Genomic DNA, 56,317 nt, shown 5'->3' with positions numbered 1-56,317 from the left:
TCGTCCAGTCGCCGTTCGAGCACCGCCAGCAGCGACGGGTGCGGGCCCAGCGGGCGCCCGTACGTGTACGAGATCCCCGGGTGCCGCTCCTTCTCGCGGGCCAGCGCCGCCGGGATGTCCCCCTTGGCATGCCCGGCGGACACCAGCATCAGCGGGACGGCGGCGAACCGGCGTACGCCCTGCTCGACCAGTTCGGTCACGGCGTCACCCAGCGGCGGCGGGGAGAGCTCGATGAACCCGCCGGCGACGGGCAGTTCGGGGTGACGGTGTCCCACCTCCCGTACGAAGTCACGGAAGGCCTCGGCTCCGGCCTCGTCCCGGGTGCCGTGTCCGGCGATGAGCAGGGCGGGGGGCGGGGTGGTCACGAAAACTCCTTGGTCACGGGGTGGTACAGCAGGGCGTTGAGCGCGGCGGCGGCGACCGCCGAACCGCCCTTCTCGGACACGTTGCTGACAGCGGGCAGCCCGCTCTCGCGCAGCGCGGCCTTGGACTCGGCCGCGCCGACGAAACCGACGGGCAGACCGATGACGAGCGCCGGATCGGCGTCGAGCGTCAGCAACTCCTCCAGGGCGGTCGGCGCACAGCCGATCACCCACAGCGCGCCGGGGCCGACCTCCTCGTACGCGAGCCGGACGGCGTGCGCCGAACGGGTCAGCCCTGAGCCGGACTTGGCGTCCCTGAGGCGGCACACGGTGTCCCGGCGGGTGATGCCCGCCGCGACCATCTCCACGTCCACCACGACCGGCGCCCCGGCATGCAGCACCGCGTGCGCCTTCTCCAGGGCGCTCTCGTCGGTGACGAGGTCGCCCGCGTAGTCGAGGTCGGCCGCGGAGTGGATGACCCGCTCCACGACCGCGCGCGTCAGCGGCGGGAAGTGCGAGGTGTCCAGGCGAGCACGCAGCCGCCGGAAGGACTCCTGCTCGATGGGGTGCACGACCCGGTTCTCCGGGAACACCTGGCTCACTCGGCTCACTTGGGGTCCTCCTGCCAGCGGTAGCCGCGCGGTGTCACCATGCGCCCGGCGATCTCACGCGTCGCCGTGTTGCCCACGGTCACCACGGTCATCATGTCGACGATCGCCGGATCCAGGGACCCCAGCGACGTCACCCGGCTCGACTCGTCCGGCCGGGAGGCGTTGCGGACCACCCCGACCGGCGTCGTCGGCTCCCGGTGCTCGGCGAGAATCGCGAGCGCCTTCGGGAGCTGCCAGTCGCGGCCCCGGCTGCGCGGGTTGTAGAAGGTCACGACGATGTCGGCCTCCGCGGCGGCCCGCACCCGGCGCTCGATGACCTCCCAGGGAGTGTGGAGGTCGGAGAGGCTGATCGACACATGGTCGTGGCCCAGCGGCGCGCCCAGGATCGCCCCGGCCGCGAGCGCCGCGGTCACGCCCGGCACCCCGACCACGTCGATGTCGTCGGACGCCTCGGCCAGCGCGGGCGACGCCATCGCGTACACGCCCGCGTCGCCGCTGCCGATCAGCGCGACGGCCTGCCCGCGCCGCGCCTCGGCCACCGCCGTGCGCGCCCGCTCCTCCTCGGCGCCGAGCCCGGACTCCAGGATCCGGGTGCCGGGCCGCAGCAGATCGCGGATCTGGTCGACGTACTGGTCGAGCCCGACGAGCACGGACGCCCGCCGCAACTCCTCCTTCGCCCGCGGGGTGAGCAGGTCACGGGCGCCGGGCCCGAGCCCGACCACCGCGAGCCGCCCGCGCGCCACGCGACGCACGACGGCGCAGGTCGCCATCGCCGGCTGCCCGTCCGCACGCGTCGACTTCCGCTTGGGGACGAGGAGTTCACCCCCGCGTACGAGGGCGGCGGCCTCCGCCACGGACGGAGTGCCGACGGCGGTGAGCGGCGCGTCCGAGGGGTTCGGTACGTCCACCTTCGTCAACTCCTCGGCGGTGTACGTCACCACGGGCACCCCGAGCCGTTCGGCGGCCTCGACGATGCCGGGCTCCTCGGCCTTGGCGTCGACGGTGGCCAGCTCCGCGACGGACTTCGGGGACAGCCCGGCGTCCCGGAGGACGTCCTCGACGAGCCCGAGGATCTCCTCCACCGGGGCGCCCTTGGAGGCACCGACCCCCACCACGAGGGAGGGCGGCCGCAGCAGCACTTCGCGCTCGCCGGGCGGGGTGGCGCGGTCGGTGACACGAATGCCGTAGGTGCCCTCCTCCGCGACCGGCAGCGGCGGCAGCGGCCACGCCAACTCGGCCCGCAGGGCGACGGGTTCGCCGTCCAGCAGGGCGCGGGTGACCCCGGCGACCTCCCCCTCCACGGGGAACCCGAGCGTGTCCAGACCCGGCACCCCGACCGCGTCCGTCGCCGTCGTCACCACCGGCTCCGCCCCGAGCAACTCGCCGACCTCGCGGGCGAGTTCATTGGCGCCGCCCCCGTGGCCGCCGACGAGGGACACGGCGAACCGTCCGGCCTCGTCCACGCACACGACCCCCGGGTCGGACGTCTTGTCGCCCAGCAACGGCGCGACCAGCCGCACCACCGCCCCCGTGGCGAGGAAGCACACCAGCTGGTCGCACTCCGCGAAGGCCCGCCGCACGGCGTCCCCGAGGGACCCGCCGGACCCCTCGTACACCCTGGTGCGGGTGGGCCAGGCCGCGGCCAGCCGGTCACGGGCCGCCGCGCCCGCCGCCGTGGCGGAAATCAGGCCGATCACTGGAGGACTCCTTCGGTACGCGCCGGAGGCCGGACGCCCCACAGCAGAAAAACGGGGTTGGTGGCCGCGAGCCGGGTGACGTTCCCCGGCAGCGGCGCGAGCCGGGAGGACTGGAGCAGTACGCCGTCGCAGTCGAACCCGGCGGCGGTGAGCGCCTCCCGGGCCGCCGGCACCCGGTCGAGCGCGGCCATGGCGACGACGACGGCCCGCCGGGCCCGCCGTGCGCAGACGGTCACGATGGCGGGCAGCTCGCGCCCCCCGCCGCCGATGAAGACGGCATCCGGATCGTCCAGGTCGGACAGCACGGTGGGCGCGGCCCCGTGCACGACCCGGATGTCCACGCCGTGCGCCTCGGCGTTGGCGAGGATCCGGTCGCAGCCGTCCCGTGTCTTCTCGATCGCGGTGACGGCGGCTCCGAACCGTGCGCACTCGACGGCGACGGACCCGGAGCCCGCGCCGACGTCCCAGACCAGCTCGCCCAGGCGCGGCCCGAGCCGGGCCAGCGCCAGCGCCCGCACCTCGAACTTGCTGATCATCGAGTCGCGGTGGGCGAACTCGCTCTCGTCCAGGGCCCACCGGTCGGGTCCGGCCGGGGGACCGGCGACCGTCCGTACGGGGGTGAGGGCGCGTGACTCGTCGAGGCACAGGACGACACTCACCGCCGTACCCCAGTCGCGGGCCGCGGCCTCCGCCGGGCTGACCCGCTCCACGCGCTCGTGTGCGGGGTCGCCCAGGGAGCTCGCCACCACGAGGACACGCCCGTCGGAGCGATGGGCGAGGGCGGCGCCCAGTTCGGCGGGCCCGGAGCCGGGCCCGGTCAGCACCGCCACCTTCGGGTGCGAGCGGCAGACATGGACGGCCGTGCGCAGCGCGCGCCCGTGGGCGCTCACCACCACCGCGTCGTCCCAGGGCAGCCCGAGCCGCGCGAAGGCGGTCGCGACCGACGAGACACCGGGGCGCACATCCAGCCGCTGCGCCCCGAACCGCTCGGCCAGCGCCCGCACGATCCCGAAGAACCCTGGGTCACCGGAGGCGAGCACGACGACGCGCCGCTCCTTTTCCAGGCATCCCTCGATCGCGTCCAGCGCGGGCGCGAGCGGCCCCAGGACGATCCGCTCCACCGCGTCGGGCAGCCGCGCTGCCGCAAGGTGCCGTCGGGCGCCCACGACGAGTCCGGCCTCGGCCAGCGCGCCCGAGGCGTCCGCGGAAAGCGGCGCCCCTGTCCCCGTACCGAAGACGGTGATCACGAAGGACTGCCCTTGCGCGCCGCGCGCAGCTCGGCACGCGCCTGCGGATCGGCCTTGCGGAAGCCGTGGAAGTGACCGGGGTGGTAGAGGTGCGAGCGGGTGCCGCTGGCGTCGAGCGCCGGGCCGACCAGGAAGAGGGTGTGCTTCCAGAGCTTGTGCTCCTTGACGGTCTCCTCCAGCGTCTCGATCGTGCACTTCACGATCAGTTCCTCCGGCCAGGTCGCCTGGTAGGCGACCACGACCGGCGTGGACGTCGGATAGCCGCCCTCCAGCAGTTCCCGGACGAGCTGGCCACTGCGGGCGGCCGACAGGAACAGCGCCATGGTCGTCCCGTGCCGCGCGAACTCCCGTACCTCCTCCCCGGGCGGCATCGGCGTCTTGCCGCCGCCGAGCCGGGTGAGGATCACGGACTGCGCGACCTCGGGAATCGTCAGCTCGCGCTGGGCGAGCGCGGCCACGGCGGAGAAGGAGGAGACCCCGGGAACGATCTCGGTCTCGACGCCGATGTCCGCACACCGGTCGACCTGCTCCTGTGTACCGCCCCAGAGGGCGGGGTCGCCGGAGTGGATCCGGGCCACCTTCAACCCGTCCTTCGCGGCCCGCTCGTACACGGCGACGACGTCTTCGAGGGACATCGTCGCCGAATCGAGGACCTCCGCGCCCTCGCGCGCGTGCTCGAGGACCTCGGCCTGCACCAGGCTGGCCGCCCAGATCACGACGTCGGCCTCGGCGATGGCGCGCGCGGCGCGGAACGTCAGCAGGTCGGCGGCGCCGGGGCCTGCACCGACGAAGGTCACCTTGCCGGTGGGGGCATCGGCCATGGGTATCGGTCCTCTCCTACGAAAAACTCGGGTGCCGCGGAAAAGTCAGTGGGCGCGCGGTCGTGGCCGGACGTGCGCGAACGGGGTTTGATCGGATACCAAGGGCTTATGGCGGTCTTCGTCGCGCTCGGCGCGTTCCTGATGACGCTGGCCGGCGGCTGGACGGCACAGCGTGTGACCGACCGCCGCCACCTGGTGCTGGGCCTCGCGGGCGGGCTGATGCTCGGCGTGGTCGGCCTGGACCTGCTGCCGGAGGCGCTGCGCGCGGCGGGCGAGGAGATCTTCGGCGTACCGGCCGCGCTGCTGCTGTTCGTCGGCGGGTTTCTGCTGGCCCATCTGGTGGAGCGTCTGCTGGCCCACCGGCAGGCGGCACACGGCGGCGACGAGCACGACGGACGGGCGCCCGAGGTGGGCCTGACGGCCGCCGCGGCGATGGTCGGCCACAGCGCCATGGACGGCGTGGCGATCGGCGCCGCCTTCCAGGTCGGCGGCGGCATGGGCCTGGCGGTCGCGCTCGCGGTGATCGCCCACGACTTCGCGGACGGCTTCAACACGTACACGATCACGAGCCTGTACGGGAACGCGCGCCGCAAGGCGATCACGATGCTGTTCGCGGACGCGGCGGCCCCGGTGATCGGCGCCGCCTCGACCCTCTTCTTCACCATCCCGGAGCAACTGCTCGGCGGCTATCTCGGCCTCTTCGGCGGCGTACTCCTGTACCTCGCCGCCGCCGAGATCCTCCCCGAGGCGCACCACGAGCACCCGGCCCGCTCGACCCTGCTGTGCACGGTCGCGGGAGCGGGGTTCATCTGGCTGGTGGTGGGTCTCGCCGGAAGCGGGTGATTTTCTGAGCCTCACAGTTTGCCGCCGCGTTTGCCGTCGCGCCGGGCGGGCGCGATGAGGGTGGAGAGGTACGGCAGCGGCTCGCCGTCGAGGTCGGCCGCGGGCCGGATGGACTCGCCCTCCAGCCCGAGCGCGGACCCCCACACGGCGTCGTCGAGCCGCCCCGTCACCCGCAGCGCCTCCGCGACCTCGTGCGCCTGCCGCCCGAACTTGTACGCCACGACGGTCCCGGGCCCGTTGAGGGCGTCCTTGAGCACGGCGGCCCCGGCGGTCACGGGTACGAGGGTGAGCGGCTCGGTCCCTTCCGTGAGCACGGCCCCGGACCGCGCCGCCAGATCCTGCATGGCGGTGATACCGGGCACGGTCTCGACGGCCGTGCCGGGAACCAGCTCCCCGATGGTCTGCGCGAGATAGGTGAAGGTCGAGTACACGTTCGGATCGCCGATGGTCGCGAAGGCGACGGCAGTGTGCCGCCGGAGCAGCTCCGCGACCCGCGCGCCGGCGGCGTCCCAGGCGGCCTCGCGCCGCCCCCGGTCGGTCCGCTCGTTCAGCGCGAACACGACGCGGACGACCTTCTCCTCGGGCACGTAGTGCAGAACGGTCGCCTCGGCCCGCCCCCGCTCTCCCGTGTCCATGACCGGTACGACCACGACAGCGGCGGCGCGCAGCGCGTTGACGCCCTTGACGGTCACCAGCTCGGGGTCACCAGGCCCGACCCCGACTCCGATCAGCTTGCTGCTCATGACGTCAGGCACCTCTCCACGAACCGACGGGCGACACCGGGCTCGGACGCCCAGTGCGTATGCAGATAACTCGCGTGCACACCTTGTTGTACGAAACCTTCGACGCGCCGCTCGGGGGCGCGCACCCCCCAGGCGGGAGCCGCCCCGGCGCCGGGCTCCACCACGGTCCGGTGGAACTCGTGCCCCCGCATCCGCGTCCCGGCGACGGCGAGCGCACTGTCACTCACGGCCACGGCGTCCCGATATCCCAGGGTGAGCCGTTCACTCATCCGCGCCGAGGCGTCGAGCACCCCGCACATGGGCTGCCCGTCGAGCTCACGCGAGAGATACAGCAGCCCGGCACACTCGGCGGCGACGGGCGCCCCACTGAACGCCAGCTCGGCCACGGCCTTGCGGAGCGGCTCATTGGCGGACAGCTCGGGCGCGTACACCTCGGGGAACCCCCCACCGATGACCAGCCCGCCGACCCCGTCCGGCAGTTGCTCATCACGCAACGGATCGAAGGTGACGACCTCGGCCCCGGCGGCGGCGAGCAGTTCGGCGTGTTCGGCGTAGGAGAAGGTAAAGGCGGCTCCTCCGGCGACGGCAACCCTTCTCACCCCGGCCACGGCAACCCTTTGCGCCCCGGCCGGAGCTTGGTCTTTCAGCCCGTCCGGCGTTTGAGGACGAGGCTGTCCAGGCCGATGGCGGGGGTCTGAGGGCACAGCCCCCAGGGTTGGGACGGGAAGGGGCGGCGGGGGCGAAGAAACAACAGCCTCAGCCGCATCCCAAGCCCCACCCGACAACTCACCCGCACTACGCGCCAACCCCAGCAACGCCTCCAGATCGCACCCCCGCCGAACCTGCTCGGCCAGCGCGGCCACCGCCTCCACCGCCTCCGCCCGCCGCTCGGCGACAGGCACCAGCCCCAGATGCCGTGAGGGCGTATCCACCTGCGCGGCCCGCCGCAGACACCCCAGCACAGGCACCCCGGAGGCATCGAGAGCCTCCCGCAGCATCCCCTCATGCCGCTCGGACCCCACCTTGTTCAGGATCACCCCCGCAACCCGCACCTCGGGATCCCAGGAAGCGAACCCGTGCACCAGGGCGGCCACAGACCGGGACTGCGACGACGCGTCGACGACCAGCACCACAGGCGCCCGCAGCAACTTCGCCACCTGCGCCGTGGACGCGAGCTCCCCCTCCCCGGCGGCCCCGTCGTACAGCCCCATCACACCCTCGACGACCGCGAGATCGCACCCGCGCGCCCCGTGCGCGAACAACGGCGCGATCAACTCCGCACCGCACAGATACGCGTCGAGATTCCGCCCCACCCGCCCGGTCGCGAGCGCGTGGTACCCGGGGTCGATGTAGTCGGGCCCCACCTTGTGCGGGGACACGGCGAGCCCCCGCGAGGCGAAGGCCGCCATCAACCCCGTGGCAACGGTGGTCTTGCCGCTCCCCGAAGAGGGCGCGGCGATGACCAGCCGAGGGACGGACGTCACCACTCGATGCCCCTCTGCCCCTTCTGGCCGGCGTCCATCGGATGCTTGACCTTGGACATGTCCGTCACAAGATCCGCGAACTCGACGAGCTTCTCGGGAGCGTTGCGCCCGGTGATCACGACATGCTGGGTCCCGGGCCGGTCCCGCAGCACGGCCACCACCTCGTCGACGTCCACCCACCCCCAGTGCATCGGGTACGCGAACTCATCCAGGACATACAGCTTGTACGTCTCGGCGGCGAGATCCCGCTTGACCTGCTCCCAGCCCTCGCGGGCCTTCTCCTCGTTGTCCATCTGGGAGTCGCGCTGGACCCAGGACCAGCCCTCGCCCATCTTGTGCCAGTCGACGGACCCGCCCTCGCCGGACGCCCCCAGCACGCGCAGCGCGTTCTCTTCCCCGACCTTCCACTTCGCCGACTTGACGAACTGGAACACCCCGATCGGCCACCCCTGATTCCAGGCGCGCAGCGCGAGCCCGAAGGCGGCGGTGGACTTGCCCTTCCCGACCCCGGTATGCACCACGACCAGCGGCCGGTTCCGACGCTGGCGAGTCGTCAGTCCGTCGTCCGGTACGACACTCGGCTGCCCCTGCGGCATTACGCGGCCCTCCTCGAAGTCCCCTGCACATCCCTGACCAGACCGGCGATCGCGTCGGCCCGCAGTTCGTCCAACGTCACCGCGGTACCGCCCAGTTCACCCGCGAGCCGCCCCGCGAGCCCGAGCCGCACGGGCCCCGCCTCGCAGTCGACGACCACGGAGGCGACCCCGTCGGCCGCGAACAGCCGCGCGGCCCGTTCGGCGAGCGCGACGGGCTCAGGCCCACCGGTGGCCCGTCCGTCGGTCACCACGACGACCAACGGCCGCCGCGCCGCATCCCGCAGCCGCTCGACCCGCAGCACGTCGTGCGCCCGGAGCAGCCCCGCCGCGAGTGGCGTCCGGCCACCCGTGGGCAGCGACTCCAGCCGGGCCGCCGCGGCGTCCACGGACGAGGTGGGCGGCAACGCGACCTCGGCGTCCTTCCCCCGGAAGGTCACCAGCCCCACCTTGTCCCGCCGCTGATACGCGTCGAGCAGCAGTGACAGCACCGCCCCCTTGACGGCACTCATCCGCTGCCGCGCCGCCATCGACCCGGAGGCGTCGACCACGAACAGCACGAGATTGGATTCGTGACCTTCTCGCACCGCTTGCCTGAGGTCGTCACGACGCAGGAGAAGTCCAGATCCGGTGCGGCCCCGTGCCCGCTGATGCGGCGCCGCCGCCTGCACGGTCGCCGCTAGGTGCAGCTTGGTGAGCGCCCCCCGGGGTCGCCGCGACCCGGTGGTCCGCCCATGCTCGGTCCGCGCCCGCGAACGCCGCCCGGCGGCCCCCTCGCCGAGCCCCGGCACGCTCAGCACCTTGGTACGAAAGGGTTCGGCGGCCCGTACGGGGGACTGCTCGCCGGCGCCCTGTGCGGCCGGCGCCTGCCCGTCGTCCGAGGGCTCGCCCTGCGCCGGGACGTCACCGGCGGGGGAGTCGCCCTCCGGCCCGTCCTGAGGCGGCTGCCCGCCCCCACCGGGCCCGTCCGGATCAGGATCGTCGTCGCCGCTGCCGTCCTGCTCCCCGAACTCCTCCAGCGTCTCGTCGAGCTTGTCCTCGTCGAGTCCCGGCGCGTCGAAGGGATTCCGCCGCCGCCGATGCGGCAGCGCGAGCAGCGCCGCCTGCCGTACGTCCTCCGCGAGCACCTCGGTGCGCCCCGCCCACGCGGCGAGCGCGGTCGCGGTCCGGGCCATCACGATGTCGGCCCGCATGCCGTCGACTTCGAAAGCGGCACATGTAGCCGCGATCTGCCGCAGCGCCCCGTCGCCGAGCAGCACGGACGGCAACAGCTCGCGCGCCGCCACGATCCGGGCCCGTACGGCGGACTCCTCGTCGGCCCAGCGCTCCGCGAAACCCGTCGGATCGTCGTCGTAGGCGAGCCTGCGCCGCACGACCTCCACCCGCTGATCGGGCTCCCGCGAGGCCGCGACCTCGACGGTCAGACCGAAACGGTCGAGCAACTGCGGCCGCAGCTCGCCCTCCTCGGGGTTCATGGTCCCGACGAGCAGGAACCGGGCCGCGTGCCGTACGGAGACGCCCTCGCGCTCGACGTACGAGGCACCCATGGCAGCGGCGTCCAGCAGCAGATCGACCAGGTGATCGTGGAGGAGGTTGACCTCGTCGACGTACAGGATCCCGCGGTGCGCCTGCGCCAAGAGGCCCGGCTCGAAGGTCTTCACGCCCTCCGCGAGCGCCCGCTCGATGTCGAGCGCGCCCACGAGCCGGTCCTCGGAGGCACCGACCGGCAGCTCGACCAGGCGGGCCGGTCGGGTCTCGAAGGCGCCCGGCTCGTGCGGCCCGTCCGGGCAGGCGGGGTCGGGGGAGCTGGGGTCGCACGAGAACCGGCATCCGACGACCACGTCCAGCGTGGGCATGAGCGCCGAAAGCGCCCGCACGGCCGTCGACTTGGCGGTGCCCTTCTCACCGCGCACGAGGACTCCGCCAACTTTGGCGCTCACCGCATTGAGGAGCAGCGCCAAGCGCAGGTCGTCCTGGCCGACGATGGCGGTGAACGGGTAGGGCGTGCTCACGGGGTGATCACTCCTTCGGGTGACTCATGCCAGTGCGGCACGAGCATCGAGTGCCGACCTGGCAGGGTCACCATGTGCTCCCCGCCGACGCGGGGGTGGTCCGTAGTCGTCGGCTTCGACGAGGTCCTGTTCACATTGCTCCCCGCCGGAGCGGGGGTTTTGGGGGCGCTCATTCGTCCCCCTCCAGATCGCCCTCAAGCTCGAGGTAGGTCGCCCGGAGCCGGTCCAGGGTCTCCTGTTCCGGCTCCGCCCACAGCCCGCGGTCGGCTGCCTCGAGCAAGCGTTCGGTGATGCCCCTCAAAGCCCACGGATTGGACTTCCGCATGAAGTCCTGGTTCTCCGGCGAGAACACGTACTCCGCCGCGAGCTTCTCGTACATCCAGTCGTCGACCACGCCCGCCGTGGCGTCGTACCCGAAGAGGTAGTCGACGGTCGCCGCCATCTCGAAAGCACCCTTGTAGCCATGCCGCCTCATGGCGCTCATCCAGCGCGGGTTGACGACCCGCGCACGGAACACCCGGTGCGTCTCCTCGCCCAACGTGCGCGTCTTCACCTGGTCCGGTGTCGCCGAATCACCCACGTACGCCTCGGGGTTGGCCCCTGTCAGGTGCCGGACCATGGCGACCATGCCGCCGTGATACTGGAAATAATCGTCTGCGTCGTGGATGTCGTGCTCGCGTGTGTCGACGTTCTTCGCCGCCACCGCGATCCGCTTGAACGCCGTCTCCATGTCCCCCCGCGCCGCCCGCCCGTCGAGGCCGCGCCCGTAGGCGTAGCCGCCCCAGACGGCGTACACCTCGGCGAGGTCGGCGTCGGACCGCCAGTTCCGCGCGTCGATCAACGGCAGCAGCCCCGCGCCGTACGCCCCCGGCTTTGAGCCGAAGATACGGGCCGTCGCGCGGCGTCGGTCGCCGTGCTCGGCGGTGTCCTCGTCGGCGTGCGCGCGGACGTAGTTGCGGTCGGCGGGCTCGTCCAGCTCGGCCACAGCCCGTACCGCGTCGTCGATGAGACCGACGACGTGCGGGAAGGCGTCCCGGAAGAAGCCCGAGATACGGACCGTGACGTCGATGCGCGGCCGGCCCAGCTCCTCCAGACCCACCACCTCGAAACCGGTCACGCGGCGCGAGGCGTCGTCCCAGACCGGGCGGCAGCCGAGCAGCGCGAGGATCTCCGCGATGTCGTCGCCCTGGGTGCGCATCGCGGACGTGCCCCAGACCGTCAGACCGACGGACTTCGGGTACGCGCCGGTGTCCTGCAGATACCGCTGCACCAGGGAGTCGGCGAGCGACTGCCCGACCTCCCAGCTCAGCCTGGACGGGATCGCCTTGGGGTCGACGGAGTAGAAGTTGCGGCCGGTCGGCAGCACGTTCACGAGCCCGCGCGTGGGCGAACCCGACGGGCCCGCCGGGACGTAACCGCCGTCCAGGGCGCGCAGGATGTGGGTGATCTCGTCCGTGGTCCGGGCCAGGCGCGGCACGACCTCACGGCAGGCGAACTCCAGCACCGCGATTGCGTCGGGGAGTTCGACGCCCAGGACCTCCCGTACGAGAGCGGTGCTCTCGGACGTCACCCAGCCGCGCTCCTCCATGCCCTCCGCCATCCGGCGGCACAGTTGCTCCAGCAGGTCGATCGCGTCGGCCCCGGTCCGCGCCGGGCCCTCGACGAGGTCCGTCAGCTCGACCGGCGCCTTCACCGGCGCGCCCGGCTCGGCGAGCAGCTCCTTCTCGACCAGGCCGAAGTACTCGGCGAGGCAGGCCCGCAGCCCCGGCAGGGCGTTCGCCGTACCGCCCCACACCTGCGAGGCGCGCAGCACGGCCAGCACGAGGTTCACCCGCGGCTCGGCCTCCGGCCCGCCGCCGAGGATGTGCAGCCCGTCCCGGATCTGCACGTCCTTGATTTCGCACAGATAGCCGTCGATGTGCATGACGAACTCGTCGAACGCGTCCTCGTCCGGCTGGTCGTCCACATGCAGGTCGTGATGGAGTTCCGCAGCTCGCACCAGCGTCCAGATCTGGCTGCGCACGGCCGGCGCCTTGGTCGGGTCCAGGTCGGAGACCAGCGCGTACTCGTCGAGGAGCTGCTCCAGCTTCGCCAGATCGCCGTACGTGTCCGCGCGTGCCATCGGCGGTACGAGGTGGTCGACGACCGTGGCGTGGCCGCGCCGCTTGGCCTGGGTGCCCTCGCCGGGGTCGTTGACGATGAAGGGGTAGATCAGCGGGAGTTCGCCGAGGACGGCGTCCGGCGCGCAGCCGCCGCTGAGCCCGAGCCCCTTGCCCGGCAGCCACTCCATCGTGCCGTGCTTGCCCATGTGCACGATGGCGTCGGCGCCGAAGCCGCCCTCTGATGTCGCAGCCTCCAGCCACCGGTAGGCGGCCATGTAGTGGTGCGACGGGGGCATGTCCGGGTCGTGGTAGATCGCGATCGGGTTCTCGCCGAAGCCGCGCGGCGGCTGGATCATCACGACGACGTTCCCGAACCGGAGGGACGCCAGGACGATGTCGTCGCCGTCCACATACAGGCTGCCCGGCGGCTCGCCCCACGCCTCCAGCATCCCGTTGCGCAGTTCGGGGTCGAGCTTGTCGAACCAGGCCCGGTAGTCGGCGAGCGGCACGCGCGCGGGGGCGGCGGCGAGCTGCTCCTCGGTGAGCCATTCGACGTCGTGGCCACCGGCGTTGATGAGCCGGTGGATCAACTCGTCGCCGTTGTCGGGATGCCCTTCCACGGCGTACCCGGCGTCCCGCAGCGCGTCGAGCACCCGTACCGCCGACGCGGGCGTGTCCAGGCCGACCGCGTTGCCGACCCGCGAGTGCTTGGTCGGATAGGCGGTGAAGACGAGCGCGAGCTTCTTGTCCGCGTTCGGCTTGTGCTTCAGCCGGGCGTGCCGTACGGCGATCCCGGCGACGCGGGCGGCCCGCTCGGGGTCCGCGACGTACACCGGGACATCGTCAGGACCCTGCTCCTTGAAGGAGAAGGGGACCGTGATGAGGCGGCCGTCGAACTCCGGGATCGCGACCTGCATCGCCGCGTCCATGGGGGAGAGGGCGGCGTCCGACGCGTCCCAGGCACTCCTGGACGAGGTCAGGCAGAGTCCTTGCAGCACAGGGACATTCAGGTCGGCGAGCGCGCCGATGTCCCAGGCCTCCTCGTCGCCGCCGGCCGACGCCTGCGAGGCGTGCGTGCCGCCCGCCGCGAGCACGGTGGCGACCAGCGCGTCCGTCTTGCCGAGGATCTCGTACAGGCCCGCGTCCGCGCCGCGCAGCGAACCGCAGTACACGCCAAGGGCGTTGGCCCCCCGCGCCTCGATCGCGTCGCACAGCGTGTCGACGAAGGCGGTGTTGCCGGACAGTTGGTGCGCCCGGTAGAAGAGCACGCCGACGGTCGGGCGGCCCTCGATGAACGCGCGCTCGCCGTGGATGCCGTACTCCGGCATCTTCCGCGGCTCCTCGAAGCCCTCACCCGTGAGCAGCACGGTGTCGGAGAGGAACCGGGCCAGTTCGGCGAGGTTGTCCGGGCCGCCCTCGACGAGGTAGCGCAGCGCCTCGGCGACGACACCGGCGGGCACCGACGACTCGGCCATCAGCTCGGCGTCGGGCACGGACTCCCCGCCGAGCAGCACGGTGGGGATGCCCGAGGCCCTCAGCTTGTTCAGGCCTTCCTCCCAGGCGCGCTTGCCGCCCAGGAGCCGTACGACGGCGATGTCCACGCCCTCGACGAGGGACGGCAGTTCGCCCTCGACATCCACCCGGGTCGGGTTGCCGATCCGGTAGGGGGCGCCGGAGGCCCGGGCCGCCAGCAGATCGGTGTCGGCGGTCGACAACAACAACACTGTGCTCATGCGGGCGCTCCCGGTGGAATGAAAGGCAGTCCTTGCGGCGCGCCCGACTCGATGAGCCGCCACAGCGCGTCCGTGTCCGCGTGTTCCTCGATCAGATCGCCGAGCCGGTCGAGCTGCTCCTCGCGCAGCGCCGCGAACGACGTGTCGGCGGCCGGCACGAAGCGACGGCCCGCGGCGGCCGCCACCTCGCGCAGGAAGGCACGCCGGAATCCGTCCGACTCCAGCGAGCCGTGCCAGTGCGTGCCCCAGACGGCACCGACCCGGCACCCGTCCAAACTGTGTCCATTGCCATCGGAGATGAACGCGTCGCCGCCCGTGACATCGGCGACGCCGTGGTGGATCTCGTACCCCTCGACGTACTCGCCGAGTGCCTCCCCGACGGGCCGGGTGAGGGTCTTCTCGCGCGCGAACCGCACCCGTACGGGGAGGAGTCCGAGCCCCTCGACATACCCCGCTCGCGATTCGACCTCGTCCTCGATGTGCTCGCCGAGGATCTGGAAGCCACCGCAGATGCCCAGCACGGGCCGCCCCTCGGCCGCCCTGCGCTCGATGGCGTCCGTGAGGCCGCGCGTCCGCAGCCACTCCAGCGCCTTCACCGTCCCCCGGGTTCCGGGGACGACGACGAGGTCGGCGTCGGCCAGTTCCTCGGCGCGGTCCACGAACCGCACGACGACACCCGGCTCGGCGGCCAGCGCGTCCACGTCCGTGAAGTTGGACATGAGCGGGATCGCGCAGACGGCGACCCGCAGCACGTCCTCGCCGACGAGGGCGGTCACTCGGGACTCCCGGACCGCTCCCCGCAACGACACCCGCAGCCCGTCCTCCTCGTCGATGCCGAGGCCGTGCTGGAAGGGCAGGACGCCGTACGTCCGCCGCCCGGTGAGGCCGTGGAGCATGTCGAGTCCCGGCTCCAGCAGGGAGACATCCCCCCTGAACTTGTTGACGAGGAATCCGGCGACGAACTCCTGGTCCTCGCGCGACAGCAGCGCGACCGTCCCGAAGAACGAGGCGAACACACCCCCGCGGTCGATGTCGCCGACGACGAGCACGGGCAGCCGCGCATTGCGCGCGATCCCCATGTTCACGATGTCGGTCCGCCGCAGATTGATCTCGGCAGGACTGCCGGCCCCCTCACAGATCACCGCGTCATACGTGCCCCGCAACTCGGCGAGGCAGTCCAGGACGGTGGTGAGGAGGGCTTCCTGCCGCCCCCCGTGGTAGCCGCGCGCGGTCATCTCACCCACGGGCTTGCCCATGAGCACGACCTGACTGCTGCGGTCGCTGCCCGGCTTGAGCAGTACGGGGTTCATGAGCGCGGTCGGCTCCACGCGGGCGGCCTGCGCCTGCATGGCCTGCGCCCGCCCGATCTCGGCGCCCTCGCGTGTCACGAACGAGTTCAGGGACATGTTCTGCGCCTTGAAGGGCGCGACCTTGACGCCCTGCCGCACCAGCCACCGGCAGATCCCGGCGGTCACGACGCTCTTGCCGGCGTCGGAGGTGGTGCCGGCGACGAGCAGACCGCCGCTCATGACGTACGCCCCTTCCTGAGAAGCCTCTTTGTCATCAGCCGTCCGGCGGCACTCACGCCGAGCGCGAGCCAGCTCACGCGCCGCGACAGCCGTACGGCCCGTTCGATGTCGTCGACGTGGACGGCGCGCCCGGCACCATTGAGCACCGGCCGGTGCTCGACCCGCCCGCCGTAGGCGAGGGTCCCGCCGAGGCGTACCCCGAGCGCCCCCGCGAACGAGGCCTCCACGGGCCCGGCGTTGGGACTCGGGTGCTTGCCCGCGTCGGCGCGCCAGGCTCGTAGCGCCCCCCGAGGACTGTCACCCGCGAGGGCGGCGAGCACGGCGGTGAGGCGTGCCCCAGGCCACCCGGCGACGTCGTCGAGCCGCGCGGAGGCCCACCCGTACCGCCGGTACTTGGGGGACTTGTGCCCGACCATCGCGTCGAGCGTGTTCACGGCACGGAAGGCGACCAGCCCGGGCACTCCCCCCACGGCCCCCCACACCAACGCACCCACCACCGCGTCGGAGGTGTTCTCGGCGACGGACTCGACGACGGCGCGCGCGATTCCAGCGGCGTCGAGGGCCTGGGGATCCCGCCCGCACAGATGCGGCAGCCGCTCCCGGGCCGTCTCGGTCTCCCCGTCGGCGAGGGCGTCACCGATCGCCCGGGCCTCCCGCCCGAGGGTGGTGCCCCCGACGACGGTCCAGGTGGCGGCGGCGGTCAGCGCGACGGAAGCGGTGCGGGAGGGACGTACGGCTCGGGAAGCGACGGCGGCGAGCCCGGCGGCACCGCCCACACACACGGCGGTGTGCAGTGCGCCCCACCCACGGTGGTCCCGCCACAGCACCCGCTCCACGGTTCCCGCGGCCCGCCCGAACGCGGCGACCGGATGCCCCCGGTGGGGATCGCCGAGCAGCAGATCGCCGAGGAGCCCGGCGGCGGCGCCGTACGCGAAGACGCGATCGGCACGCACCGGGTCAGCCGACCGTCAGATCGGGTGGAACCGTCGCTCGCAGGGCACTTGGGCAGCCGCGCATGGCGTTATGTCCTCACTCAGGGTGTCCACGCCCTGGTTCGACGAGACCGGCGGTGAGAGTTCCTGGCTCACGGGGACTTCCTTCCCCGGTGACAGTGGCGGGACCGCGCCGGATTCACACCGGCTTCCTCTCATGTCGCCGTACTTGGCTCCGGCAGTCCACCACGGGGTGAGAACGGCCGTCAACTTGCTGTTGACCTGCGTGGGGAGAGTGTGCGAAGGCCCACATACGAGTGGGGTGCGGGACGGTGATCCGTCTCGCACCCCACGCGAAGTGATGCCTGTTTTGGGTTACTTGCCCGGTGTCTGTGGGCTACTTCCCGACGATCAGATAGATGCCGTACGCGACCGCCGCCGCGCACGACGCGAAGCAGACGTAGGCGCCGGTGACCGCGAGGGCGGCGGAGCCGCTCTGAGCGGATGCCGACTCGCGCTTGGAGAGGCCGACGATGCCGAGGGTGAAGAGGCCGACGAGGCCGACGGTGGTCAGGAGGCTGACTCCGAAGACGGAGCCGAGGGCTGCCCAGTCGATGTGCATGCTGTTCTTTCCTTACACCGTGGCCGGGCGGGTGGGCTCCGCGTCCGGGGACGGGATGGTGGTCTTCAGTTCGCCGGACGGGTCGCCGGACAGGTCGCCGGTGACGGGGCCCGCGGGGGGCGGGGTGACCGCGGCGATCGCGGTGGTGACGACGCCCGCGGGCTCGGTGTCGACCTCGTTGACGTTGTCGACGGTGACCGGCTGACGGCGGGACAGCTTCCAGATGGTGCCGGCGCCGGCGACGAGCAGCGCGCCGGTGAGGACGATGCCCCACGTGCCCTGCTTGGTCAGGAACTCGGCGCAGGCACCGGCCAGGCCGGCGGCCGGCAGGGTCAGGCCCCAGGCGACGAACATCCGGGTCGCGGTCGACCAGCGGACCACGCCGCCCTTGCGGCCGAGGCCCGAGCCCATCACGGCGCCGGAGCAGACCTGGGTGGTGGAGAGGGAGAAGCCGATGTGCGAGGAGGCCAGGATGGCCGTCGCGGCGCTGGTCTGGGCGGCGAAGCCCTGCGGCGGCGCGAGGTCGGTGAGGCCCTTGCCCAGGGTGCGGATGATGCGCCAGCCGCCCAGGTAGGTGCCGAGCGCGATGGCCGTACCGGCGGAGACGATGACCCACATCGGGGGGTTCGAGCCGGGGGCGATGACGCCGCCGGTGACCAGGGCCAGGGTGATGACGCCCATCGTCTTCTGGGCGTCGTTCGTGCCGTGGGCCAGCGAGACCAGGCCGGCGGAGGCGATCTGGCCGGCGCGGTAGCCCTTGGCGGTCGCCTTCTCGTCGGTGCGGCTGCCGATCCTGTACGTCAGCCGGGTGGCCAGCATCGCGGCGAGTCCGGCCACGATGGGCGCGGCGACCGCGGGGATCAGCACCTTGGTGACGACGGTCGAGCCGTTCACCGACGACCAGCCGGCCGACATGACCGCGGCGCCGATCAGGCCACCGAAGAGAGCGTGGGAGGAACTGGAGGGCAGGCCCAGGAGCCAGGTCAGCAGATTCCAGAGGATGGCGCCGACGAGCGCCGCGAAGATCACCTGGACGCGAATGCCCTCTTCATTGATGATCCCGCCGGAGATCGTCTTGGCGACCTCCACAGAGAGGAACGCGCCGACGAGGTTCAGCACGGCGGCCATGGCCACCGCCGTCTTGGGCTTCAGGGCGCCGGTCGAGATGGTCGTCGCCATCGCGTTGGCAGTGTCGTGGAAACCGTTCGTGAAATCGAACACGAGAGCGGTGACGATCACGATTCCGAGGAGGAGCGTGATGTGTTCCATTTACCCAGGCTTCTCTTTGATGTCAGTGGCAGGTGGACCGTAGGCAACCTGGGTGAACGGAAGGTGAACTGAGGCGGGCTTAGGGGTGTATCAAACAGTGGATCGCCCCTCCGCTTGTGTCGATCTCTGTCGCGGAGGGACGGTCGGAAGGTTCGAACGAAGGCGGAATTTCGAGTTCCGGAGGGGGTTTTCAAGGGGTCTCGCGTGGAGTGCTAGCCCTTCGCGAACTGCTGGAGCCGGGCCATGGACCCGTTGAAGAGATTCTGGTCACCCGGGAGCGTGCCGCTGTTGTCGTACTGCCAGAACGTCCACGCCGACCAGCCGGCCGGCAGCGTGCCCGCGTCCTTCGAGTCGTAGCGGGCGAGCCACAGGGCATGGTTCGCGGCGAAGGCGCGGCTGCCGCCGGTGCAGGTGTTCCACCAGTGTGTGGTCGTGTAGATGACCGGGCGGCGGCCGGTCTCCCGTTCGAGCTCGTCGCTGAACGCCTGGATCCAGCTCACGAGCTTGGCCTTGCTCAGGCCGTAGCACTTGTGCTTCTTGTCGTACGGGTTGTACTCGATGTCGAGCGCCGGCGGCAGCGTCCGGCCGTCCGCGCTCCAGGCGCCGCCGTTGCGCACGAAGTACGCGGCCTGGGTGGCGCCGGACGACTTGTCCGGCGCCGCGAAGTGGTAGGCGCCGCGGAGTATGCCCGCGTCCCGAGCCCCCTCGTACTGCCGGCCGAAGTAGGGGTTGCGGTAGGTGTGGGACTCGGTGGCCTTCACATAGACGAACCGGGCGCCCTTCGCTTTCGCGCTCTGCCAGTCGACGTTCTTCTGGTGCGAGGAGATGTCGTACCCCTTGGGCTTGTCCGCCGCCGTGGCCGGAACCCCGCCGAGGGTGGTCCCTCCTGCGATGAGCGCCGCTACGGCGGCGGCTGCCGCGATGACGCGGGCGTGACGAAGGAATGGTTTGTGATCATGGGCCATGTTTCCCCCCGGAATGGCGACGTACGCGACAAATCCCCCAGAGGTTATTGGAAGATCGTCGAAAGCCCGTCGATCGCCAGCCAATCGTTCTGGATGGGCTATATGTGCCTATATGTGTACTTACGGACGCATGGCTTCCGGCCTAAAGTGCCCTCGCCGACGGCGGGTTGACGTCCACGCCTGACAGGATCGCGGCATGGCTGAGCAGCGGCGGGACGCACGGGATGTGCGGGACGTGGGGGAGGGCGCACCGGGTGCGCGGGAGCGGGAGATGGCGGACGCCTGGGACGAACTCGTCGCCACGGCCCGCCGGACGGTGGCCGACGGGCTGGTCGTCGGCACGTCGGGCAATGTCTCGGTGCGGGTCGGCGACATGGTGCTGGTCACACCGACGGGAGTGCCGTACGACCGGCTGACGCCCGATGACGCCGTCGGCGTGGACCTCGACGGCCGACAGGTTCTCGGTTCGCTCGTTCCGACGAGCGAACTGCCGATGCACCTCGCGATCTACCGCGCCACCGACGCGCGCGCCGTCGTCCACACCCACGCCGCGCACGCGACGGCCGTCTCGGCCCTCGTCGCGGAACTCCCCCTGATCCACTACATGGCGGGCGCCCTCGGCGGACCGGTCCGTGTTGCCCGCTATGCGACGTATGGCACCCCGGAGTTGGCCGAGAACATGCTCCAGGCCCTCGCCCACCGCACCGCCTGCCTCCTCCAGAACCACGGAACCGTCGCCTACGGAGCCTCGCTGCCCCAGGCGTACGACCGCACCGCCCAGCTGGAATGGATGTCCCGCGTCTGGCTCCTGGCATCCTCCGTACCGGGGCTCTCCCCCACACTGCTGTCGGAGGAACAGGTGGCAGCGGCGGGCGACCGGTTGCGGCGATACGGACAGAGCGCCTGACGGCGAGACCGCCGAGCGGGTCCTCCGCTCGCCGACGGGGCCGGCCGCGGTGCTCCCGCCGACGGGGTGGAGCGGCCGGTGGGATCGCGGAGCGGGTGGGCGGGCGCTCCACTCGCGAACGAGCGGAATGCCCTGCCTGCGGTGCCTCGCCCTTGGCGCCGGTCGCCGGTCGGCGTGCTCCGTTCGCCGATGCCTCCGTCAGGGCTGCTGTGCGCATCCAGGGCGCCTCGGGCCGTCGCTCTGCTCGCAGGGCGGCCTTTGCGCGTCGTGTCGAGCCGGGGTTTTGTCGCGCGCTGGGGTGGCCCCTTCTCTCCGCCGCGTATCTCCGCCGCGACGGGGCTCGGCCGGCACGTACTGATTCGGTGGTGCCGAACCATCCGCCACCACCGGAGGTCTCCACGCCGAGACATACCGGACCGATGTCGCCAAAGCGCTCGTACCGCCGGAAAACGAACCCCCGCACCCAGACGGACCCCGCTCCCGCTGGCCGACCGTGGGCTCCCCCGGGAGACTGAACCCGTGCGTACTGTCAAAGCGACGGCCGCAGCCGTCTCCGTAGCCCTGGCCGCGGGCGCAGCCTCCGTGGCGGCGGGCCGGTTCGCCAGCGACGCCGCACTGAAGGCATCGCCCGGCAGGCCGCTGCCCACCGAGCCCCGGCTCACCGTGCATGCCACAGCGGCGGGACAGATCACGCTCACCCGAGATCTGGCCTCCCTGCGCCCGGGAACGTACGGCCTCGCCGGCGACGGCTCGCACGCGGTCGTCGGCCCCGTCCTGGGCAGCGAGCGCCACTCCGCCGACACCGTTGTGCGCCGCCTGGAACGCGTGACCCACGGCACCCTCGAACCCGGTGACAAGGTGTGGCTCACCCCGAACGTGCACATCGGCAACCCAAGCACCGCACTCGGCCTCGACCACGCCGACGTGGACATCCCCGGCGAGCTCGGCCCGCTGCCCGCCTGGTTCGTGCCCGGCGCCCGCGACACCTGGGTGATCACGGTGCACGGCCTCGGCACCACCCGCGAACACCCCATGAACGTGATGGAGTTCCTGCACCGCAACCGGCTCCCCGTACTCGACCTCGCCTACCGCGGCGACCTGGGCGCGCCCCGCTCGCCGGACGGCCTCAGCCACCTGGGCGAGACCGAGTGGCGCGACCTGGACGCCGCCCTGCGCTACGCCGTGCGCTACGGCGCCAAGGACGTCGTCCTCTACGGCTGGTCCATCGGCGCCACCATGGCCCTGCGCACCGCCGCGCACTCCGCCCTGCGCGAGCGGATCTCCGGGCTGATCCTGGACTCGCCCGTCCTCGACTGGGAGGCCACCCTGCGCGCCCTCGCCACCGCCCGCCACACCCCCAGCGCCCTGCTGCCCCTCGCGGTCCGTGCCGCCCAGGGCCGCACCGGACTGCACGGCGACCGCATCCAGGCGGCCGCCGACCCCGGCCGGCTCAAGCTGCCGACCCTGATCCTGCACGGCCCGGACGACACCATCGCCCCCTGGGGCCCCTCGCGCCGCCTCGCCGACCGCCGTCCGGACCTGGTCACCCTGCGCACGGTCGCGCAGGCCCCGCACGGCGCCATGTGGAACGCCGACCCGGACTACGAGGAGACCCTGCGCCGCTTCCTCACCCCCCTGATGTAACCGTCCCCACCCTCTGACGCAACCGCTTCCCACCCCTGGCGCACCCGCCCCATCCCGACCACCGGCAGCCTTCCGGTTCGGCCCCGGCCAACTCGTACGTGACTCCGCTCACATGTGTCGAGCCCCCTCAAAACCCCGTGCATTGGCCACCCCTGTCGCCTGCTGTGACATTCCGTTTGGGTTTTCGGACCGTCAACCGGAAGACTGCACCCGTGACGTCCCGTAACCCGCGCGACTCCAGGCTCCGACTCGTCCGCCCGCGCCCCCTGGCCGCCGCCCCCCGAGCGGTGACCCAGCGCAGCTCGCGCCGACCCGCACCCCGGCCCCCCGAGGGCACCCCGCCGCCCGCGGAACTGGCCCGCATGGCCCGCACCGGCCTCGCCGCCGCGGCCCGTGTCGCCCGCTGGGCCGACGCCTCGCTCGGCCCGGGGCGCGACGGCGCGACCCCTGACGGCAAGGGCACCCTCTCCTACGCAACCGCCGAACGGGCCGCCGAGGAGCTGGGCCTGACCCCGGCTCAGGTCCGCGCGGACTGGGACACCGCACGTCTCGCGGGCCTCGTCGAGGTGCACGGCGACATCGCCCGCCCCGGCTGGCGACTGCGCGCCTGGAACCGCGACGACAGCGCCGTCCTGCGCGGCTGGGTCGCCCTCTTCGACGCCTGGTCCCTCGCCTACCCGGAGCCGGCCGACCGCGCGGCGTCCGCCGTCGCCGAGGTCGTCTCCGCAATGCCCCAGGTGCTCTCCTTCCTTCAACTCTCCGCCGGGCCCGTCCCCATGGAGCAGCTCCTCGACCTCCTCGAACAGCGCGTCACGGAACTGCACACCGAGCGCTGCGAAATCCCGTACGGCCCCCAGCCGGAACCCGACCCGGAGGCCGCCGAGGTCGCGGACGCCCCCCTCGCCCCTCTCCTCGACTGGGCCCTGCACGCCCTCGCCTCCGTCGGCGCGCTCACCTGCGCCGACGGACAGGCCACGCTCACCCCGCTCGGCAGCTGGGCGGTCTGGGTCAAGCTGGAGCAGATCTGCGTCGCCGCGCAGAGTCCTGCCGGGAACATCGAGCAGCCCGCCTCGGACATGCTCCGCGGCTGCGCCCAGCTGCGCCCGAACGCGGCCCGCGCCGAGTACCGCGCCTGGCTCGCCGCCCGGCCCGTCGGCAGCGCCGTCACCGAACTCCTCGAAGCCGCCCGTGGCGAGGACGCCCTCACCCGCGGCCTCGCCTTCGAGGCGCTGCGGGTGGTCGGCGCCCCCGCCGAACCCGATGTGCGGGCCGTGGCCGAGGAGTCCTGGCTGCGCCCCTACGCCCTGCTCTGGCTCGCGGAGCACGACGGCCACGACCCGGAGGACGCCCACGAGGTGCTCACCCGGGAGGAGTCCACCTGGCTCTGGGTGGACACCGCCGCCGCCGTCGCCGACCACGGCGAGGCGCCGCTCCTCGTGCGCCATCTGGAGTCCGCGGTGCAGCCCACCGTGCCCGCGCTCCTCGACGAGGTGCGCGCCGTCGGGCATCCCCGCACCGTCCAGGTCCTGGTCGCACTCGCGGCCGCCCACCCGGACCCGGCCCTCGCCAAGGCCGTACGCCGAGCCGCCTTCCAGGTCCACACCGGGGGCAGCTAGGGCCTGCCCGGCGGGATCGGCGGGATCGGCGGATCACCTCGGCCCGGGCCGGCGTCAGCCCCGTATCTCCGGGGCGTATGTGCCGAAGCTCCAGATGTTGCCCTCGGCGTCCCGGGCCATGTAGTCCCGCGAGCCGTAGTCCTGGTCGGTCGGGGGCATCAGGATCTCCGCGCCGTGGTCCACGGCGTGCTGGTGGTGTGCGTCGACGTCGTCCACGACCACGTACACCCCCACGGGGCCCGCGTCCTTCATCGCGCCGTCGAAGACACCGCCGCGGCCCTTGGAGCCGAGCATCACCGCGCCGTTGCCCTGGACCAGCTCGGCGTGCATCACCGCGCCGTCCTCCCCCTCGTACACGGAGGCCTCCGTGAAGCCGAACGTCTCCGTCAGCTGCCTGATCGCGGCCGTCGCGTCCGCGTACAACAGCGTCGGGTAGATGCTCGGACGCCCGCCGTCCGTACCTGCCATGCCGATCACTCCCACCGGAACTCGTCCTGCTGGGCCGGAATGCCACCCGCTGCCCAGTCTTGCACCGGGCACTGACATTGATATTGGTCGCAGGTTCCGGTGGTCGTGGCTCTGGCTCCGGTTCCGCCACTGACTGACGCTCTGCTGGGCTGTCCTGCCGATGTTCTGTCCGGCCGCCGGGCCCCGCAGCTCCTTGCCCCCGCCGTCCGCCGCCGTACCTCCCTCGCCCTTCTCCCGGTCGCCGCCGCCCTGCTGCTCACCGCGGCCCACGAGGCCCGCCCCGCCGCCTACGGAGACCGGCTCACCCACCACGCGCGCGTGGCGCACGGGCACGCGTCACTGCCTCCGCTGCGGGCCACCAGGACCACCGTCGAGGCGTACGACGAAGCGACCGGCCGCTCCCGCTGGACCTGTGCGCGCGAGGGCCGGCGGCCGCCGGCCGTGGTCCCCGCGCGCGGCGACGGCAGCGCCGTGCGCTGGCACCGGGCCCTTCCGGGGGCCGCCCGGTGGCTCGCGGAGCGCGGGCCGAGCGGCGTGCTGCGGCCCCTGGGCGCCCACATGCCGGCCGTGGTCACCGCGCGCCGCGTCGCCGCCTACCGGATCGCCGACGGTGATCTGCGCTGGACACTGCCGGTCCGGCGCGGCTGTGCCTTCGACCCCGAACGTGCGGTGCGTCACGGCGCGGCGCTGCTGATCGCACAACCTTGCGCCGCCACCGACAGCTGGACCACCGGGCTCGTCGCCGTGGATGACCTGGGCGGAATCACCCCGCACCGCAAGCCGCTGGGCAACGAACGGCGGGGCGAGCGTCACAGTGCCGAACACCCGCACTCAGGAAAAGTGGTTGCACGGCCCCGTTAGACTTGGCCCATGGCCATTCTCCTCGCGCATTAGACGGCGGGAACGTCCTCAGCCGTCCACCCCGCCAACCACCCTGCCCTGGAGTCTGTCCGTGATCTCCGCCTCCGGTATCGAGCTGCGCGCCGGCGCCCGCATCCTCATCGAGTCCGCCACCTTCCGCATCACCAAGGGCGACCGCATCGGCCTGGTCGGCCGCAACGGCGCGGGCAAGACGACCCTGACGAAGGTCCTGGCCGGCGAGGGCATCCCGGCCTCCGGCACCGTCGCCCGCTCCGGCGAGGTCGGCTATCTGCCCCAGGACCCCCGCACCGGTGACCTCGACGTCCTCGCCACCGACCGCATCCTCTCCGCGCGCGGCCTGGACACCCTGATCCGCAAGATGCGGGAGAACGAACAGCGCATCGCCAACGGCTCGGGCGCCACCCGCGAGAAGGCCATGCGGCAGTACGAGCGCCAGGAGACCGAGTTCCTCACCAGGGGCGGGTACTCCGCCGAGGCCGAGGCCGCCACCATCGCCGCCGCGCTCAACCTGCCCGACCGCGTGCTCGGCCAGCCCCTGCACACGCTCTCCGGTGGTCAGCGCCGCCGTGTCGAGCTGGCCCGCATCCTGTTCTCGGACGCCGACACGCTCCTGCTCGACGAGCCGACCAACCACCTCGACGCCGACTCGATCGTCTGGCTGCGCGACTACCTGAAGACCTACCGCGGCGGCTTCATCGTGATCTCCCACGACGTCGACCTCGTCGAGACGGTCGTCAACAAGGTCTTCTACCTGGACGCCAACCGCGCCCAGATCGATGTCTACAACATGGGCTGGAAGCTCTACCAGCAGCAGCGCGAGGCCGACGAGAAGCGCCGCAAGCGCGAGCGGCAGAACGCCGAGAAGAAGGCCGCCGCGCTGAACTCGCAGGCGGACAAGATGCGCGCCAAGGCCACCAAGACCGTGGCCGCGCAGAACATGGCCAAGCGCGCCGACAAGCTGCTGGCCGGCCTTGAGGCGGTCCGCGTCTCCGACAAGGTCGCCAAGCTGCGCTTCCCGGAGCCCGCGCCCTGCGGCAGGACCCCGCTGATGGCCGAGGGCCTGTCGAAGTCGTACGGCTCGCTGGAGATCTTCACCGATGTCGACCTGGCCATCGACAAGGGCTCGCGCGTGGTCATCCTGGGCCTCAACGGCGCCGGCAAGACGACCCTGCTGAAGCTGCTCGGCGGCGCCGAGCAGCCCGACACCGGCGAGGTCATCGAGGGTCACGGCCTCAAGCTCGGCTACTACGCCCAGGAGCACGAGACGCTCGACCCCGAGCGCACGGTCCTGGAGAACATGCGTTCCGCCGCCCCCGACCTGGATCTGGTCGAGGTCCGCAAGACGCTCGGCTCGTTCCTGTTCTCCGGCGACGACGTCGACAAGCCCGCCGGGGTCCTCTCCGGCGGCGAGAAGACCCGGCTCGCGCTCGCGACCCTCGTGGTCTCCTCGGCGAACGTCCTCCTCCTCGACGAGCCGACGAACAACCTCGACCCGGCCAGCCGCGAGGAGATCCTCGGCGCGCTGCGCACCTACAAGGGCGCCGTCGTCCTCGTCACCCACGACGAGGGCGCCGTCGAGGCGCTCCAGCCCGAGCGGATCATCCTGCTGCCGGACGGCGTCGAGGACCTGTGGGGCGCCGACTACGCGGACCTGGTGGCCCTCGCCTGAGTCATCGCATGAGTCGCCCCGGGCTTTCCCGGGGTGTCTGCCCCAGGCGTATGCCCGAGGTGTCAGCGCGCCTTGATCGAATGACTGATCCACTGTGTATGGATCATTCGGCCGATCCGTGATCCATCATCTGTGTGAGATCTCCTCGTACCGAGGTGTGTCCTACATCGATTTCGCGGCCGAGCCCTTTGTTCCCAAGGGCTCGGCCGTCTTGCGTCGCTGACCTGGCACTTCACTGAAGAACCCGTTCGGTCGTACGGGCAGAGCAGCGCGGAGCCTGTGATTCCACTTGTGAGGACGGGCTCCTGTCGTCAAAACCTTGTCTCACGGACCTTGCCGAATGGGTGGCCATGAAGCCCTCGAGGGGTGATCATGAGAAGTCCAGAGCGCACTTCCCATGAGGAGGCACGGGTGGCCGAGACTCTGAAGAAGGGCAGCCGGGTAACCGGTGCCGCGCGCGACAAGCTCGCGGCAGACCTGAAGAAGAAGTACGACTCCGGTGCGAGTATTCGAGCGCTGGCCGAGGAGACCGGCCGCTCGTATGGCTTCGTGCACCGGATGCTCAGCGAGTCGGGCGTCACCCTGCGAGGGCGTGGCGGAGCGACGCGGGGCAAGAAGGCCGCCTCGGCCTGAGGCCGGGCGTCCCCATCGGCTTCGGTGGTGGCCACCCGGTCGGTCGGGTGATCGACCGGGTGGTTACTGTGCAGTCACTTAGCTGTGTCCCTCGTGTTCTTCATGGGGTACGCACCTGATCCGACCGCACCCATCGGAGGCAGCCCATGGCTTCGCTCGACAAGGATCTTGACCCCGTACTCGACAAGGACGGCGTACGGCTCACCGTCGACGACGCGATCGCCACGGTGACGCTGACCAATCCGGCCAAGCGCAACGCCCAGAGTCCCGCTCTGTGGCGGGCGTTGACGGAGGCCGGTCGGTCGTTGCCGGGCACCGTCCGCGTGGTCGTGTTGCGTGCCGAGGGCAAGTCGTTCTCGGCCGGGCTCGACCGGCAGGCGTTCACGCCCGAGGGCTTCGACGGCGAGCCGTCGTTCATCGACCTCGCGCGCGGCGCCGACGCCGAGCTCGACGCGACCATCGCCGAGTACCAGGAGGCGTTCACCTGGTGGCGGCGCAGTGACGTCGTGTCCATCGCCGCCGTGCAGGGGCATGCCGTCGGTGCGGGTTTTCAGCTGGCACTCGCCTGTGACCTGCGCGTCGTCGCGGACGACGTGCAGTTCGCCATGCGCGAGACCAGTCTCGGGCTCGTGCCCGACCTCACGGGGACGCATCCGCTGGTGAGCCTGGTGGGCTATGCCCGTGCGCTGGAAATCTGCGCGACGGGGCGGTTCGTGTCGGCCGAGGAGGCCGAGCGCACGGGGCTCGCCAATCTCGCGGTGCCTGTCGATCAGCTGGATGGTGCGGTGGGAGACCTTGCCGCTGCGGTGTTGTCCGCGCCCCGGGACGCGGTCATCGAGACCAAGGCGTTGCTCAGGGGGGCGCAGGAGCGGACGTACGAGGAGCAGCGGGTTGCCGAGCGGGCGGCTCAGGCTCGGCGGCTGCGGGATCTTGCCGGCGTGGGGGACTGAGGGCGGCGGGGGACTGAGGGCGTCTTTCGGCTGCGGGGCGGTGGGGGCTGGTCGCGCAGTTCCCCGCGCCCCTGTCAGGGCGCTCCAGAACAGGTCCTAGAGGACCTCCGTCACCTCCGTTACCAGTACGGCCACTGTTGGAGCGTCCGTCAGGGCCTCCGTGATGGTGGCCCTGACGGCCCTTGCCACGTCTACCGTTCGCTCCGTTGCCGCCACCGCCAGTTCGATACGGATGTGGCGGCGGGGCAGGGCGGCCTCATCGTCCTGGATCTCGCTGATGTGGACCGGGTGGCCCAGGGCGTCCGTCAGGTCGAGCACGCCCGGGACGGACAGGGCAGCGGTCGCCACCCGCGCCTCGTCCGGGATGGTCGGTACGGCGGCCGGGCGCGGGGTGTCGCGGCGTACGCCGGTGGGGGGCTCGTGCGTGTCCCCCGGCTCCACCACGTGCAGGTCCACCTCCGTGACCATCAGGCCGAGGCGTTCCGTCGCCGCCTCGGCCAGGGCCAGGCGCAGGCGGGCCGCTGTGATGGGGAGCGGCTCGACGTCGAAGGCCGTCGGGTCCGTCGGAGCCGTGAACTCCGCGGTGATACGGAGCGGACCGGGCGGCAGTGCGCTGGGCGGCGGCCGTACGGCGGGGTCGTACACCTCGTCGGGGTTCGCGAGAGCGACCCGGAGCGTGCCGACGCGGATGTCGGGCACGTCGGCCGCCGCGCGCCGCAGGACCGCGTCGACCGCCCCCTCGGTGATCCACGTGCCGTCGCGCGGGTGTCCGAGTGGGAGGAAGCGCCCGAGCCCGAGCCGCTGTCGTACTGCCTGCGTCCATCGGTCCGCCGTCATTCCTCCAGCCTGCCGCATCCCCGGCGCGCGAGCGCGCGACGCCGCCTACTGTGGGCGGAGGAGGACGACCGAAAGGGACGTGCGGCGATGACCGACATGACGGAGCGGAACCGGACGGAGAGCCCCGGGGGAGAGAAGGAAGGGCCCCAGACCCGTAAGCCAGGGGTCACCAAGCGAGGCGGTGGCGATCCCGCCACCCGGGGGCGGACCACGATCGCCGACGGTGTCGTGGAGAAGATCGCCGGGCTCGCCGCCCGGGACGTGCTCGGTGTGCACGCGATGGGCAGCGGGCTGAGCCGGACCTTCGGGGCCGTGCGCGACCGGGTTCCCGGCGGCTCGAAGTCCGTCAGCAGGGGCGTCAAGGCCGAGGTCGGGGAGCTGCAGACCGCGCTCGACCTGGAGATCGTCGTCGAGTACGGCGTCTCGATCGCGGATGTCGCCCGCGCTGTCCGCGAGAACGTCATCGCGGCAGTGGAGCGCATGACGGGACTCGAGGTCGTCGAGGTCAACATCGCGGTGAGTGACGTGAAGCTTCCGGAGGAAGAGGACGAGGAGCCGGAGTCGCGGCTCCAGTGACCGGCCCGGCCACCGCACCGCCCAGCCACCACCGCACCACCCACGACAGCCACCACCGCACCGCCCGACAGGACAGCCGCCACCGCACGTCCGACGACATCCGGCCACCGAACTGTTGAGGAGCGCACATGAGCTTGGCCGTGATCGGCATGATCGCCGGAATGGCGCTGGGCTTCGCCGGGTACTTCGGGGGTTTCGGGGCCTTTATGCTCGTGGCTGCCCTGGGTGCCGTCGGTTTCGTCGTCGGGCGGTTCCTCGAAGGGGACCTGGACCTCGGCGACTTCTTCCGTCCCCGTGACGACCGGCGGCGGTGACGCCCGTGACCGGCCCGGCCGGTGAGTCCCGACGGCCCCCGACGGCCGTCGCGGCGGCCGAGCGCGGCGCGACCCGGATCGCCGACCGGGTCGTGGCGAAGATCGCCGCGCAGGCGGCCCGCGAGGCACTGGAGACGCTGCACCCGGACGCAGCGCCCCCGCACGCGACGGTCGTCGTCCTTCCCCACACTCTCGGTTCCGCTCGAGCAGGGGAGACCCCCATCGCGAGCGCCCGCGTCAGCGTCCACCTCGAACTCGCCTACCCCTCCGACATCGGCGGCCGGTGCAACGCCGTGCGTCGTCAGGTCGCCCAGCGGGTAGAGGCGTTGACGGGGATGGAAGTGCCGGAGGTGACGGTCCAGGTCGAGCGGCTGCACCTGGTACCGGCGCCCGGCGCGGCACAGGGGAGGACGCGATGAGCGAGCCCCAGGGCTCCGAAAACACCACCCGACGCATGCCCATACTGGAGAAGACAGCCGGCGTCGGTGGACCGGCCGAGCGCGAACTCGGCCAGTCCGCCTCCGCGGCCGACTACGACCCGCTGCCCGCCGCCGATGAGGACGGCCGACAGGGGCGGTTCTGGTCGGTGCGCCGGGTCCCCGCGGGGATCGTCGCGTTGCTGATCCTCGTCGGCGCGGGCGTCTTCCTGTACGACATCGCGGCCGTACGCGCCCACCGGCCCGCCCTGCACTGGCGCAGATCCCTCGCCCGGCAGCTCGCCGAACGGCCCCTCGACGACACCTGGGTGCTCGTCGGCGCCGGGGTCGCCGCGGCCCTCGGGCTCTGGCTGATCGTCCTCGCGGTGACCCCGGGGCTGCGCGACGTCCTGCCGATGCGGCGCACCCACCCCGATGTACGGGCCGGGCTGCACCGGGGCGCCGCCGCGACGGCGCTGCGCGACCGGGCCATGGAGGTCTCCGGGGTGCGTTCGGTCCGGGTGCGGATGGGCCGCAAGAAGGTCGACGTCCGTGCTCTCTCGCACTTCCGTGAACTCGACGACGTACGCGCCGATCTGGACGCCACGCTCACCGACGGCATCCGGGGGCTCGGGCTCGCCCGGCCGCCCGCCCTGTCGGTGCACGTCGTGCGCCCCGGCCGGAAGGGGTGAGCGCGGTGCTCAGGATCGTCAACCGGGTGCTGCTGGGGATCGTCGGACTCGCGCTGCTCGTCCTCGGCGGCTCGGTGCTCACCATCGGCCTCGGCGTGCGGCCGCCCTCCTGGTGGATCCATGGCGGACGGCACGACGTGCTGCTGAGCGATGCCGAACGGACCCGGTGGCGGGACCACGGCTGGTGGTGGCCGACCGTCATCGCCGCCCTCGCGGTCCTCGTCCTGCTCGCTCTGTGGTGGCTGTCGGCCGTACTGCGGCGGAGCCGGCTCGCGGAGGTGCTCGTCGACACCGGCGACGGCCAGGGGGCGCTGCTGCGCGGGCGGGCCCTGGAGGGCGTACTGGCCGACGAGGCGGGGCGGTTGGACGGCGTCGAACGGGCCCAGGTCCAGCTGACCGGGCGGCGCGGCACTCCCGCGACACAGATGCAGCTCCTCCTGGAGCCGCATGTGGACCCCGGGCACGCGCTGCACCTGCTGACGACGGAGGCGCTGGCGCACGCCCGGGACTCGGCGGGCCTCGCCGCGCTCCCCGCGGAGGTACGCCTCCGCGGGGTCAAGCACCGGGCCGAGAGGGTCAGTTGAGCACCCTACGAAGCACCACTAGAATCCGCGTCGCATGCCGCCGTCCACCGGCAGCATGATGCCCGTCAGGTACGACGCGGCGGGCGAGAGCAGGAACGCGGCCGTGCGGCCGAACTCCTCCGGGGAGCCGTAACGGCGCAGCGGGATGCGGGACTCGTTGGCCGCGCGGGTGGCCTCCGGGTCGGCGGAGAGGCCGTCGAGCTCGCGCAGGCGGTCCGTGTCGATGCGGGACGGGAGCAGGCCCACGACACGGATGCCGCGCGGGCCCAGTTCGTCGGCGAGGGACTTGGCGAAGCCCGCGAGGCCGGGGCGCAGACCGTTGGAGATGGTCAGGGCGGGGATCGGCTCGTGCACCGAGCTGGAGAGCACGAAGCCGATGACGCCGCCCTCGCCGAGCTCCGCGGCGGCCGCGCGGGCCAGCCGCACCGCGCCCAGGAAGACGGACTCGAACGCGGCCGTCCACTGCTCGTCCGTGTTGTCCGCGACGAACCCGGGCGGCGGGCCGCCGACGCTGATCAGGATGCCGTCGAAACCGCCGAAGTGCTCGTGGGCCGCCGCGATCAGCCGGTCCGGCGTTCCGGGGTCGGCGTTGTCGGAGGCCACCCCGACCGCGTTCGGGCCGAGCGCGGACGCAGCGTCGGCGGCGGTCTTCTCGTCGCGCCCCGTGACGATCACCTTCGCGCCGTCGGCGGTGAGTTCGCGCGCGGCGGCGTTGCCCAGGCCACGGGTGGCCCCCGTGACGACGTACACACGGTTCTTCAGTCCAAGATCCATGGCCCCCATCCTCCCCTATCCCGTCTTCGCGTCTCCTCCCGGCTGCTCGCCCCCGAACAGGTTGAAGGCGGTCCCCACCAGGCCGAGGTGGCTGAACGCCTGCGGGAAGTTGCCGAGCTGGCGGCGCGCGACAGGGTCGTACTCCTCGGCCAGCAGCCCCACGTCGTTGGCGAGCCCGATGAGCCGCTCGAACAGCTTGCGTGCCTCCTGCGTACGGCCCGTCAGATGCAGCGCGTCCGCCAGCCAGAACGAGCAGACGAGGAAGGCGCCCTCGCCGCCCGGCAGCCCGTCGACGTCGGTCCCCTCGGCGCTGTAGCGGCGCAGCAGGAAGCCGTCGCGTTCGAGATCCGCGCGCACCGCGGCGATGGTGCCGATGACCCGCGGATCGTCGGGCGGCAGAAAACCGACATGGGGGATGAGCAGCAACGAGGCGTCCAGTTCGCGCGAACCGTAGGACTGCGTGAAGGTGTTCCGCTCGACGTCGAAACCGCGCTCGCACACCTCCTGGTGCACCTCTTCGCGCATCGCGCGCCAGCCGTCCAGGTCGCCGAAGAGCTTGGGGTCGGTCTCCAGCGTGCGGACGGCACGGTCGGCGGCCACCCACGCCATCACCTTCGAGTACACGAAGTGCCGGCGCGGGCCGCGCACCTCCCAGATCCCCTTGTCCGGCTGCCGCCAGGCCGTCTGCAGGAACCCCATCAGGGCGCACTGCAGCCGCCACATGTGCGGTTTGGACGGCAGACCCGCCCGCCGGGCCAGCGAGAGCGAGTCGATGACCTCGCCGTACACGTCCAGTTGCAGCTGCTTCACGGCCTCGTTGCCGATCCGGACCGGGTACGAGCGCGCGAAGCCGGGCAGCCACGCCAGCTCGAACTCGGGCAGTCGGCGTTCGCCGGAGAGGCCGTACATGATCTGCAGGTCCGCCGGGTCGCCCGCGACCGCGCGCAGCAGCCAGTCGCGCCAGGCCTCGGCCTCGTCGAGGTACCCGGCCGACAGGAGTGCGTCCAGGGTGAGCGTGGAGTCGCGCAGCCAGCAGTAGCGGTAGTCCCAGTTGCGGACACCGCCGAGCTCCTCCGGGAGGGAGGTGGTGGGGGCGGCGACGATGCCGCCGGTCGGCGCGTAGGTCAGGGCCTTGAGGGTGATCAGGGAGCGCACCACGGCGTCCCGGTGCGGACCCTCGTAACGGCAGCGCGCCGCCCACGCCTGCCAGTCCTCGACGCTGCTGCGCAGTGCCTCGTACGGGTCGATGAGCGGGGGGCGCGACCGGTGCGAGGGGTGCCAGGTCAGTACGAAGGCGACCTGCTCGCCGGGCTCCACGGTGAACTCCGAGTGCGTACGGAAGTCCTTGCCCCAGGTGTTCACGTCGGGCTCGCTGCGCAGCCACACCGAGTCCGGCCCCGCGACCGCCACCCGGTGGCCGTCCGCCTTGCGCACCCATGGCACGACCGAGCCGTAGTCGAAGCGCAGCTGGAGGGTGCTGTGCACCGTCACCCGGCCGTTGAGTCCTTCGACGACGCGGATGAGATCGGGGGCGTGCTCGCGCTGCGGCATGAAGTCGGTCAGGCGGACCGCGCCCTCGTCCGTCTCCCATTCGGAGTCGAGCACCAGTGTGTCCGGCCGGTACGCGCGCCGGGTGCAGGCGCCCGCTCCCTTGGGCGCGATCCGCCAGTGGCCGTTGTCCTCGTCGCCCAGGAGCTTGGCGAAACAGGCCGCTGAGTCGAACCGGGGCAGACAGAGCCAGTCGACGGACCCGTCTGTGCCCACCAGTGCGGCGGTCTGTTCGTCCCCGATGAGCGCGTAGTCCTCGATACGTGGGTGCACGTGGGGCGAGTTCCCGGCGAGGGCCGGGGCCAACCGGGTCGGGGGCCGACCGGGTGATGCTCCGGGATATCCGGGATGTCCGGGGTGAGGGAATCCGGCGAAGTCACTCGCCGGCCGGCTGGACCGGCGCTTACACGGCCGCCGGGGCCGCTTCCGGAGCGACCTCGGCCGCGGCCGCGGCGGCGGCCTCGGCCCGGTCGCGGCGCTCGCGGCGGGCCAGGATCACCCAGCCCACGGGCACGCCCGCGGAGAAGAGCCACCACTGGATCGCGTACGCCATGTGCGGACCGATGTCGTTGTGCTCGGGGTCGGGGATCAGCTCGGGGGAGTCACCCTTGGGCGTGGGCGCGGTCTGCTCGATGTAGCCGCCGAGGACCTGCTTGCCGAGGCTCTTCGCCTGCTGCTCGCTGTTGATCAGCATGACCTGGCGGTCGGGCAGGCCCTGGATGTTCTTGATGCCGCTGTCCCCGGTCGTCTCGTCCGGCATCAGCCGCCCGGTGACGGTGATCTCGCCCTTCGCGGGCGCCGGGATCTTCGGGAACGCGGTCTGCGAGCCGTCCGAGGCGATCCAGCCCCGGTTGACGATCAGCACCCGGCCGTCGGCCAGGTCGAGCGGGGTCAGGACGTGGTAGCCGACCTCGCCGTCGGCGTTCGTACGGCGCCGCACGACGACCTCGTGGGCGGTGTCGAAGGTGCCCTTCGCGGTCACCCGGCGGTACAGGTTCGCGTGCTTGACGTGCTGCCCCGGCGCGGTGACCGACTCGGCGGGCACCGGAGTGGCCGTCAGCGACTGCGAGATCACCTTGTTCAGGGCGACCTTGTGCTCATGACGGTGCAGCTGCCAGAAGCCCAGCTTGATCATCGCAGGGATGAGCGCGAGGGCCACGAGGGTGAGAATCACCCACTGCCGGGACAACAGGAAGCGGTACACGCCATTGACGGTACCCCGCATGGATCGGCCCTCGACGGGAGGGTCCCGCCGAGGGCCACAACCCCGCAGGGGCGGGGATCACGCGACCGACTTCTACGGGCGTGGGGTCTACCGCGGACCCCCGCGCCGGCGGGGAACAGAAGCGCGGGTGCTGTCGCGGCGCGGGGTGCAACGAACGTCCGCGTCCGCGTCCGCGGTCACGTGCGGGCTCAGACCTTGTCGCCCAGATTTCTCCCAGCCGCGGAGCGTTGCCGGGCGGGCCAGGAGGCGGCGCGCCGGCAGATTTGCAGGCCGCGCTGGGAACCTGCCCTGACCTGCCGTTTCCCGGCCCGAGGGGGCCCTCGCCCCACACCCGTCCCACGGTGAACTGCGCTGCGACTTGGGTGAAGCGTGCTCGAAGGCAAGTCCTGACTCACGTCGGCTGGACTTTCGCCCGGCTCCGAGGCGCGAGATCCTGGTACTCCGACCGTGGACCAGCGAACAAATGCGGGCTGGTGCGCCTTTCACGCGTCGTAAAGCCCACCTCATGCTCACATGCTCATACGGCCCTCAGCGCGACGGGTACCGTCGCGCCTTCCCGAAGGAGGCCGGGCGATGAATCTCCTGTCGTACCGTGACCACAGAAGCGCGACACCACCGCCGCGGCTCCCCGGCCGGGCCACGACCGCACGAAGACTGAGCACTGCTGCCGCCGTGGCGGCGATGCTCCTGGCGGGCTGTGGCACGGACACCCCCAAGGCGGCCCCGCACTCCAGTGGCTCCGGCGTGTCCCTCGCCCCGCCCGCCACGCCTTCCGCCTCCCGTTCGACCTTCGCTCCGGCCCTCACCTCCTCCGCCGCCACCGCGTGCACCAACAGCACGAAGCTGGCCGGGTGGTCGAACCGCAGACTGGCCACGCTGACCATCGCCGTCCCAGTGTCGGAGACCTCGGTGTCCGACGTCACCTCCGAGGTGAGCGCCGGTGCGGGCGGTGTGCTGCTGTTCGGCAGCAAGGCGCCGTCCGACCTCGGCTCCCGGCTGACCGCCCTGAAGTCCCACGTACCCGGCCACCTGGGCCTGTTGGTGATGACCGACGAGGAAGGCGGCGGCATCCAGCGCATGGCGAACCTCGTCGGGTCCCTGCCCTGGCCCGCGTACATGGGCACACACTGGACCCCGGCCCAGATCCAGCAGAACGTCACGAAGGTCGCCACCAAGATGGCGGCCGCCCAGGTCAACATGGACCTCGCGCCGGTGGTCGACGTCGACGGCAGGAACGTGGCCCCCAGTCGCACCAACCCCGACGGATGGCGGTCCTTCAGCGGCAGCACCTCGGTGGTCTCCAAGGACGGTGTCGCGTACATGAACGGGTTGCGCGCCGGGCACGTGATACCTGTCGTCAAGCACTTCCCGGGCCTTGGCGGCTCCAGCTACAACTCCGACTTCGGCCCTGCCCGCACCCTGCCCTGGTCCACCCTGCAAAAGGTGGGCATCCCGCCGTTCACAGCGGCCATCAAGGCCGGTGCTCCGGCCATCATGGTCTCCAACAACATCGTGCCGGGCCTGGGCACCAATCCGGCGAGCCTGTCACCCACCGCCATCAGCTCCGAGTTGCGCGGCAAGCTGGCATTCAAGGGGCTGGTGGTCACCGACTCGCTCAGCGCCAAGGCGATCTCCGCCGCCGGCTTCAGCGTCCCCGCCGCCGCCGTCCAGGCCCTGCGCTCCGGCGCCGACATGGTCATGTTCGACCTGGGGAGCAACGTCAGCTCCCAAACGTCCTCGATCGCCACGGCGATCACCAATGCGGTGGCCGGCGGACACCTCTCCCGCAGCCGCCTCATCGACGCGGCGGGGCACGTCCTGGCCGTCCGGCACGTGAATCTCTGCTCCTGAGTGCGGGCGGAGCGCAAGGAGCTCTTGGCTCACCCGACTGCCCAGCGGGAGGCGTTCCTTGATGCCCGGCCGGCCATGTTCCACGTCACCTGTCGCCGAGCTCAAGTGGCTTGAGAGATGGCTGTCTGAAGCACCGGTCCTGACCGAAGAGTAGACGGACGAGATCCTGGAACTGATGGACTTGAAGTGACCCGCTACGCCGACCAGGTAGAACGCCTGGTCGGCAGGGCGCTGTCAGCTTGCGAGCGCCCGCCCCGCCCCTGACGATGCGACTTATGACACGTTGCGAAGTGTGTGGGAATGACTATGAGTTGGCATTCACTGTCGAGACCCAGGACGGGTCACGTCACGTCTTCGATTCGTTTGCCTGTGCGATTCATCGCATGGCCCCCATCTGCGAGCACTGTCGCGTCCAGATCATCGGTCAGGGCGTCGAGGTCGAGGGCCACTGGTACTGCGGCGCCCACTGCGCGCGTGCGGAGGGCAAGGTGGGCATCGTGGACAAGGTTGGTTCTGCCGTATAACCAGGGGCTCCTCATGGGAGGGGCTCTTGGGGGTCCACAGGCGCCGGGCGGTGGTCGGGTCGCTGCCCGCCGCCGAGCGGCCGACCAGGGTCTCCAACGGTGCGGCGATTGGCTTGGTGAAGCCGCGGAAAGCTGATTCCGGCTCGGGCGTGACCATATGGACTGCCTCTCGTTCTACCTGACATACACGCCGCGTGCTTGAAATGCGCGCGGTCCCCGCCACTGGCATCGCGCTTCACCTGCGGTGATCGGTTCAGCGTCCGGCGGGGCAGCGATCCCCGGGTGTGCCCGACCCGAAAGAGCCGGGCACAGTCCAGACGCCGGCACCGCGTCACCGCCAGTGACGCCGCACACGGGCTCTACCCAAGGACCGGCCCGGACTCGTCCGCGCTCGCCATCGCTTCCACCCCTCGGGGCCACGCGACAACCCAGGATCCTCAAGAGTTCCAGAGACGCTCGGGGTGCCGCGCATCTCGCCCCTGCCGTCGGGGCCGACGAAACTTCCGCCGGGCAGATCCTGGACGGCGGCATGCAGGGGGTTCAGCGCACCGGCGTGGCTGTCCTGGCGACGAACTTGTTGCCCAGGCGCAGGAAGAGGCGCCGCAGGGGGTTGGCGTAGTTGCTCTGGAGGTTGGTGGCGGCCCAGCCGGGGCGCGCGGCCATGGCGCGAACCGGCGAGCCCGCCGCGGTGAGCCGTCGCTGGAGTTCCAGGGTGAAGAGCAGGTTGGCCAGTTTGGACTGGCTGTATGCCGTCATGGGGGTCGTACTCGCCGGTCAGGTTGAGGCTGCCGAAGTGGATGCGGGGGTTGCCTGGGGTCTTGTGGGCGGTGGAGGACATGGTCACCACGCGGTCGGTGATCTGCGGCAGCAGCAGGTTCCTCAGACCACTACGCCACCGACGCGCCGCTGACGGAGACCGACCCCAGCGGACCCTGCATTGAGGACCTGTGCATCGGCGAGGGCTACGGCGCCTACCTCCTGGGCGCGGCGCTGATCGGCACCTGCACCAAATACTGCTCCAGCCTGACCAGCAGCCTCTCGGACGCCTGGAACTCGATTTCCTCCTCGGATTCGAGCAGCTCCAGCTACTCGTCCTCCTCCGCCGCAAGCCACTCCAGCGCCGCGACCAGCAGCTACGGCATGTGCGCCGAGGTCTGGTCGATGTCCTGCCAGCAGCGCTACGGCAGGACCAACTCCAGCAGCGGCGGCCGGTCCTCCGGTGGCGGTGGCGGTGGTGGTGGCGGTGGTGGCGGCTACTGCGGTGGAGGCGGAGGCAGTGGCGTCAGCGCGGCCGCCCGGGCCGCCGCCGAGGCCGCCCGGCGTGCCGCGATCCGCACCCACGCCATCAAGATCACCGCCTCGATCGGCAAGGGCACCCTCACCGTTCACTCGATCTCGACGGCCGCCGAGCCCCCGACCGTCGAGATCAACATCAGCAACTCGGTCCGCAACGCGGCCTCCGCCATCGCCGCCGGCCTGACCACGGCCGCCGTCTGCGTCGTCACGGGCGGCTGCCGGCGGACTCCTGAGGAGATCGGCGGGCAGCCTCGGCCGCAACAACATGCGCGTCATGGAGGAGGAGGTGAAGGCGGCGGCCGAGAAGGGCCAGAGCGTGGCCTACACAGTCGTCCCGCAGTACCGCACGGACACCAGCAAGGTGCCCTACAAGTTCGTCCTGACGGCCCGCGGCTACTACAAGAGCGGGTTCGCCGCACTCTCGGACAGCATGACGGTGTACAACACCTACGGACCGGCCGGGGCGAACCTCGGTGACGTGCTTAAGTAACGGAGACTCGATGCGACACCAACCCGAACCCGGCGGCCCCCTGGCCCGTCTCACGTCCCTGGTCGTTCCACCGACCGCCGGAGGCAACGTCCTGGACTGGGACAGCCTGACTGAGCGGTACCCGCGAGGGTTCCCCGACGACTACAAGGAGTTCATGCGCGTCTACGGGCCGGGCCTCTTCGACGATTTCCTCGGAGTAGCCCCGCCCGTGGACGAGGTGTACCCCAACGATCCCGGCAGCAACGTCGAGGGAATGACGGGGACTGCCGAGCTGACCGCAGAGGAGGAGGACTACGACGCGCCCGAACTGCTCATCGGCTGGGGCTTTACCGTCGAGGCGGACCTGCTCTGCTGGCGGGCGGACTCACCGGACCCCAACAGATGGGGGACGGTGATCTGGCGCCGTCACTGGGCGGCTCCCCAGTGCTGGTCGCACTTCGACTGCGGCATGGTCGAGCTGCTGTGCCGCTACGCGGCCCGCGACCTCCCCGAGCACTGGACCTTCGACCTGCGCTACAGCGGGGCCCGGTTCTTCCACGACCGCGACATCAAGCGGTACATGGAACTCCGGATCGACCCCTGGGGCGCCGAGGCCGCGTTAGAGCTGTGCCCCCGGCACCGGGTGGGAACGGACGAGGACGGCGACCGTGAACGCTTCTGATGCCCGCGCTCTCTCCGTGCTCCTCGGGCCGCCGGTCCGCTCGGGCGAGGAGGAGCTGATCGAAGCGGTGGCGAAGGAGTGGGGCGCCCAGTTCCCGCCCGACTTCGTCTCCGTCGCGGGAGCCTACGGCGATGTGCTGATCTGCGAGTACCTCTTCTTCTGCGGCGCTCGCAACCTGCGCTCCTACGCGGCGGGCATGGGCCGGAGGCTAGAGGACTCGCCGACCGTTCCGCACCGGGTGCTGCCATCGCCCGGAGGAGCACTGGTGTGGGGCAACACCGTCGAGGGTGACCAGCTGTTCCTGGTCGACCGGGGCGACGGCCGCTGGACGGTGTCGGCGTTCCGGCGCGGCTGGGCGGACTGGTACGACACCGACCTGGAGTTCGGCGAGTGGTTTCCGCGGATGCTCGCCGGCGAGATCGAGATGGACTGGATGCCCGAGTGGCCCACGCCGCCCTACGAGTTGGGGCTGGTGGAGTAGACGGAACCGAAGCGACATCGTGGGCACGCGCCCCGGCGGGGGCGTGCCCACGTCATGACCAACGGATCCGATCGCCATGCGCCACAGGGTGGGGCGCGGACGCGGCGCGGGCGAGCGGGCGCCGGTCGAGTCGCCCGGCAATCACCCGTACGTCCGTCAGCGCACCCGCGTGTCCGTCGGTGGTCCCGGTCACTTCTTTGAGGCTGGCTCCACGTCCCGCAGCAGCTGGCCGAACGCCGCCTCGTCGATCACCGGTGTCCCGAACTGCTTGGCCTTGACCACCTTGGACGTACTGGAGTCCGGATCGTTGGTGATGAGCAGGCTGGTCAGCCGGGACAGGCTCGTCGCGACATGCAGGCCGGCCTCGACGGCACGGTCCTCCAGTAGCTCGCGGTCGACGGAGGTGTCCCCGGAGAACGCCACCCGCATACCCTGCTTGAGTGGTTTGCCCGCTTCGTAGCGACCTGGGTTGGTATAGGGGCATGCAGGGCGTTTGCGTGAGGGGCGCCAACTCCCTGACGGGTAGCCGCCGGACGCATAACCGCCGGACGGGTAACCGCCGGGCTGCCGCCCGATCCGCGGCGCCGCGGGGCTCTCGGACCACTCCTTGAGAGGCCGGCACTCAAGGAGCGGCAGCCGTACGCCCTTGCTCACGGCGGCCCGCAGGCTCGGCCGGAACGCCTCGGCCAGCACGCGCGCGTCGTCCAGCGCGTGGTGCGCCCGCTGCTGTACGACGCCGAAGTGCGCGGCCAGCGACTCCAGCTTGTGGTTGGGCAGCGGCAGGCCCAGCTCCTTGGAGAGCGCGATGGTGCACAGCCGCTGGCGCACCGGTGCCTCGCGCTCCGCGCGCGCGTACTCCCGCGCGATCATCGACCAGTCGAAGACGGCGTTGTGCGCGACGAGCACCCGGTCGGCGAGCCGGTCGGCGAACTCCTCGGCGATGTCCTGGAAGAGCGGGGCACCTTCGAGCATCTCGGTCGTCAGACCGTGGATCCAGACCGGGCCCGGGTCCCGCTCCGGGTTGACCATCGTGTACCAGTGGTCCTCGACCTCGCCGCGCGCGTCCAGCCGGTAGACGGCGGCCGAGATTATCCGGTCGTCCCGGGCAAGGCCGGTGGTCTCCACGTCGACGACCGCGTACCCCTGCGGATACGCGGCCGGCCAAGGGGCTGGGGACGCTGCGGTCGTCAGGTCTTCGAGCATGGTCACTGAGGATACGGGCCACGACTGACAGTGCGGCCCCCGCCTTCCGAGAATCAGTGCCCCTGAGGGGCCCTGGACACGGCCACGCGCGCGTAGACCCCGTAATCGGGCACAGCGGCCCCCGAGTTGACGCGGTCAGCCCAGCGCGGCCACGAGGCCTCCCGATGTCAGGGCTTCCAGACCACAGCCGTCGGCCGGGCCGGGCAGCAGCCGGTACAGGGGCCCGGTCGCGCCCTCCGGGGCGACGCCCCCGTACACAGGGCGAGCAGCACATGCTTCTTGGCGGCCGTCTCGGCGGCGAGCGCCTCCGCGTCCCGCGACGGGCGCCGCCACTGCGGCGGCTCCAGGGCGCGCACGCGGGCCGCGAACGCCGTGTCCGGCTCGCCCTCTGCGCGCCGGTAGCGCCACAGTTCCTCGGTCCCCGGCGCCCGGCGGACCACCGCGACCTCGTCCGTACGGGCCGCCGCGTGCCGCACCGCGAGGTCCTACAGGGTCGTACGGCCGGTGGTGAAGTACGGGAACAGGTTCTTGCCGACGTGGATGCGGGACTCGCCCTCCAGGTCGTAGCGTTGACGGACGGTCCGGGGGTCGTACGACGCGTCGCGTCCCTTCTTCGAGGGCAGCGCCATGAAGCCGGCGAAGGCGTCGAGGAGCTGTTCGAAGGGCACGTTGTTGTAGCTGAAGACGATGGGCACGGCGAACCGCACCCGGCCGTCGGCGAGCGCCGCGACATCCAGGTCCGCGCGCGAGCAACGACCGTGGCGGAACTGGCCGAGCCGTTGACCGAACCGCCGGCGGACGCCACGAGCCCCGTGTTCGCGCGGGGAGGGTCGGTACGGGTCTGGTGACGGCCGAAGTGGGATCCTTCCCGTGTGACGGAACCCACGCACGCCGAGGCTCACGCGCAGGCCCTCGGTTCGCGGCTGAACTGGCTGCGGGCCGCCGTCCTCGGCGCCAATGACGGCATCGTCTCCACGGCGGGTCTCGTCGTCGGCGTGGCCGGCGCCACGGACGACCGCTCCGCGCTGCTCACGGCGGGGCTCGCGGGGCTGCTGGCCGGGTCCATGTCGATGGCGGCGGGGGAGTACGTGTCCGTCTCCACCCAGCGGGACTCGGAGCTGGCCGCCCTGGCGCAGGAGAAACGGGAGCTGAAGGAACAGCCGGAGGCCGAACTCGTGGAGCTGACCGAACTCCTGGAGCAGCGCGGTCTGTCGCGGGAGGTGGCCCGCGAGGCGGCGGTACAGCTCACGGAACGGGACGCGCTGAAGGCCCACGCGCGCGTGGAGCTCGGTATCGACCCCGACGAGCTCACCAACCCCTGGCACGCGGCCTGGGCGAGCTTCCTGTCCTTCACGGTGGGTGCGCTCCTGCCGTTGCTGGCGATCGTGCTGCCCCCGGCGGGCTGGCGGTTGGGGGTCACCGTGGTGTCGGTGCTGGCCGCGCTCGTCTTCACCGGCTGGAGCAGCGCGCGCCTGGGCTCGGCCGACGCGGGGCGGGCGGTGCTGCGGAACGTCGTCGGGGGCGCGCTGGCGATGGCGGTGACGTATGCGGCGGGGGCGCTGCTGGGAGCGGCGGGGGTGTGACGCGCGCAGGTCCGGCAGACCCGGACCTGCCGGACCGGTCCGGGTCTGCCGGGGTAATTGGCGGAGATCACCAAGAAGCAAGCGCGTACCGCTGGTAATACTTGTGGGTAACAACGTCTAGCCGCGGCCGACCAGCGGTTCTACGGTGCACCCATGCCGAACCTGCCCGATGTCGTGCTGTGGTCGATACCCGCCTTCGTGCTGCTCACCGTGATCGAGATGGTGAGCCTCAGGATCCATCCGGACGAGAATGCCGCGGGGTACGAGTCGAAGGACGCCGCGACGAGCGTCGGCATGGGACTGGGCAGTCTCGTCTTCGACTTCCTGTGGAAGATCCCGATCGTCGCGGTCTACTCGGCGATCTACGCGGTGACGCCGCTGCGGGTGCCCGTCCTGTGGTGGACGGTCCCGCTGATGCTGCTCGGGCAGGACTTCTTCTACTACTGGTCGCACCGCGGACACCACGTCATCCGCATCCTGTGGGCCTGCCACGTGGTCCACCACTCCAGCCGGAAGTTCAACCTGACCACCGCGCTGCGCCAGCCCTGGACGACGTGGACGGTCTGGCCCTTCTACGTGCCGCTGATCGCCCTCGGCGTGCACCCCGCCGCGCTGGCGTTCTGCTCGTCCGCGAACCTCGTGTACCAGTTCTGGATCCACACCGAGCGCATCGACAAGCTGCCCCGTTGGTTCGAGTTCGTGTTCAACACCCCCTCCCACCACCGTGTCCACCATGCCTCCCAGGGCGGCTATCTGGACCGCAACTTCGGTGGGATCCTCATCGTCTGGGACCGGCTCTTCGGATCGTTCGTCCCGGAGACCGAGCGGCCCGTCTACGGGCTCACCAAGAACATCGCCACGTACAACCCCCTGCGCGTCGCCACCCACGAGTACGCCGCCATCGCCAGGGACCTGAGAGCGGCGGCGAGTTGGCGCGAGCGGGCCGGGCGGGTGTTCCGCGGGCCCGGCTGGCAGCCGACACCGACGGCCGCCACGCCGAAGCCGGTCACGGAGTCCGTCGCGTGAGCCCACGGCACGCGCGCGTGCTGCTCGTTCTCTTCGGCCTCATGGTCGTCGTCGATCTCGTCTCCCTGGGGGCGGGGTTCGGTCTCGGGCACAGGATCGCCAAGCCGCTCCTCATGCCCCTGCTCGCCGCCCATGCGGTCGGACGCGGCGGCCCGCGGCTTCTGGTGGCCGCCCTGCTCTGCGGCTGGGGCGGCGACGTACTGCTGCTGTCCGACGCCGGCCCGGCCTTCCTCCTGGGGATGGCCTCCTTCGCGGCGGGGCACGTGTGTTACCTCGTTCTCTTCCGGAGAGCGGCACGCGCGCGTGGGGTGTCGACCTGGCTCGGCGGTGCGTACGCCCTCGCCCTCGTCGCCACTGTCACCCTCCTGTGGCCCGACCTGCCGGCCGACCTCCGGATCCCCGTCGCGGGCTACAGCCTGCTGCTGACCGCGATGGCGGCCCGGAGCACCCGGCTCGGGCCCGTGGCAGGTGCCGGCGGGGCGCTCTTCATGCTCTCGGACACCCTCATCGCCACCGGCGTCGCCGACTGGCCGCAGCTCCCGAGGTCGGACCTCTGGATCATGCTGACGTATGCCGCCGCCCAGTTCTTGCTGGTCAGCGGAGTGCTGGGCACCCTCGGCGCGCAACCCGCGCCGACGACGGCGTACGGTGAGATGCGCTCAACCACCCCCTGAGCGCATTCCCCAGCCGATCAGCCGAGAAGGATCCTCGTCATGCGCGCCACCACCATCCACGCCCCGTTCGACATGCGCGTGGAGGACGTGCCCGAGCCCGTGGTGCAGCTGCCCACCGACGCGGTGGTCCGCGTGCTGCGCTCCTGCATCTGCGGCAGCGACCTGTGGGCGTACCGCGGCGAGGCGGCGCGGCAGCCCGGGCAGCGGATCGGGCACGAGTTCCTCGGCATCGTCGAGGAGACCGGCTCCGACGTGACCGCCGTCCGTCGCGGTGACCTGGTCGTCGCGCCCTTCATGTGGTCGGACGGCATCTGCGACTACTGCCGCGAGGGGCTCACCACCTCGTGCGAGCACGGCGGCTTCTGGGGCGCCGTGGGCTATGACGGCGGTCAGGGCGAGGCCGTGCGCGTCCCCTTCGCCGACGGCACCCTCGTACAGCTGCCCAAGGAGGCGGCCTCCGACGACCATCTGCTGTCGGCCCTGCTGACGCTCTCCGACGTCATGGGCACCGGTCACCACGCGGCCCTCGGCGCGGGGGCCCGCAAGGGCGCCACCGTCGCCGTCGTCGGGGACGGCGCCGTCGGGCTGTGCGCCGTGCTGGCCGCCAAGCGGCTGGGCGCCGAGCGGATCATCGCGCTCGGACGCCACCAGGCGCGTACGGACATCGCGCGCCGCTTCGGCGCCACCGACGTCGTCGCCGAGCGCGGCGAGGCGGCCGTCGAGGCCGTGCGCGAGCTGACCCGGGGACAGGGCGCGCACGCCGTCATCGAGGCCGTCGGCACCGAGCAGTCCATGCGCACGGCCGTGAACATCACCCGTGACGGCGGCGCCATCGGTTTCGTCGGAGTGCCGCACGGCAGCGGCACGGGCCTCGACCTGGGGGTGATGTTCGACCGGAACATCGCGCTGCGCGGCGGTGTGGCGCCCGTGCGCGCGTACATCCCCGAGTTGCTGCCCGACGTCCTGGAGGGCACCATCGACCCGTCGCCCGTCTTCGACATGACCGTCGGTCTGGAGGGCGTGCCCGACGGCTACAAGGCGATGGACGAGCGCACCGCGCTCAAGGTGCTCGTCGCCAACTGAGTCACCGACTGAGTCGCCGGCCGGCGGTCACCACCTGATCGGCAGCGGCAGCGCCGTCAGCAGTCCCGACACCGTCACGACCAGGCCCAGTGCCACCACCTCCGCGCGCGCGGGGACACAGGCACTGAGCCGGTCCGTGGCCCGGCGCAGCCGCAGCCGGGCGAGCAGCGCCAGCACGGCGACGGCGGCCACCAGCACAAGCTTGGCGAGCAGGGTGCGCCCGTAGGACGTCGCCGTCAGCTGGTCCAGGACCGTGCCCGGCGGCATCCGGCGCAGCGCGCTCCACACGCCCGTCGCGGTGAGCGCCGCGAACAGGACGGCGGCCACGCGCGCGTAGAGGCCGAGGAGTGCCGCTCCGGCCGCGGGCGCCTCCGAAGAAGTGCGCCAGGTGCGCAGCATCCGCAGGACGTGCAGCAGGCCGCCCGTCCACAGAGCCGCACAGGTCACGTGAACGAGCGTCAGGCCGGAGCCGACGAGCGGGCTGTGTTCCGGCGCGGGGTGGGCGCGCAGTGCCTCCGCGACGGCCACTGCGGCCAGTGGCCACGCCTGGGCGGCCGGCCGGCGCGAGCGGGCGCACAGCCCGGCGATCAGGAAAGCGTTGACCTCCAGGAGCGCGAGCTTGCCGTCCCGGGTCTGGTAGAGCCCGCCGACGTCCATGTCGGAGAGGCGGTGCGGCAGCAGATTGCCGGTGGCCACCACCGAGGCGAGCCCCAGCGCGGCGACGAACCCGGCCGCCGCGGCGTAGGGCGCCCAGCCGCGGGGCGCGTGCTCCAGGGGTGCGCCCGGCACCCGGCGTGCCAGCCGGGCCGCGAACAGCTCGCCCGCCGGGACGCACAACGCCGCGAACAGAACCGCCCGCAGCAGCGCGATGCCGCCGACTCCGGGGGCCGCCGCCTCGCCGGTGCCGTGCAGCGCGGGGCGCGGGCCGAGCAGCGGGATCAGGGCGGCCACGGCCACCAGGGCGAGTACGGCCACGGCCCGTCCGGCGGCGGGGCGCCGCGCGGGACCTCTCGCGTCGGCCGCCTCGGCTGTCGGTCGTATCAAGGTCACCCCAAGATCTTCACCAGTCGGCACAGAACCGGGCAAGTGCAAGGAAACAGCCGGTGGTTCGGCATTCCGCCCATAGGTACGTTTCCGGTCGACCCGCGACTCACGCCCACCGGGGCGAGTCCGTCCCCCAAAGTCCAGGCGGCCGCGCCCAGTCGGCCGGTCCACCGGCGAAGGAGACGGGCGACCGGGCATGCCTGAGCCGACCCGGCGCGCTGTCGGTCTCGGCGAGCCAGGGGGCTGGTAGGTACGAGGCGTCGGCGGGCCTCTCGTCCTGCCGCGTGGACCCGTTCAGCAGCCACCCGGCCGTCTGTGTCAGCGCCGTCCGGACGAGCCGCGTCCCGCCCTCCCGCGCCCGCTCGGTGAGCGACCGGAGCACCGCGGCGGCCAGCAGATACCCCGTGCCGTGATCGAGTGCCTGCGCGGGTAGCGCACCCGGCCGCTCCGCCGCCCCCTCGATCTCCGCGATGCCGGTGGCGACCTGCACCAGACTGTCGAAGCCCCGCCGCCCGGCCCACGGCCCGTAGTCGCCCCACGCCGACAACTGCGCCACCACCAGTCCGGGCCGTCGCTCGTGCAGTGCCTCCGGTGTCAGCCCGAACCGGTCCAGGGCGCCCGGCCGGTACCCGGTCACCACGACGTCCGCGTCGGCGAGCAACTCCTCGAAGGCACGCCGGTCCGTCGCGAGCGCGAGATCGAGGGCGGTGGACCGCTTGCCGAAGCCCGTGTCGGCGTGCGCGTCGGGGTCCTCGGGCAGCCGGGGTGTGTCCACGCGCAGGACGTCGGCGCCCAGCAGGGCGAGGGTGCGGGTGGCGACCGGGCCCGCGATGACCCGGGTGAGATCCAGGACACGTACGCCGGCCGCGGGCAACAGCGGATCACCGGAGAGCGGCGCGAGCGCGCGTACGGGCGCTTCGCCGAGCCGCTCCGAGGTCAGCAGCGGCCGGTGCGCCACCGCCGCCCCCTGTTCGTGCGCCGCCCACTCCTTGGCCGTACGCAGCGCGACGGCGAGGCCCCCGGCCGCGTACACGGTGTCCTCCATCTCCGCGGCGGACCGCTCGGCGAGGGCGGCCGCGACCGTCTCCACGGACGCGTCCTCGCCCAGCCCCAACGCGTCCAGCAGCCGGGCCCGGTGGTGCGGATAGTTGGCGTGCGTGCGCACCCAGCCGTCCCCGGTCCGCCAGAACCGCGACAGCGGCGCGAAGCTCACGGGCGCCCGCCCGTCGATCTGCAGGTGCCGCTCGCTCACGAACGCCGTGGCCACGGCTCCGTCGTCGACCCGCACCTCGGGAACGGCTCCTCCGGAACGCACGGCGGTCAGCTCGGCGCCCGCGAGAGCGCACGCCCCCACACACGCCCGCGCCAACTCCCTCACGGGCAGCCGGGCGTCGAGCGTTCCCGCCCGTACGACCGTCGACACCCGGGACAGCAGCGCGGGGTCTCCGCCCAGCGCCGCCCACACGAACTCCGTACCAGCAGCCCATCGCGTCATACAGGCACTATGCCGGGTGTACTGGATCAACATGTCGACCCGGGGTGACGGGGGTGACGGGGGTGACGTAAGGGGCCGGGGGTGCGCCCGGCCCCTCGCGCTCATGGGTCGACCGGGTTACTTGACCGCCCGCAGCGCGTTGACGATCCCGGCTCCGTAGAAGCCGTTCACGTGCTTGCCGCCCACGCAGGTGGCGTCCACGACGCCGTCGCCGTTCCCGTCGTACGGGGCGGTCGGGCAACCCGGGTTGTCCGCCTCGGCCTTGAGGAGCGCCTGGAGCTGGGCCGGGGAGGCCCAGGGGTACGTGGACTTCAGCAGCGCGGCCACGCCCGCGACATGCGGCGTCGCCATCGACGTACCCTGCAGGAAGCCGTACTGGTTGTTCGGCATGGTCGACAGGATGCGGCCGTTCTTCGACGGCGTGTCCGGGATCTGGTACTTGTCGCCGCCCGGCGCGGCGACGTCGATGACGCCCTTGCCGTAACTGGAGAAGTACGACTTGGCGCCGGTGACGCCGGTCGAGCCGACCGTGACGACGCCCGGCAGCTGGGTCGGTACGTCGAAGCACTTGTGCGGGTCGACCGAGCGGGGCACCGCGGTCGAGTCGTCCGGGCTGGAGTTGTCGACGAGGGCGTTCGCGTCGAGGTCGTCGTTGGAGTTGCCGGCCGCGGCGACGTTGAGGGTGCCCTTCTTCTGGGCATACAGCTGGGCCCGGTCGACCGCGTCGACGATGGCCTTCTGGTCGGGGTCGTCCAGGCAGTTGTAGAGCCACGGGTCCACGTAGTAGCTGTTGTTGGTGATCTCCACGCCGTGGTCGGCGGCGAAGACGAAGGCGCAGACGACGCTCTCCGGGTAGAAGAGCTGGCTCGCGTCCGGCTCGGCCACGGTGATGCCCGAGACCTTCACACCGGGGGCGACGCCGGCGACGCCGATGCCGTTGCGGGCCGCCGCGATCTCACCCGCGACATGGGTGCCGTGGTAGTGGCCGGCGTCCACGGGGCGCCAGGCGCCGTACGTCGTGTCCGGCTTGCCGCCCACACAGTTCGCGGACTGCGAGGGGGAGAAGTTCGGGGCGATGTCCGGGTGGGTGTCGTCGACGCCGACGTCGATCACGGCGACCGTCACGCTCCTGCTGCCCGGGTTGATCTTCGCGGCCTTGTCGGCGCCTATCGCGCGCAGGTCCCACTGGTCGGCTTCCAGCGGCTCCTCGCCCGAGCCGGCGGTCTTGGAGACCTTGGCGGCCTCCGCGGCCGACAGCATCTGCGCCGCGCCCTCGTTCGTCGTCCCCGCGGCCCTCAGCGGTGCCGTACGCGTCGCGCCCGCCGACTGCACCCCGCGCACGGCGCGGATCTGCTTGCCGAAGTCCGGGTTGGCCGAATGGACGACGATCACACCTATCTTCTCGTACGCGATGACGACGGTGCCGCCCGCCGCGGTGATCGCCTTCTCCACCGACTCGATCGTGTGATGGTCCGTCTTGGTGTTGACCACGTACGCCAGATTGGGGCCATCCGTGCTCGTCGTGGCGGACGTGGTGAGTGGTGCGGCCGACGCGGCGCCCGGCAGGAACCCGAGCGAGGCGGTCAGCGACAGGACGACCGGCACCGCGAGGGCGAGGCGACGTCTGGAACGCAGATGAGCCATGGGATCTCCACTTCATCCGGAAACGAAAGCCGCCCGAACACGGGTGGTGCTCGGGCAGGTGCCCGATGACGTTTGAGCAGGTGCATGACTAGTGGTGCAGGCCGAAGCTATCTCCCGCCCGAGCTGGCCAGCAATGGCTTCCTGAGATGACTTCCGAAAGAGGCAAGGGGAGTTGAACCGGTCCACGCGTGGCGCCGTGACCTTGAGCAGGGAGCCCGAGGACGATCGAGCCCCCTGTTGGATTCACGCACGGGAGCCAAGTCGTCGCAACCGGTTACGTGATCCAGGTCACTGTGAGGTCAGAACCGCATGTCCGTATCCGAGCCGTCCCCGTCCGCGAGCCCCCACTCGCCCCCGTCCACCGTCGCAACCGCACCCGCAACGCGAGGAGACTCCGTGGCTACCGACGCACCGCCCCCCTCCAAGGCCGATCCCCGGCTGCCCTCGACCCAGGAGTTCATCGAGGTGCAGGAAAGTGCCGAGTTCGCCGAACTGCGCCGCTCGCACCGCTCCTTCGCCTTCCCGCTGACTGTCGCCTTCATCGCCTGGTACCTGCTGTACGTCCTGCTCTCGAACTACGCGGGCGACTTCATGGGCACCCAGGTGGTCGGCAACATCAACGTCGCCCTGGTCCTCGGGCTCGCGCAGTTCCTCACCACGTTCCTCATCGCCTGGTGGTACTCGCGGTACGCCGCCGCGAAGCTCGACCCCAAGGCCGAGGCGATCAAGTCCCGGATGGAGGGCGGCGCATGAGCCCCGCGACGACGACCGTGCTGGCCGCCGGTGAGGCCGGCCAGCACCGGCCGCTGATCATCACCCTCTTCGCGGTGTTCGTCGCCGCGACCCTCGCCATCACCGTCTGGGCGGGCCGCCAGACCAAGGACGCCGCCGACTTCTACGCGGGCGGCCGCCAGTTCACCGGCTTCCAGAACGGCCTGGCCGTCTCCGGCGACTACATGTCCGCCGCGTCCTTCCTCGGCATCGCGGGCGCGATCGCCCTCTTCGGATACGACGGCTTCCTTTACTCCATCGGCTTCCTGGTCGCCTGGCTGGTGGCCCTCCTCCTGGTTGCCGAGCCGCTGCGCAACTCCGGCCGCTACACGATGGGCGACGTGCTGGCGTACCGCATGCGCCAGCGCCCGGTCCGTACGGCGGCGGGCACCTCCACGATCGTCGTGTCGATCTTCTACCTGCTGGCCCAGATGGCAGGCGCGGGTGTCCTCGTCTCACTGCTTCTGGGCATCACCAGCGACGGCGGCAAGATCGGCATCGTCGCCCTGGTCGGCGTCCTGATGATCGTGTACGTCACCATCGGCGGCATGAAGGGCACCACCTGGGTGCAGATGGTCAAGGCGGTCCTGCTGATCATCGGCGCCCTGCTGCTCACCTTCCTGGTGCTGCTGAAGTTCCACTTCAACATCTCCGACCTGCTCGGCAAGGCGGCCGACAACAGCGGCAAGGGCTCGGCCTTCCTGGAGCCCGGCCTGAAGTACGGCGCCACGTCCACCACCAAGCTGGACTTCATCTCCCTGGGCATGGCGCTGGTCCTGGGCACCGCGGGCCTGCCGCACATCCTGATCCGCTTCTACACCGTCCCCACGGCCAAGACCGCGCGGAAGTCGGTGAACTGGGCGATCGGCCTCATCGGAGCCTTCTACCTGATGACCCTCGCTCTCGGCTTCGGCGCCGCCGCCCTGATCAAACCCGACGAGATCATCGCCTCCAACAAGGCGGGCAACACCGCGGCACCTCTCCTGGCACTGCACCTGGGAGGCGTCGACTCCAACTGGGGCGCCGTCCTGCTCGCCTCCATCTCCGCCGTCGCCTTCGCCACGATCCTCGCGGTCGTCGCGGGACTGACCCTGGCCTCGTCCTCCTCCTTCGCGCACGACATCTACGCGAACGTCATCAAGAGGGGGCAGGCCACGGAGAAACAGGAGATGACCGCCGCCCGCTACGCGACGGTGGGTATCGGTGCCGTGTCCATCCTGCTGGGCGCCCTCGCCCGCGACCTGAACGTCGCCGGTCTGGTCGCCCTCGCCTTCGCGGTCGCCGCCTCCGCCAATCTGCCGACGATCCTCTACAGCCTCTTCTGGAAGCGGTTCACCACCCAGGGCGCGCTCTGGTCGATCTACGGCGGCCTCGTCACGGCGGTCGGCCTGGTGCTGTTCTCCCCGGTGGTCTCGGGCAAGCCCACCTCGATGTTCCCGGACGTCGACTTCCACTGGTTCGCGCTGGAGAACCCGGGCATCATCTCGATCCCGGTCGGCTTCCTGCTGGGCTGGCTGGGCACGCTCCTGTCCAAGGAGGAGCCGGACGCCGGAAAGTACGCCGAGCTGGAGGTGCGGTCCCTCACGGGTACCGGAGCGCACTGATTCCGCGCAGCTTCCCCTCCGCTTCCCCTCCGCTCCCATCGTTTCTCCTCCGCCGACGGCCGCGTCGTAGAGAGCTACGGCGCGGCCGCGCCGCGTCCGGTGGGATCCGGCCGCTGTCGTTGTCAGTTGTGTCACGTAGGCTCGATCGTGTCCGACAGATGTGATCCGTATTGAGGGAGGGGGCCCACGTGCTCATCGACACCTACGGCCGAGTGGCCACCGACCTGCGGGTCTCGCTGACCGACCGGTGCAATCTGAGATGCACGTACTGCATGCCCGAAGAGGGCCTGCAGTGGCTGGCCAAGCCCGACCTGCTGACGGACGACGAGATCGTCCGCCTGATCGACATCGCGGTCGCCCGTCTCGGCATCACCGAAGTCCGCTTCACCGGCGGCGAGCCCCTGCTGCGTCCCGGCCTGGTCGGCATCGTCGAGCGGGTCGCCGCGCTCGCGCCCCGCCCTCAGATGTCCCTGACGACCAACGGCATCGGTCTCAAGCGCACCGCCACCGCGCTGAAGGCGGCGGGCCTGGACCGGGTGAACGTCTCGCTGGACACCCTGCGCCCCGACGTCTTCAAGACCCTCACCCGCCGCGACCGCCACAGGGACGTCATCGACGGCCTCGAAGCCGCCCGCGACGCCGGCTTGAACCCGGTCAAGGTCAACTCGGTCCTGATGCCGGGCCTGAACGAGGACGAGGCTCCGGACCTCCTCGCCTGGGCCGTCGAGCACGACTACGAGCTGCGCTTCATCGAGCAGATGCCCCTCGACGCCCAGCACGGCTGGAAGCGCGAGGGCATGGTCACCGCGGGCGACATCCTTACCTCGTTGCGTACGCGCTTCGATCTCACCGAGGAGGGCGCCGACGAGCGGGGTTCCGCCCCGGCCGAGCGCTGGCTCGTGGGCGGCGGCCCGCACCGCGTCGGGGTGATCGCCTCGGTCACCCGCCCGTTCTGCGCGGCCTGTGACCGCACGCGCCTGACGGCCGACGGCCAGATACGCACCTGCCTGTTCGCCACCGAGGAGACCGACCTGCGCGCCGCACTCCGCTCGGACGCCCCGGACGAGGAGATCGCCCGCATCTGGCGCCTTGCGATGTGGGGCAAGAAGGCGGGCTCGGGTTTGGACGACCCTTCGTTCCTGCAGCCGGACAGGCCGATGTCGGCGATAGGCGGCTGAGCCGTACGAGTACCGCGGGCCGTCTCGAAGCGAGCACCGCGGGCCCGTCTCGAAGCTGCCGGCCGTCCGTGGTTGATGGCGTGGTTCCCCGCGCCCCTTACAGGGCGTCCGGCTCCTCCCAGTCCTCCAGCCGGACCACGTCCTTCAAGAAACCCCGCACGCCGAGGAACTTGGACAAGTGCTCGCGATGCTCCTCGCAAGCGAGCCACGTCTTGCGGCGCTCGGGCGTGTGCAGCTTCGGGTTGTTCCAGGCGAGCACCCACACGGCATCGGCGCGGCAGCCCTTGGCGGAGCACTGCGGAGTACTGGGGGCCGGGGACATATCGGGGAGCGGGAAAGTCACGGCTCAACCCTAGACGGCTCCGAAAAGGCGACGCCGAGCAGCCACGGGGGGAGCTGCCCGGCGTCGGTCTGTCGCTCCGACGGGGGATGCGGAGCGCGTACGAAGTATGTCACGGGTACCCCGCTGCCCGGCAACGGAACAACATGATTGATCTGAGCTTTTCTTGAGCTTGGCGTGCGGTTGGATTCCGTTTTCGGCGGATCCCGCGTGGTCAGGTGAGGGTCGAGTCGGGCTCGGCCCGCTCCTGCGGCTCGCCTCCCGGGTGCGCCCCGGGGTCGGTCACGACGTCCTCCGGGACGGGTTCCGCGAAGCCCTCCGGCCGTGGCGGCTCGATCATCGGGGGGCCGGGGATCCTGACGAAGGTCGAGGGCAGCGACGGCGTGTTCTCCCGACCGGCGTTGGCGATCACCACGGCGACGTAGGGGAGGAGTATCCCGAGCACCAGTGCGACGAACGCGACGTGCCGCTCGACGTTCCAGAGGGTGGCGGCGAGGATCACGGAGACCGTGCGGACCGACATCGAGATGACATAGCGGCGCTGCCTGCCGCGGACGTCGTCTTCGAGCCCTTGCCTGGCCCCGGTGATCCGGAAGACCTGGCCGTTGCCCTGCTTCCGCATCATGTTCCATCACCTGCCCTGTGTCGGACTCTCCCCGGCCCGTACCCGGCCCGAACCCGGTCAGGGAAAGCGGGCCCGAACAGGTTCCACGTTACGCCGCGGCCGAGTCCCCTTCGAGACCGGGGCGGGCCCTGTTCGGGCGGTCATGATGCGCCGTACTGCGTACGGGCGAGCCCGACATGCGCCGTATGGCGCACAGACCGAGACTGGGCGTAATGCTCACGTAGAGCCGTACTAGGAGGCAGGCATGGGCTGGTTGTGGGCGATCATCGTGGGCTTTGTACTGGGCCTGCTGGCGAAGGCGATCCTTCCGGGCAAGCAGCACAGCCCACTCTGGCTGACCACCATCTTCGGCATGCTCGGAGCCATCGTCGGCAACGTGATCGCACGCGCGCTCGGCGTCGCCGAGACCCGGGGCATCGACTGGAGCCGCCACGCCTTCCAGCTCGTGGCCGCGATCATCATCGTCTTCCTCGGCGACATGGCGTACATGGCGCTGCGGGGCAGCAAACAAAAAGCCTGATGAGCAGGTACGACGAAGCGGGCGGCCTCCCTCGCGGGAAGCCGCCCCCTTCGTCGTACCCAGGCCATGCCTAGGCCTCTGTGACCTCCACCGCCGCCAGGTTCTTCTTGCCCCGGCGCAGCACCAGCCAGCGCCCGTGCAGCAGATCCTCCTTGGCGGGGACCGCGTCCTCGGCGGCGACCTTCACGTTGTTCACGTAGGCACCGCCTTCCTTGACGGTGCGTCGCGCGGCCGACTTGCTGGCCACCAGGCCGACCTCGGCGAAGAGGTCCACCACCGGGCCGAGCTCGGCGACCTGGATGTGCGGCACCTCGGAGAGCGCCGCGGCCAGCGTCTTCTCATCCAGCTCGGCCAGCTCGCCCTGCCCGAAGAGGGCCTTGGACGCGGCGATCACGGCGGCTGTCTGGTCGGCGCCGTGCACCAGCGTCGTCAGCTCCTCGGCGAGCGCGCGCTGAGCGGCGCGGGCCTGGGGGCGCTCTTCGGTCTGCTTCTCCAGCTCTTCCAGTTCCGCGCGAGACTTGAAGGACAGGATCCGCATGTACGTCGACACGTCCCGGTCGTCCACGTTCAGCCAGAATTGGTAGAACGCGTACGGCGTCGTCATCTCGGGGTCGAGCCAGATGGCGCCGCCCTCGGTCTTGCCGAACTTGGTGCCGTCCGCCTTGGTCATCAGCGGCGTCGCCAGCGCGTGCACATTGGCGTGCGGCTCCAGGCGGTGGATCAGATCCAGGCCCGCGGTGAGGTTGCCCCACTGGTCGCTGCCGCCCTGCTGCAGTGTGCAGCCGTAGCGCCGGTACAGCTCCAGGAAGTCCATGCCCTGCAGCAGCTGGTAGCTGAACTCCGTGTAGCTGATGCCTTCCTCGGACTCCAGGCGCCGGGCCACGGAGTCCTTCGTCAGCATCTTGTTGACGCGGAAGTGCTTGC

55 protein-coding genes, 1 pseudogene and 1 riboswitch (2 of these 57 running past the window's edge) are annotated in these 56,317 nt (G+C 71.4%); of the genes and pseudogenes, 26 read left to right on the top strand and 30 right to left on the bottom strand.

Annotated features, from left to right (window positions below; translation table 11 throughout):
• The 5 genes in view from OG747_RS10000 to cobM are tightly spaced (at most 5 nt apart) and all read right to left on the bottom strand, a layout consistent with a single transcriptional unit that may run on beyond the window.
• Positions 1-365: the beginning of a sirohydrochlorin chelatase gene (locus OG747_RS10000; RefSeq protein ID WP_405878933.1), read on the bottom strand. It extends 565 nt beyond the left edge of the window; the window shows 365 of its 930 coding nt (coding positions 1-365); it begins with the start codon at positions 363-365; its stop codon lies beyond the left edge, outside the window.
• On the bottom strand, positions 362-964 hold the full coding sequence (locus OG747_RS09995) for a precorrin-8X methylmutase (protein WP_405885496.1): 603 nt from the start codon (positions 962-964) through the stop codon (positions 362-364). The genes OG747_RS10000 and OG747_RS09995 overlap by 4 nt, the downstream gene beginning before the upstream one ends.
• Before the next feature lie 5 nt (positions 965-969).
• The gene (gene cobJ, locus OG747_RS09990; protein ID WP_405878932.1) at positions 970-2,670 is read right to left on the bottom strand and encodes a precorrin-3B C(17)-methyltransferase; all 1,701 of its coding nucleotides are present in this window, start codon (positions 2,668-2,670) and stop codon (positions 970-972) included.
• The gene (cbiE, locus tag OG747_RS09985) at positions 2,667-3,917 is read right to left on the bottom strand and encodes a precorrin-6y C5,15-methyltransferase (decarboxylating) subunit CbiE (protein ID WP_405878931.1); all 1,251 of its coding nucleotides are present in this window, start codon (positions 3,915-3,917) and stop codon (positions 2,667-2,669) included. Before cbiE ends, cobJ begins: the two co-directional genes overlap by 4 nt.
• Positions 3,914-4,738: a precorrin-4 C(11)-methyltransferase gene (gene cobM, locus OG747_RS09980; RefSeq protein WP_405878930.1), complete on the bottom strand. Its 825-nt coding sequence runs from the start codon at positions 4,736-4,738 to the stop codon at positions 3,914-3,916. The genes cbiE and cobM overlap by 4 nt, the downstream gene beginning before the upstream one ends.
• 108 nt (positions 4,739-4,846) lie before the next feature.
• On the opposite strand from cobM, the gene OG747_RS09975 reads away from it, so the two are divergent.
• Positions 4,847-5,581 carry a ZIP family metal transporter gene (locus OG747_RS09975; RefSeq protein ID WP_405878929.1) on the top strand — a complete coding sequence of 245 codons (735 nt, stop codon included), beginning with the start codon at positions 4,847-4,849 and terminating at the stop codon, positions 5,579-5,581.
• 11 nt (positions 5,582-5,592) lie between these two features.
• Here OG747_RS09975 and cobI read toward each other — a convergent pair whose 3' ends face one another.
• The 10 genes from cobI to OG747_RS09925 form a co-directional block, all read right to left on the bottom strand.
• On the bottom strand, positions 5,593-6,324 hold the full coding sequence (cobI, locus tag OG747_RS09970) for a precorrin-2 C(20)-methyltransferase (RefSeq protein ID WP_405878928.1): 732 nt from the start codon (positions 6,322-6,324) through the stop codon (positions 5,593-5,595).
• Positions 6,321-7,811, bottom strand: coding sequence for a cobyrinate a,c-diamide synthase (locus tag OG747_RS09965; RefSeq protein ID WP_405878927.1), 1,491 nt, complete (start codon positions 7,809-7,811; stop codon positions 6,321-6,323). Before OG747_RS09965 ends, cobI begins: the two co-directional genes overlap by 4 nt.
• The gene (cobO, locus tag OG747_RS09960; RefSeq protein WP_405878926.1) at positions 7,805-8,404 is read right to left on the bottom strand and encodes a cob(I)yrinic acid a,c-diamide adenosyltransferase; all 600 of its coding nucleotides are present in this window, start codon (positions 8,402-8,404) and stop codon (positions 7,805-7,807) included. Before cobO ends, OG747_RS09965 begins: the two co-directional genes overlap by 7 nt.
• Positions 8,404-10,413, bottom strand: coding sequence for a putative cobaltochelatase (locus OG747_RS09955; protein ID WP_405878925.1), 2,010 nt, complete (start codon positions 10,411-10,413; stop codon positions 8,404-8,406). The genes cobO and OG747_RS09955 overlap by 1 nt, the downstream gene beginning before the upstream one ends.
• 169 nt (positions 10,414-10,582) lie before the next feature.
• Complete coding sequence (gene cobN, locus OG747_RS09950) at positions 10,583-14,248, bottom strand: cobaltochelatase subunit CobN (RefSeq protein ID WP_405878924.1); 3,666 nt, start codon at positions 14,246-14,248, stop codon at positions 10,583-10,585.
• Positions 14,245-15,777, bottom strand: coding sequence for a cobyric acid synthase (locus tag OG747_RS09945; protein ID WP_405878923.1), 1,533 nt, complete (start codon positions 15,775-15,777; stop codon positions 14,245-14,247). Before OG747_RS09945 ends, cobN begins: the two co-directional genes overlap by 4 nt.
• The gene (locus tag OG747_RS09940) at positions 15,774-16,730 is read right to left on the bottom strand and encodes a cobalamin biosynthesis protein (protein ID WP_405878922.1); all 957 of its coding nucleotides are present in this window, start codon (positions 16,728-16,730) and stop codon (positions 15,774-15,776) included. The genes OG747_RS09945 and OG747_RS09940 overlap by 4 nt, the downstream gene beginning before the upstream one ends.
• Positions 16,731-16,828: 98 nt before the next feature.
• A riboswitch (cobalamin riboswitch) is annotated at positions 16,829-16,974 on the bottom strand.
• 132 nt (positions 16,975-17,106) lie between these two features.
• Entirely contained in the window at positions 17,107-17,331 is a 225-nt protein-coding gene (locus OG747_RS09935; protein WP_405878921.1) for a hypothetical protein, read from the bottom strand.
• Positions 17,332-17,343: 12 nt separating this feature from the next.
• A complete protein-coding gene (locus OG747_RS09930) occupies positions 17,344-18,600 on the bottom strand; it encodes an anion permease (RefSeq protein ID WP_405878920.1) in 1,257 nt (418 codons plus the stop codon).
• A gap of 212 nt (positions 18,601-18,812) precedes the next feature.
• The gene (locus OG747_RS09925; RefSeq protein ID WP_405878919.1) at positions 18,813-19,565 is read right to left on the bottom strand and encodes a lysozyme; all 753 of its coding nucleotides are present in this window, start codon (positions 19,563-19,565) and stop codon (positions 18,813-18,815) included.
• A gap of 196 nt (positions 19,566-19,761) precedes the next feature.
• On the opposite strand from OG747_RS09925, the gene OG747_RS09920 reads away from it, so the two are divergent.
• The 3 genes from OG747_RS09920 to OG747_RS09910 all read left to right on the top strand — a co-directional run bounded on the left by OG747_RS09920 (position 19,762) and on the right by OG747_RS09910 (position 23,732).
• Positions 19,762-20,472, top strand: coding sequence for a class II aldolase/adducin family protein (locus OG747_RS09920; RefSeq protein ID WP_405878918.1), 711 nt, complete (start codon positions 19,762-19,764; stop codon positions 20,470-20,472).
• 519 nt (positions 20,473-20,991) lie between these two features.
• Positions 20,992-22,116, top strand: a complete 1,125-nt coding sequence (locus OG747_RS09915; protein ID WP_405878917.1) for an alpha/beta hydrolase family protein — start codon at positions 20,992-20,994, stop codon at positions 22,114-22,116.
• 212 nt (positions 22,117-22,328) lie between these two features.
• A complete protein-coding gene (locus OG747_RS09910) occupies positions 22,329-23,732 on the top strand; it encodes a hypothetical protein (protein WP_405878916.1) in 1,404 nt (467 codons plus the stop codon).
• Between the two features lie 54 nt (positions 23,733-23,786).
• Here the strand turns inward: OG747_RS09910 and OG747_RS09905 are convergent, their stop codons facing one another.
• Positions 23,787-24,200, bottom strand: a complete 414-nt coding sequence (locus tag OG747_RS09905; RefSeq protein WP_405878915.1) for a VOC family protein — start codon at positions 24,198-24,200, stop codon at positions 23,787-23,789.
• Positions 24,201-24,305: 105 nt separating this feature from the next.
• Between OG747_RS09905 and OG747_RS09900 the strand changes: the two genes are divergently transcribed.
• The 4 genes from OG747_RS09900 (at position 24,306) to OG747_RS09885 (ending at position 28,334) form a co-directional block, all read left to right on the top strand.
• Positions 24,306-25,061 (top strand): hypothetical protein, encoded by a 756-nt coding sequence (locus OG747_RS09900; protein WP_405878914.1) that lies wholly within the window; start codon positions 24,306-24,308, stop codon positions 25,059-25,061.
• Positions 25,062-25,152: 91 nt separating this feature from the next.
• Positions 25,153-26,751: an ABC-F family ATP-binding cassette domain-containing protein gene (locus OG747_RS09895; protein ID WP_405878913.1), complete on the top strand. Its 1,599-nt coding sequence runs from the start codon at positions 25,153-25,155 to the stop codon at positions 26,749-26,751.
• Between the two features lie 411 nt (positions 26,752-27,162).
• Positions 27,163-27,384: a helix-turn-helix domain-containing protein gene (locus OG747_RS09890; RefSeq protein WP_006123601.1), complete on the top strand. Its 222-nt coding sequence runs from the start codon at positions 27,163-27,165 to the stop codon at positions 27,382-27,384.
• A 146-nt stretch (positions 27,385-27,530) separates the two neighbouring features.
• The gene (locus OG747_RS09885) at positions 27,531-28,334 is read left to right on the top strand and encodes an enoyl-CoA hydratase/isomerase family protein (RefSeq protein ID WP_405878911.1); all 804 of its coding nucleotides are present in this window, start codon (positions 27,531-27,533) and stop codon (positions 28,332-28,334) included.
• A gap of 96 nt (positions 28,335-28,430) precedes the next feature.
• Here the strand turns inward: OG747_RS09885 and OG747_RS09880 are convergent, their stop codons facing one another.
• Complete coding sequence (locus OG747_RS09880; RefSeq protein ID WP_405878910.1) at positions 28,431-29,171, bottom strand: nucleopolyhedrovirus P10 family protein; 741 nt, start codon at positions 29,169-29,171, stop codon at positions 28,431-28,433.
• An 87-nt stretch (positions 29,172-29,258) separates the two neighbouring features.
• Between OG747_RS09880 and OG747_RS09875 the strand changes: the two genes are divergently transcribed.
• The 5 genes from OG747_RS09875 (at position 29,259) to amaP (ending at position 31,753) form a co-directional block, all read left to right on the top strand.
• Complete coding sequence (locus tag OG747_RS09875; protein WP_405878909.1) at positions 29,259-29,747, top strand: Asp23/Gls24 family envelope stress response protein; 489 nt, start codon at positions 29,259-29,261, stop codon at positions 29,745-29,747.
• 128 nt (positions 29,748-29,875) lie between these two features.
• Complete coding sequence (locus OG747_RS09870; RefSeq protein ID WP_405878908.1) at positions 29,876-30,061, top strand: hypothetical protein; 186 nt, start codon at positions 29,876-29,878, stop codon at positions 30,059-30,061.
• Positions 30,058-30,480 carry an Asp23/Gls24 family envelope stress response protein gene (locus OG747_RS09865; protein ID WP_405878907.1) on the top strand — a complete coding sequence of 141 codons (423 nt, stop codon included), beginning with the start codon at positions 30,058-30,060 and terminating at the stop codon, positions 30,478-30,480. The genes OG747_RS09870 and OG747_RS09865 overlap by 4 nt, the downstream gene beginning before the upstream one ends.
• Complete coding sequence (locus tag OG747_RS09860) at positions 30,477-31,169, top strand: DUF6286 domain-containing protein (protein WP_405878906.1); 693 nt, start codon at positions 30,477-30,479, stop codon at positions 31,167-31,169. Before OG747_RS09865 ends, OG747_RS09860 begins: the two co-directional genes overlap by 4 nt.
• On the top strand, positions 31,166-31,753 hold the full coding sequence (gene amaP / locus OG747_RS09855) for an alkaline shock response membrane anchor protein AmaP (protein WP_405878905.1): 588 nt from the start codon (positions 31,166-31,168) through the stop codon (positions 31,751-31,753). The genes OG747_RS09860 and amaP overlap by 4 nt, the downstream gene beginning before the upstream one ends.
• Before the next feature lie 18 nt (positions 31,754-31,771).
• Here the strand turns inward: amaP and OG747_RS09850 are convergent, their stop codons facing one another.
• From OG747_RS09850 to OG747_RS09840, 3 genes are all read right to left on the bottom strand, one after another.
• Positions 31,772-32,527, bottom strand: a complete 756-nt coding sequence (locus OG747_RS09850) for an SDR family oxidoreductase (protein ID WP_405878903.1) — start codon at positions 32,525-32,527, stop codon at positions 31,772-31,774.
• A gap of 15 nt (positions 32,528-32,542) precedes the next feature.
• Complete coding sequence (locus tag OG747_RS09845; RefSeq protein ID WP_405878902.1) at positions 32,543-34,348, bottom strand: glycoside hydrolase family 15 protein; 1,806 nt, start codon at positions 34,346-34,348, stop codon at positions 32,543-32,545.
• A gap of 130 nt (positions 34,349-34,478) precedes the next feature.
• On the bottom strand, positions 34,479-35,279 hold the full coding sequence (locus OG747_RS09840; RefSeq protein WP_405878901.1) for an SURF1 family protein: 801 nt from the start codon (positions 35,277-35,279) through the stop codon (positions 34,479-34,481).
• A gap of 594 nt (positions 35,280-35,873) precedes the next feature.
• On the opposite strand from OG747_RS09840, the gene OG747_RS09835 reads away from it, so the two are divergent.
• Positions 35,874-37,151 carry a glycoside hydrolase family 3 N-terminal domain-containing protein gene (locus OG747_RS09835; protein ID WP_405878900.1) on the top strand — a complete coding sequence of 426 codons (1,278 nt, stop codon included), beginning with the start codon at positions 35,874-35,876 and terminating at the stop codon, positions 37,149-37,151.
• Between the two features lie 275 nt (positions 37,152-37,426).
• A complete protein-coding gene (locus tag OG747_RS09830; RefSeq protein WP_405878899.1) occupies positions 37,427-37,675 on the top strand; it encodes a hypothetical protein in 249 nt (82 codons plus the stop codon).
• A 331-nt stretch (positions 37,676-38,006) separates the two neighbouring features.
• Here OG747_RS09830 and OG747_RS09825 read toward each other — a convergent pair.
• Positions 38,007-38,558 (bottom strand): annotated as a pseudogene (locus OG747_RS09825) (hypothetical protein); the annotation flags it as partial.
• Between the two features lie 687 nt (positions 38,559-39,245).
• On the opposite strand from OG747_RS09825, the gene OG747_RS09820 reads away from it, so the two are divergent.
• From OG747_RS09820 to OG747_RS09810, 3 genes are read left to right on the top strand one after another with little or no spacing between them, the layout of a single operon-like run.
• Positions 39,246-39,461, top strand: coding sequence for a hypothetical protein (locus OG747_RS09820; RefSeq protein ID WP_405878898.1), 216 nt, complete (start codon positions 39,246-39,248; stop codon positions 39,459-39,461).
• Positions 39,462-39,471: 10 nt separating this feature from the next.
• Positions 39,472-40,122, top strand: coding sequence for a hypothetical protein (locus tag OG747_RS09815; protein ID WP_405878897.1), 651 nt, complete (start codon positions 39,472-39,474; stop codon positions 40,120-40,122).
• Positions 40,109-40,603, top strand: a complete 495-nt coding sequence (locus OG747_RS09810) for a hypothetical protein (RefSeq protein ID WP_405878896.1) — start codon at positions 40,109-40,111, stop codon at positions 40,601-40,603. Before OG747_RS09815 ends, OG747_RS09810 begins: the two co-directional genes overlap by 14 nt.
• Positions 40,604-40,792: 189 nt before the next feature.
• Here the strand turns inward: OG747_RS09810 and OG747_RS09805 are convergent, their stop codons facing one another.
• From OG747_RS09805 to OG747_RS09795, 3 genes are all read right to left on the bottom strand, one after another.
• Positions 40,793-41,806 carry a DEDDh family exonuclease gene (locus OG747_RS09805; RefSeq protein ID WP_405878895.1) on the bottom strand — a complete coding sequence of 338 codons (1,014 nt, stop codon included), beginning with the start codon at positions 41,804-41,806 and terminating at the stop codon, positions 40,793-40,795.
• A 167-nt stretch (positions 41,807-41,973) separates the two neighbouring features.
• Entirely contained in the window at positions 41,974-42,282 is a 309-nt protein-coding gene (locus OG747_RS09800) for a hypothetical protein (protein ID WP_405878893.1), read from the bottom strand.
• Positions 42,283-42,291: 9 nt separating this feature from the next.
• Positions 42,292-42,501: a hypothetical protein gene (locus tag OG747_RS09795; protein WP_405878892.1), complete on the bottom strand. Its 210-nt coding sequence runs from the start codon at positions 42,499-42,501 to the stop codon at positions 42,292-42,294.
• 177 nt (positions 42,502-42,678) lie between these two features.
• On the opposite strand from OG747_RS09795, the gene OG747_RS09790 reads away from it, so the two are divergent.
• The 4 genes from OG747_RS09790 (at position 42,679) to OG747_RS09775 (ending at position 46,172) form a co-directional block, all read left to right on the top strand.
• The gene (locus tag OG747_RS09790) at positions 42,679-43,389 is read left to right on the top strand and encodes a VIT family protein (RefSeq protein WP_405878891.1); all 711 of its coding nucleotides are present in this window, start codon (positions 42,679-42,681) and stop codon (positions 43,387-43,389) included.
• A 153-nt stretch (positions 43,390-43,542) separates the two neighbouring features.
• Positions 43,543-44,415, top strand: coding sequence for a sterol desaturase family protein (locus OG747_RS09785; RefSeq protein ID WP_405878889.1), 873 nt, complete (start codon positions 43,543-43,545; stop codon positions 44,413-44,415).
• Complete coding sequence (locus OG747_RS09780; protein WP_405878888.1) at positions 44,412-45,089, top strand: lysoplasmalogenase; 678 nt, start codon at positions 44,412-44,414, stop codon at positions 45,087-45,089. Before OG747_RS09785 ends, OG747_RS09780 begins: the two co-directional genes overlap by 4 nt.
• Before the next feature lie 39 nt (positions 45,090-45,128).
• On the top strand, positions 45,129-46,172 hold the full coding sequence (locus OG747_RS09775; RefSeq protein WP_405878886.1) for a zinc-dependent alcohol dehydrogenase family protein: 1,044 nt from the start codon (positions 45,129-45,131) through the stop codon (positions 46,170-46,172).
• A gap of 27 nt (positions 46,173-46,199) precedes the next feature.
• Here the strand turns inward: OG747_RS09775 and OG747_RS09770 are convergent, their stop codons facing one another.
• The 3 genes from OG747_RS09770 to OG747_RS09760 all read right to left on the bottom strand — a co-directional run bounded on the left by OG747_RS09770 (position 46,200) and on the right by OG747_RS09760 (position 50,355).
• The gene (locus OG747_RS09770; RefSeq protein WP_405878885.1) at positions 46,200-47,222 is read right to left on the bottom strand and encodes a CopD family protein; all 1,023 of its coding nucleotides are present in this window, start codon (positions 47,220-47,222) and stop codon (positions 46,200-46,202) included.
• A 100-nt stretch (positions 47,223-47,322) separates the two neighbouring features.
• On the bottom strand, positions 47,323-48,711 hold the full coding sequence (locus OG747_RS09765) for a CoA transferase (protein ID WP_405878884.1): 1,389 nt from the start codon (positions 48,709-48,711) through the stop codon (positions 47,323-47,325).
• Positions 48,712-48,828: 117 nt separating this feature from the next.
• Positions 48,829-50,355: a S8 family serine peptidase gene (locus OG747_RS09760; protein WP_405878883.1), complete on the bottom strand. Its 1,527-nt coding sequence runs from the start codon at positions 50,353-50,355 to the stop codon at positions 48,829-48,831.
• Positions 50,356-50,751: 396 nt separating this feature from the next.
• On the opposite strand from OG747_RS09760, the gene OG747_RS09755 reads away from it, so the two are divergent.
• The 3 genes from OG747_RS09755 (at position 50,752) to moaA (ending at position 53,908) form a co-directional block, all read left to right on the top strand.
• The gene (locus OG747_RS09755) at positions 50,752-51,108 is read left to right on the top strand and encodes a DUF485 domain-containing protein (protein ID WP_405878882.1); all 357 of its coding nucleotides are present in this window, start codon (positions 50,752-50,754) and stop codon (positions 51,106-51,108) included.
• Positions 51,105-52,730 carry a cation acetate symporter gene (locus OG747_RS09750; RefSeq protein ID WP_405878881.1) on the top strand — a complete coding sequence of 542 codons (1,626 nt, stop codon included), beginning with the start codon at positions 51,105-51,107 and terminating at the stop codon, positions 52,728-52,730. Before OG747_RS09755 ends, OG747_RS09750 begins: the two co-directional genes overlap by 4 nt.
• Before the next feature lie 188 nt (positions 52,731-52,918).
• Entirely contained in the window at positions 52,919-53,908 is a 990-nt protein-coding gene (gene moaA / locus OG747_RS09745; protein WP_405878880.1) for a GTP 3',8-cyclase MoaA, read from the top strand.
• Positions 53,909-54,005: 97 nt separating this feature from the next.
• Here moaA and OG747_RS09740 read toward each other — a convergent pair whose 3' ends face one another.
• Positions 54,006-54,230, bottom strand: coding sequence for a hypothetical protein (locus tag OG747_RS09740; protein ID WP_405885495.1), 225 nt, complete (start codon positions 54,228-54,230; stop codon positions 54,006-54,008).
• A gap of 232 nt (positions 54,231-54,462) precedes the next feature.
• Complete coding sequence (locus OG747_RS09735) at positions 54,463-54,870, bottom strand: DUF3099 domain-containing protein (RefSeq protein ID WP_405885494.1); 408 nt, start codon at positions 54,868-54,870, stop codon at positions 54,463-54,465.
• Between the two features lie 247 nt (positions 54,871-55,117).
• Here OG747_RS09735 and OG747_RS09730 point away from each other — a divergent pair, with 247 nt between their 5' ends.
• On the top strand, positions 55,118-55,393 hold the full coding sequence (locus OG747_RS09730; protein ID WP_405878879.1) for a GlsB/YeaQ/YmgE family stress response membrane protein: 276 nt from the start codon (positions 55,118-55,120) through the stop codon (positions 55,391-55,393).
• A 70-nt stretch (positions 55,394-55,463) separates the two neighbouring features.
• Here the strand turns inward: OG747_RS09730 and tyrS are convergent, their stop codons facing one another.
• A protein-coding gene (gene tyrS / locus OG747_RS09725) for a tyrosine--tRNA ligase (RefSeq protein WP_405878878.1) crosses the window boundary here: on the bottom strand, positions 55,464-56,317 show its 3' portion. It continues 415 nt past the right edge of the window; the window shows 854 of its 1,269 coding nt (coding positions 416-1,269); the start codon falls outside the window, past its right edge; its stop codon occupies positions 55,464-55,466.

Origin of the sequence: Streptomyces sp. NBC_01384 (assembly GCF_045040035.1) — a bacterium.
GTDB lineage: Bacteria > Actinomycetota > Actinomycetes > Streptomycetales > Streptomycetaceae > Streptomyces.
This window is presented reverse-complemented; position numbering and strand designations above follow the sequence as displayed.

What these genes read in the sequence shown, in the direction of transcription:
- OG747_RS09750 (WP_405878881.1), top strand. Translation starts at nt 51,105, where the DNA reads ATGAGCCCCGCGACGACGACCGTGCTGGCCGCCGGTGAGGCCGGCCAG.
- OG747_RS09945 (WP_405878923.1), bottom strand. Translation starts at nt 15,777, where the DNA reads ATGAGCGGCGGTCTGCTCGTCGCCGGCACCACCTCCGACGCCGGCAAG.
- cobI (WP_405878928.1), bottom strand. Translation starts at nt 6,324, where the DNA reads ATGAGCAGCAAGCTGATCGGAGTCGGGGTCGGGCCTGGTGACCCCGAG.
- OG747_RS09975 (WP_405878929.1), top strand. Translation starts at nt 4,847, where the DNA reads ATGGCGGTCTTCGTCGCGCTCGGCGCGTTCCTGATGACGCTGGCCGGC.
- OG747_RS09730 (WP_405878879.1), top strand. Translation starts at nt 55,118, where the DNA reads ATGGGCTGGTTGTGGGCGATCATCGTGGGCTTTGTACTGGGCCTGCTG.
- OG747_RS09905 (WP_405878915.1), bottom strand. Translation starts at nt 24,200, where the DNA reads ATGGCAGGTACGGACGGCGGGCGTCCGAGCATCTACCCGACGCTGTTG.
- OG747_RS09735 (WP_405885494.1), bottom strand. Translation starts at nt 54,870, where the DNA reads ATGCGGAAGCAGGGCAACGGCCAGGTCTTCCGGATCACCGGGGCCAGG.
- OG747_RS09740 (WP_405885495.1), bottom strand. Translation starts at nt 54,230, where the DNA reads ATGTCCCCGGCCCCCAGTACTCCGCAGTGCTCCGCCAAGGGCTGCCGC.
- OG747_RS09930 (WP_405878920.1), bottom strand. Translation starts at nt 18,600, where the DNA reads ATGGAACACATCACGCTCCTCCTCGGAATCGTGATCGTCACCGCTCTC.
- OG747_RS09835 (WP_405878900.1), top strand. Translation starts at nt 35,874, where the DNA reads ATGAATCTCCTGTCGTACCGTGACCACAGAAGCGCGACACCACCGCCG.
- OG747_RS09820 (WP_405878898.1), top strand. Translation starts at nt 39,246, where the DNA reads ATGGAGGAGGAGGTGAAGGCGGCGGCCGAGAAGGGCCAGAGCGTGGCC.
- OG747_RS09815 (WP_405878897.1), top strand. Translation starts at nt 39,472, where the DNA reads ATGCGACACCAACCCGAACCCGGCGGCCCCCTGGCCCGTCTCACGTCC.
- OG747_RS09785 (WP_405878889.1), top strand. Translation starts at nt 43,543, where the DNA reads ATGCCGAACCTGCCCGATGTCGTGCTGTGGTCGATACCCGCCTTCGTG.
- OG747_RS09920 (WP_405878918.1), top strand. Translation starts at nt 19,762, where the DNA reads ATGGCTGAGCAGCGGCGGGACGCACGGGATGTGCGGGACGTGGGGGAG.
- OG747_RS09850 (WP_405878903.1), bottom strand. Translation starts at nt 32,527, where the DNA reads ATGGATCTTGGACTGAAGAACCGTGTGTACGTCGTCACGGGGGCCACC.
- OG747_RS09760 (WP_405878883.1), bottom strand. Translation starts at nt 50,355, where the DNA reads ATGGCTCATCTGCGTTCCAGACGTCGCCTCGCCCTCGCGGTGCCGGTC.
- OG747_RS09925 (WP_405878919.1), bottom strand. Translation starts at nt 19,565, where the DNA reads ATGGCCCATGATCACAAACCATTCCTTCGTCACGCCCGCGTCATCGCG.
- OG747_RS09805 (WP_405878895.1), bottom strand. Translation starts at nt 41,806, where the DNA reads ATGCTCGAAGACCTGACGACCGCAGCGTCCCCAGCCCCTTGGCCGGCC.
- OG747_RS09765 (WP_405878884.1), bottom strand. Translation starts at nt 48,711, where the DNA reads ATGACGCGATGGGCTGCTGGTACGGAGTTCGTGTGGGCGGCGCTGGGC.
- cobM (WP_405878930.1), bottom strand. Translation starts at nt 4,738, where the DNA reads ATGGCCGATGCCCCCACCGGCAAGGTGACCTTCGTCGGTGCAGGCCCC.
- OG747_RS09775 (WP_405878886.1), top strand. Translation starts at nt 45,129, where the DNA reads ATGCGCGCCACCACCATCCACGCCCCGTTCGACATGCGCGTGGAGGAC.
- cobO (WP_405878926.1), bottom strand. Translation starts at nt 8,404, where the DNA reads ATGCCGCAGGGGCAGCCGAGTGTCGTACCGGACGACGGACTGACGACT.
- cobN (WP_405878924.1), bottom strand. Translation starts at nt 14,248, where the DNA reads ATGAGCACAGTGTTGTTGTTGTCGACCGCCGACACCGATCTGCTGGCG.
- OG747_RS09860 (WP_405878906.1), top strand. Translation starts at nt 30,477, where the DNA reads ATGAGCGAGCCCCAGGGCTCCGAAAACACCACCCGACGCATGCCCATA.
- OG747_RS09885 (WP_405878911.1), top strand. Translation starts at nt 27,531, where the DNA reads ATGGCTTCGCTCGACAAGGATCTTGACCCCGTACTCGACAAGGACGGC.
- OG747_RS09935 (WP_405878921.1), bottom strand. Translation starts at nt 17,331, where the DNA reads ATGCACATCGACTGGGCAGCCCTCGGCTCCGTCTTCGGAGTCAGCCTC.
- OG747_RS09870 (WP_405878908.1), top strand. Translation starts at nt 29,876, where the DNA reads ATGAGCTTGGCCGTGATCGGCATGATCGCCGGAATGGCGCTGGGCTTC.
- OG747_RS09830 (WP_405878899.1), top strand. Translation starts at nt 37,427, where the DNA reads ATGACACGTTGCGAAGTGTGTGGGAATGACTATGAGTTGGCATTCACT.
- OG747_RS09875 (WP_405878909.1), top strand. Translation starts at nt 29,259, where the DNA reads ATGACCGACATGACGGAGCGGAACCGGACGGAGAGCCCCGGGGGAGAG.
- OG747_RS09880 (WP_405878910.1), bottom strand. Translation starts at nt 29,171, where the DNA reads ATGACGGCGGACCGATGGACGCAGGCAGTACGACAGCGGCTCGGGCTC.